The sequence below is a fragment of the Cryobacterium melibiosiphilum genome (assembly GCF_003602235.1).
GTDB classification, from domain to species: Bacteria; Actinomycetota; Actinomycetes; order Actinomycetales; family Microbacteriaceae; genus Cryobacterium; species Cryobacterium melibiosiphilum.
Window position 1 is genome coordinate 1 of the sequence record NZ_QZVS01000058.1, and the last position, 42264, is coordinate 42264.

General features: G+C 69.7%; 40 protein-coding genes. 19 read left to right on the forward strand and 21 right to left on the reverse strand.

Going from position 1 to position 42264, the window contains the following annotated elements:
* A partial coding sequence (locus D6T64_RS22490; protein ID WP_158594789.1) for a hypothetical protein occupies positions 1-304 on the forward strand: 304 nt, incomplete at its 5' end.
* 20 nt (positions 305-324) lie between these two features.
* On the opposite strand, the gene heR (D6T64_RS03480) is transcribed toward D6T64_RS22490, so the two are convergent.
* The 5 genes from heR (D6T64_RS03480) to D6T64_RS03500 all read right to left on the reverse strand — a co-directional run bounded on the left by heR (D6T64_RS03480) (position 325) and on the right by D6T64_RS03500 (position 2684).
* Positions 325-1128, reverse strand: coding sequence for a heliorhodopsin HeR (gene heR / locus D6T64_RS03480; RefSeq protein ID WP_119971660.1), 804 nt, complete (start codon positions 1126-1128; stop codon positions 325-327).
* 70 nt (positions 1129-1198) lie between these two features.
* Entirely contained in the window at positions 1199-1474 is a 276-nt protein-coding gene (locus D6T64_RS03485; RefSeq protein ID WP_119971663.1) for a glutaredoxin family protein, read from the reverse strand.
* Between the two features lie 9 nt (positions 1475-1483).
* Entirely contained in the window at positions 1484-1699 is a 216-nt protein-coding gene (locus D6T64_RS03490) for a hypothetical protein (protein WP_119971666.1), read from the reverse strand.
* A 40-nt stretch (positions 1700-1739) separates the two neighbouring features.
* Positions 1740-1991 carry a hypothetical protein gene (locus D6T64_RS03495; protein WP_119971670.1) on the reverse strand — a complete coding sequence of 84 codons (252 nt, stop codon included), beginning with the start codon at positions 1989-1991 and terminating at the stop codon, positions 1740-1742.
* Positions 1992-2126: 135 nt separating this feature from the next.
* Positions 2127-2684, reverse strand: a complete 558-nt coding sequence (locus D6T64_RS03500) for a hypothetical protein (protein WP_119971673.1) — start codon at positions 2682-2684, stop codon at positions 2127-2129.
* 179 nt (positions 2685-2863) lie between these two features.
* Here D6T64_RS03500 and D6T64_RS03505 point away from each other — a divergent pair, with 179 nt between their 5' ends.
* The 3 genes from D6T64_RS03505 to D6T64_RS03515 all read left to right on the forward strand — a co-directional run bounded on the left by D6T64_RS03505 (position 2864) and on the right by D6T64_RS03515 (position 5827).
* Positions 2864-3538 (forward strand): response regulator transcription factor, encoded by a 675-nt coding sequence (locus D6T64_RS03505; protein WP_119971676.1) that lies wholly within the window; start codon positions 2864-2866, stop codon positions 3536-3538.
* The gene (locus D6T64_RS03510) at positions 3535-5088 is read left to right on the forward strand and encodes a sensor histidine kinase (protein WP_119971679.1); all 1554 of its coding nucleotides are present in this window, start codon (positions 3535-3537) and stop codon (positions 5086-5088) included. The genes D6T64_RS03505 and D6T64_RS03510 overlap by 4 nt, the downstream gene beginning before the upstream one ends.
* Positions 5089-5260: 172 nt before the next feature.
* The gene (locus tag D6T64_RS03515; protein ID WP_119971682.1) at positions 5261-5827 is read left to right on the forward strand and encodes a hypothetical protein; all 567 of its coding nucleotides are present in this window, start codon (positions 5261-5263) and stop codon (positions 5825-5827) included.
* Between the two features lie 13 nt (positions 5828-5840).
* Here D6T64_RS03515 and D6T64_RS03520 read toward each other — a convergent pair whose 3' ends face one another.
* Positions 5841-6503, reverse strand: a complete 663-nt coding sequence (locus D6T64_RS03520) for a DUF7002 family protein (protein ID WP_119971685.1) — start codon at positions 6501-6503, stop codon at positions 5841-5843.
* A gap of 35 nt (positions 6504-6538) precedes the next feature.
* On the reverse strand, positions 6539-7330 hold the full coding sequence (gene heR, locus D6T64_RS03525; RefSeq protein WP_147364448.1) for a heliorhodopsin HeR: 792 nt from the start codon (positions 7328-7330) through the stop codon (positions 6539-6541).
* A gap of 215 nt (positions 7331-7545) precedes the next feature.
* On the opposite strand from heR (D6T64_RS03525), the gene D6T64_RS03530 reads away from it, so the two are divergent.
* Positions 7546-8379, forward strand: a complete 834-nt coding sequence (locus tag D6T64_RS03530; RefSeq protein ID WP_119971691.1) for a bacteriorhodopsin — start codon at positions 7546-7548, stop codon at positions 8377-8379.
* 83 nt (positions 8380-8462) lie between these two features.
* Here D6T64_RS03530 and D6T64_RS03535 read toward each other — a convergent pair whose 3' ends face one another.
* Complete coding sequence (locus D6T64_RS03535; protein ID WP_158594790.1) at positions 8463-9248, reverse strand: metal-dependent hydrolase; 786 nt, start codon at positions 9246-9248, stop codon at positions 8463-8465.
* Between the two features lie 114 nt (positions 9249-9362).
* Positions 9363-10697: a helix-turn-helix domain-containing protein gene (locus D6T64_RS03540; protein WP_119971696.1), complete on the reverse strand. Its 1335-nt coding sequence runs from the start codon at positions 10695-10697 to the stop codon at positions 9363-9365.
* Positions 10698-10855: 158 nt separating this feature from the next.
* Here D6T64_RS03540 and D6T64_RS03545 point away from each other — a divergent pair, with 158 nt between their 5' ends.
* The 3 genes from D6T64_RS03545 (at position 10856) to D6T64_RS03555 (ending at position 15657) form a co-directional block, all read left to right on the forward strand.
* Positions 10856-12718: an NAD(P)/FAD-dependent oxidoreductase gene (locus D6T64_RS03545; RefSeq protein ID WP_119971699.1), complete on the forward strand. Its 1863-nt coding sequence runs from the start codon at positions 10856-10858 to the stop codon at positions 12716-12718.
* 389 nt (positions 12719-13107) lie between these two features.
* Complete coding sequence (locus tag D6T64_RS03550) at positions 13108-14571, forward strand: MFS transporter (RefSeq protein WP_119971703.1); 1464 nt, start codon at positions 13108-13110, stop codon at positions 14569-14571.
* Positions 14572-14760: 189 nt separating this feature from the next.
* Entirely contained in the window at positions 14761-15657 is an 897-nt protein-coding gene (locus D6T64_RS03555; protein WP_119971706.1) for an aggregation-promoting factor C-terminal-like domain-containing protein, read from the forward strand.
* A 7-nt stretch (positions 15658-15664) separates the two neighbouring features.
* Here D6T64_RS03555 and D6T64_RS03560 read toward each other — a convergent pair whose 3' ends face one another.
* The 4 genes from D6T64_RS03560 to D6T64_RS03570 all read right to left on the reverse strand — a co-directional run bounded on the left by D6T64_RS03560 (position 15665) and on the right by D6T64_RS03570 (position 18725).
* Positions 15665-16375, reverse strand: a complete 711-nt coding sequence (locus tag D6T64_RS03560) for a DUF1294 domain-containing protein (RefSeq protein WP_119971710.1) — start codon at positions 16373-16375, stop codon at positions 15665-15667.
* Positions 16376-16398: 23 nt separating this feature from the next.
* Positions 16399-17133 (reverse strand): hypothetical protein, encoded by a 735-nt coding sequence (locus D6T64_RS23110; protein ID WP_233550810.1) that lies wholly within the window; start codon positions 17131-17133, stop codon positions 16399-16401.
* 99 nt (positions 17134-17232) lie between these two features.
* The gene (locus D6T64_RS23115) at positions 17233-17994 is read right to left on the reverse strand and encodes an alpha-amylase family glycosyl hydrolase (RefSeq protein WP_233550811.1); all 762 of its coding nucleotides are present in this window, start codon (positions 17992-17994) and stop codon (positions 17233-17235) included.
* Positions 17995-18125: 131 nt separating this feature from the next.
* The gene (locus tag D6T64_RS03570; RefSeq protein ID WP_119971713.1) at positions 18126-18725 is read right to left on the reverse strand and encodes a histidine phosphatase family protein; all 600 of its coding nucleotides are present in this window, start codon (positions 18723-18725) and stop codon (positions 18126-18128) included.
* A 208-nt stretch (positions 18726-18933) separates the two neighbouring features.
* Here D6T64_RS03570 and D6T64_RS03575 point away from each other — a divergent pair, with 208 nt between their 5' ends.
* The 4 genes from D6T64_RS03575 (at position 18934) to D6T64_RS03590 (ending at position 22338) form a co-directional block, all read left to right on the forward strand.
* Positions 18934-19698, forward strand: a complete 765-nt coding sequence (locus tag D6T64_RS03575; protein ID WP_119971716.1) for a TY-Chap2 family putative peptide chaperone — start codon at positions 18934-18936, stop codon at positions 19696-19698.
* Between the two features lie 51 nt (positions 19699-19749).
* Positions 19750-20466 carry an endonuclease/exonuclease/phosphatase family protein gene (locus D6T64_RS03580; protein WP_119971720.1) on the forward strand — a complete coding sequence of 239 codons (717 nt, stop codon included), beginning with the start codon at positions 19750-19752 and terminating at the stop codon, positions 20464-20466.
* Positions 20467-20574: 108 nt separating this feature from the next.
* Entirely contained in the window at positions 20575-21273 is a 699-nt protein-coding gene (locus D6T64_RS03585) for an HAD-IA family hydrolase (protein ID WP_119971723.1), read from the forward strand.
* Between the two features lie 210 nt (positions 21274-21483).
* Positions 21484-22338 carry a DarT ssDNA thymidine ADP-ribosyltransferase family protein gene (locus D6T64_RS03590; RefSeq protein WP_119971726.1) on the forward strand — a complete coding sequence of 285 codons (855 nt, stop codon included), beginning with the start codon at positions 21484-21486 and terminating at the stop codon, positions 22336-22338.
* 46 nt (positions 22339-22384) lie between these two features.
* Here the strand turns inward: D6T64_RS03590 and D6T64_RS03595 are convergent, their stop codons facing one another.
* Positions 22385-22966 (reverse strand): MOSC domain-containing protein, encoded by a 582-nt coding sequence (locus tag D6T64_RS03595; RefSeq protein ID WP_119971730.1) that lies wholly within the window; start codon positions 22964-22966, stop codon positions 22385-22387.
* A gap of 158 nt (positions 22967-23124) precedes the next feature.
* On the opposite strand from D6T64_RS03595, the gene D6T64_RS03600 reads away from it, so the two are divergent.
* The 4 genes from D6T64_RS03600 to D6T64_RS03620 all read left to right on the forward strand — a co-directional run bounded on the left by D6T64_RS03600 (position 23125) and on the right by D6T64_RS03620 (position 27329).
* Complete coding sequence (locus D6T64_RS03600) at positions 23125-23634, forward strand: Dps family protein (protein WP_119971733.1); 510 nt, start codon at positions 23125-23127, stop codon at positions 23632-23634.
* 70 nt (positions 23635-23704) lie between these two features.
* Complete coding sequence (locus tag D6T64_RS03605; protein WP_119971736.1) at positions 23705-24967, forward strand: acyl-CoA dehydrogenase family protein; 1263 nt, start codon at positions 23705-23707, stop codon at positions 24965-24967.
* A complete protein-coding gene (locus D6T64_RS03615) occupies positions 24961-26511 on the forward strand; it encodes a PIG-L family deacetylase (RefSeq protein ID WP_233550812.1) in 1551 nt (516 codons plus the stop codon). The genes D6T64_RS03605 and D6T64_RS03615 overlap by 7 nt, the downstream gene beginning before the upstream one ends.
* Positions 26508-27329 carry a glycosyltransferase gene (locus D6T64_RS03620; RefSeq protein ID WP_119971739.1) on the forward strand — a complete coding sequence of 274 codons (822 nt, stop codon included), beginning with the start codon at positions 26508-26510 and terminating at the stop codon, positions 27327-27329. The genes D6T64_RS03615 and D6T64_RS03620 overlap by 4 nt, the downstream gene beginning before the upstream one ends.
* Positions 27330-27397: 68 nt before the next feature.
* Here the strand turns inward: D6T64_RS03620 and D6T64_RS03625 are convergent, their stop codons facing one another.
* A complete protein-coding gene (locus D6T64_RS03625) occupies positions 27398-28324 on the reverse strand; it encodes a M20/M25/M40 family metallo-hydrolase (protein ID WP_119971743.1) in 927 nt (308 codons plus the stop codon).
* 152 nt (positions 28325-28476) lie between these two features.
* Between D6T64_RS03625 and D6T64_RS03630 the strand changes: the two genes are divergently transcribed.
* A complete protein-coding gene (locus tag D6T64_RS03630) occupies positions 28477-29490 on the forward strand; it encodes an Lrp/AsnC family transcriptional regulator (RefSeq protein ID WP_119971746.1) in 1014 nt (337 codons plus the stop codon).
* Between the two features lie 46 nt (positions 29491-29536).
* Complete coding sequence (gene mgrA, locus D6T64_RS03635) at positions 29537-30562, forward strand: L-glyceraldehyde 3-phosphate reductase (RefSeq protein ID WP_119971749.1); 1026 nt, start codon at positions 29537-29539, stop codon at positions 30560-30562.
* 20 nt (positions 30563-30582) lie between these two features.
* Here mgrA and D6T64_RS03640 read toward each other — a convergent pair whose 3' ends face one another.
* The 5 genes from D6T64_RS03640 to D6T64_RS03660 all read right to left on the reverse strand — a co-directional run bounded on the left by D6T64_RS03640 (position 30583) and on the right by D6T64_RS03660 (position 39190).
* Positions 30583-31038 carry a GyrI-like domain-containing protein gene (locus tag D6T64_RS03640; protein ID WP_119971751.1) on the reverse strand — a complete coding sequence of 152 codons (456 nt, stop codon included), beginning with the start codon at positions 31036-31038 and terminating at the stop codon, positions 30583-30585.
* Positions 31039-31131: 93 nt separating this feature from the next.
* Positions 31132-33504: a putative bifunctional diguanylate cyclase/phosphodiesterase gene (locus D6T64_RS03645; RefSeq protein WP_119971754.1), complete on the reverse strand. Its 2373-nt coding sequence runs from the start codon at positions 33502-33504 to the stop codon at positions 31132-31134.
* A gap of 137 nt (positions 33505-33641) precedes the next feature.
* Positions 33642-36839 carry a DEAD/DEAH box helicase gene (locus D6T64_RS03650; protein ID WP_147364449.1) on the reverse strand — a complete coding sequence of 1066 codons (3198 nt, stop codon included), beginning with the start codon at positions 36837-36839 and terminating at the stop codon, positions 33642-33644.
* A 113-nt stretch (positions 36840-36952) separates the two neighbouring features.
* Positions 36953-38632, reverse strand: coding sequence for an ABC-F family ATP-binding cassette domain-containing protein (locus D6T64_RS03655; RefSeq protein WP_119971761.1), 1680 nt, complete (start codon positions 38630-38632; stop codon positions 36953-36955).
* A gap of 285 nt (positions 38633-38917) precedes the next feature.
* Positions 38918-39190, reverse strand: coding sequence for a DUF2277 domain-containing protein (locus D6T64_RS03660; protein WP_119971764.1), 273 nt, complete (start codon positions 39188-39190; stop codon positions 38918-38920).
* A 71-nt stretch (positions 39191-39261) separates the two neighbouring features.
* Between D6T64_RS03660 and D6T64_RS03665 the strand changes: the two genes are divergently transcribed.
* Positions 39262-39921 (forward strand): hypothetical protein, encoded by a 660-nt coding sequence (locus D6T64_RS03665; protein ID WP_119971767.1) that lies wholly within the window; start codon positions 39262-39264, stop codon positions 39919-39921.
* Positions 39922-39941: 20 nt separating this feature from the next.
* Here D6T64_RS03665 and D6T64_RS03670 read toward each other — a convergent pair whose 3' ends face one another.
* Positions 39942-42083: a S9 family peptidase gene (locus D6T64_RS03670; RefSeq protein ID WP_119971771.1), complete on the reverse strand. Its 2142-nt coding sequence runs from the start codon at positions 42081-42083 to the stop codon at positions 39942-39944.
* Positions 42084-42264 lie beyond the last annotated feature (181 nt).

A 42264-nucleotide genomic window follows, 5' to 3' on the forward strand; every position in this document is an offset into this window, starting at 1 on the left:
CGAACTCGCCGCCGCCCGGGTCACCGAGCTGCTGCGCGCGCGCATCGCGCTGCGTGCCGCGGTGCGGCCGGTCGTGGCGCTCATCGGCGCCCGCCTGCTCAGCCGGGGCAAGGCCGCAGCCCCGCCGGCCGGGGTCGTTCCGGTGCTCGCCGAGACGTCGCTCGCCGGCTGGCTCGAATCCCTGCCCCGGGTTCTGCGCGCCGGCGAACGGATGGACCTCGCCGGCCTCATCGACCACCCCGGCACCTGGGGCACCCAGCGCAGTTTCGGCCCCGGCCTGCCCTCGCTGCGCCGCGTCCCCTAGTCAAGCCCGAGGGAGCCGGCCTAGCCGGCGACGGCGGGGATGATCGCGCCGGAGAACACCTGCCAGGCCAGAGCCGTCTTGGCTACGAGGCTCAGCGTGATGTAGGCGCGCTCGCCGCGCAGGTAGTCCTTCCAGCCGCCGATCTGCTTGTACTGCAGCCACTGGTTGAGGGCGAAGGTGTTGAAGAACAGGAACAGCGAGATGATGATGCCGTAGACGAACCCCGGAGGGCTCACGCTCGAGCTTGAACCGGGAGCGAGCACGTAGATCGCGATCACGATCCACGGCACCGAACCGGCCATGCTCCCGAACACGAACGGAGTGAACCGCTTGTTGCCGGGGGTCTCGTACTTTTCCTGCAGCGCGCCGAACAAAATCATGGTGGCGTTGAGGCCGAAGATCGAGAACAGCGCCGCAATGTCGGTGATGCCGGTGATCTGGGCGATCAGAAAGATCATGATCGACGAGCTGAGGGCGTACTCCACCCAGCGAAAGTAGTTGTGTTGCTGTTTCAGCCCGCTCGCGTAGCGGCCGAAGAAGGCCGGGCTGGCGATCAGAAAGTGAAACACCGCGGACAGCGCGAGAAAGGCCACCACGCCGGCGCCGACGTTGATGTCGAAGAGCACTACCCGTTCGGGCGCGATCGGTACCCCGGGCGCCCCGCCGAGGTAGTCGGCGGTGACGGGAAAGGTGACCTGCGCGCTGAGCGTGGCGAGAAAGACGGTGAAACCGATGGCCTGCACGAGGTGCAGGCCGCCGGCCACGATGTTGTAGGTGCGCAACCGAGCGATGCTCTGGTCAACGGAGAAGGTCTGTCGTGCCATGATGCCCCTGTTTCAGCCGAATTAAGCTGAGACTAACACCGGCACCGGCCCCTCGCGGGCGCCATGCCGGTCAGGCCGGAATGCGGCCCAGGGCGCTGAGCTTGGCGTGCAGGTCGCGGTCGGTCGGCTCGACCAGGTGGGTGTCGTCGGGAAACACGATCACGGGAATCTGGGTGCGGCCGCTGATCGCGTGCGCGCGGTCGGCGCCGTCTTGGACGACCTCGAGGTCGACGTAGTCGTAGGCCACGCCGAGGGTAGCGAGCAGCTTCTTGGAGCGTCGGCAGTCGCCGCACCATTCCGCTCCGTACATGGTGATGGGGGCAGCGGATGCGGTGGCTTCAGTCATGGCCTCACCCTACGCTCCCGAGTCTGGCGCCCGCTCAGGATCGGTGCCGGGGTCGATCGGCGGCGGGGTCGTGGTGTCATAGCTCGCGATGCGCAGCTGCAACAGCCGGATCTGCAGTCGGAGCGCCCGGATGACGAGCACCACGACGATGACCGCGAGAACAACGGCGGCGAGAACGAAGACCGCGTAGAGGATGAAACCAAGTGAAGCGACGTTTGAGACCATCCCCGTTACGGTACGCCGGGGATTGTCGCATGACGAATCGTTAGTGCTCGCGGATGCGCTCCAGCAGCAGGCCGATCAGCAGGGCCCTGCGGTGTTCCTCGCTGGTCAGGTCGACCGCTTCCTGCACGGCCTGCCGGTCGGCATCCGAGGAGAACACGACATCGAACTCGGCGAGTTCGGTGATCACCTCGATCAGGCGTTGTGCGCTCGACGCGGCCGCGGCGGCATCAGAAGTGGTCGGCGGGGTCGCGGCGCCGGGAGTCGCGTCAGGGTTCGAGTCGGGTGATTCCATGCCCTCCACGATACGCGCGCGGGCCTGTCGCGGCAGCGTCTGACGGTTCGTGGGTCATGCGGTCCAGTCTGGTCCGGGCAGACGGATGCCGCCACACCCGGCAGGGCGGGGTGCGGCGGCCCGGGGTTTCGTCGGTTAGGAGGTGGTCTCGGCGTCGTCGGTCGAGCTCGGGGTCGGAGCGTCGGTCGGAAGCTCGCCGTCGGCCGGAGGCGTCGGGCGCTCGCCGTCGCCGAGCGGGCCGCCGTCGCCGGGGCCTTCACCGTCGCCGGGGGTCGGCGCGGTGCCGACCTCGGTGGCGTCCAGGCTCGTGCCGTCGCCGTTCACGGTTCCGGTGGCGCGAATCTCGGTGCCCGCGGCCAGGTCGGCCGTGAGGTCATCGGTGTACGCCGTGTCGCCGCTCGTGTTGATCACGCGGGTGAAGCCGTCGTGGTCGGTGATGGTGATGGTGCTGCCCGAGACGGAGACGACCGTGCCGTGCATGTGCGGTTCGTGGGCGGGACGCTCGTCGGTGGCGGCGCCATCCGTCGAGCTGGAGCTGCTGTCACTCGCCGTGTCGGTTGCGGCGTAAGCGACGCTCGCGCCGCCGAAGGCGAGGGCGGCCGCGGCGACGGCGCCGATGACGAGCGGGGCGCGGCGACGGCGCTTGGCCGGACCCGCGGTCTCGATGGCGCTGAAGTGCTGAAGGTCGGTCATGAGTTCTCCTGACGGTGTCGGGGCGTGTCGAGTTCGACGGCCCGAGTCGATCGATGCTGCTGTTCGGCTCTTCTTCAGATTCATCGGCGAATCTGAAGACGCCCTGAAGTTCGCTCCCGCCGGTCACTCGTTCAGCGTTCCCTTACCCAACGCACAGGTTTGCCGCGCACTGTAGCAATATGTCCACCGCTCCTGCCCGCGTGCTCGTCGTCGAAGACGAGCCCGCGCTGCGCAGCGCGATCGGCCAGGCGCTCGCGGGAGCCGGCTTCACGGTGGAGACCGCCGCAGACGGCGCCGACTTCGCTCGGCGCCTCGCCCGGTTCCGGCCGGATGCCGCGGTGCTCGACATCAACCTCCCCGGCGAAAACGGCCTGCGCCTCGCCCAGCGGCTGAAGGCCGCGGGCGACACCCCGGTGCTCTTCGTCACCGCTCGCGACGGGGTCGACGACCGCCTCGCCGGATTCTCTGCGGGCGCCGACGACTACATCCTCAAGCCTTTCGTGCTCGCCGAGCTCGTCGCCCGCGTCACCGCCGTGCTGCGCCGCACCGGGCGGCTGGTCTCGCCCACCATCGAGGTCGGCGACCTCGTGCTCGACGAAGACGCCGCAACCGTCTCCCGCGGTGGCACGGTCATCGACCTCACCGCGACCGAACGCCGAGTGCTCACCTACCTCGTGCACAACCGCGGACGCACCATGTCCAAGACGCAGATCCTCACTCAGGTCTGGGGCTACGACAACGCCGACCCCAACCTGGTCGAGGCCTACGTCAGCATCCTGCGCCGCAAACTCGACGTGCACGGCCCGCGCCTGATCCAGACGGTGCGCGGCATCGGCTACCGGCTCCAGGCGTGACCGGGCTGACCGGGCTGACCGGCAGTCTGGCGCGGATGCCGATGCGCACCACCTCCCTGCGGCTGCGCGTCATTGCCGCCGTGCTCACCGCGCTGACCCTCGTGTTGGTGAGCGTCGGCATCCTGATCAACGTCGTGCTCGGTGAACAGCTGCGCGCCGACCTCGAACAGCGCCTGCTCGACCGCGCCGGCTACGCGCAGATCCTTGCCGAGGAGGGCCTCGCCGCGCAGGCCCTCGCCAACCAGCTCACCGGCGAAGACGTGAGGGTCAGTTACGAGGTCGACGGCGATACCGTCTATGGCCGGCAGGAACCCGGCCAGGGCGGCGGACCGGCCGGCGCGCCGGGAGACGGCGACGCACCCGGGCAGCCGGGGCAGGCCCCCGATCCGGCCCCCGGAACGGTCGTCACGCAGAGCGGCGACCGGGTCAGCGTCACCCAGACCATCGATGGCGGCACCCTCACGCTCAGCTCGAGTGAGGCCGGAATCGACCAGACCCTCGCCCAGCTGCGCACCATCGAACTCATCGCCGGCGCCATCACCCTCGTGGTCACCGGGGCGCTGCTGACCGGGATCGTCGGCGTCGCGCTGCGCCCGCTGACCCGCATGACCGAGGTCTTTGTCGCCATCACCAGCGGAAACCGCGGCGGACGCCTGCGCCCGAGCAACCCCCGCACCGAAATCGGACGCACCGCCGTCGCCATCGACGACATGCTGAACGCCCTCGAAACCGCGGAGAACACCGCGCGCACGGCCGAGGCCGCCGCCCGGGCGTCCGAGCTCACGGCCCGCACGGCCGAAGCCACCGCGGTCGCCGCCGAGGACCGCATGCGGCAGCTGCTCGCGGACGTCTCCCACGAGCTGCGCACCCCGGTCGCCGGCCTGCAGGCGAGCGCCGAAACCGTGCTGCGCGACAACCCCGCCCGGCTCGCGCGCGAACAGCTCCTGGTCGGCATGATCCACGAGACGCACCGCGCCGGCCGGCTCGTCGCCGACCTGCTGCTGATGACCCGCCTCGACCAGGCCCAGGCCGGCGCCGCAGGCGACGGTGCCCACCTCGGTGCCCACCCCGATTCCGGGCAACGGATGTTCCACCCCGTCAACCTCACGCAGCTCAGCACCCGCATCGTGGCCGAGCAGCTGCTGTTGGCGCAGGGCCGCACCCTCGACCTCGTCGCGGCGGGGGACGACGTCTGGGTGCACGGGGATGCCGAGCGTCTCACCCAGGTCGTCACGAACCTGCTCGACAACGCGCGGCACGCGACGGAGCCGGGCGGCAGCATCCGTCTCGAACTGGGCCGCACCGCGGACGAGGTGCGTTTGAGCGTCACCGACAGCGGTGCGGGGGTGCCGCCCGCCGACCGGGAGCGTATCTTCGAGCGGTTTGTGCGGCTCGACGAGTCGCGGGCGAGCAATCGGGGCGGCTCGGGCCTCGGCCTGCCGATCGCCCGCGCGCTCGCCCGCGCCCACGGCGGCACGCTCGCCTGCGTGGGCACTGCGGGCGGCGCGCGCTTCGAGCTGACGCTGCCCAGGGTGCCTGCCCTGCCCTGAGCCGACCATCGGGTCGAGGTGCGGACTTCGTGCCCTCCCGCTGCCCACGAAGGCACGAAGTCCGCATGTCACCGAGCGCGGCCGACACGCCACCCCCGTGACCACACCCATACTGGGGGTCTCACTGCGGGGCCCGCGCTGGCAGGATACGAAACCCGGCGAGGAGTAGATCATGACTCACACCCTTCCGTCCCGGCGTCGCGCTGAAGCGCAGCCGGTCAGCATCCGTTCCACCGAGCCGCACGCGCAGCTCCCCACCCAGCCCGGTACCCTGCCGGCGATGCCCGCGCACTGGGCCGTGTTTCATCCGCTGCCCGCAGCCGCCCCGCTCGTGGTCGGGCCGGGCGGAATCTTCACGGTCAGCGTGCACGACCTGGCCGGTGACTGGGCCTGGGCCGACCGGCGCGGGCTGCTCGTCTCGGGTCGCCGCGTCGACTATCTCGCCGAGGCCGAGCAGCAGGCCGAGCGCGTCTTCACCCGGTTGCGCGCGCGCATGGCCGTTCCCGCCCCGGTGCGGCCGGTGCTCGCGCTCGACGGCGCGCGCTACCTCGGCCTGCGTGATCGGCCGTTGCCGGTGAAGGTGCTCGCGGCGCGGGACCTCGAGGGCTGGCTGGCCGGCCTGCCGACCGTGCTGCGCGCGATCGAGCGGATGGAGCTCGCCGCCGTGATCGACAGCCCGGTGACCTGGGGAATTCGCCCCCGGTTCGGCCCAGGCCTGCCACCGCGCCCGCGACCCTGACCCTGAGCGCCGGTCAGGCGAGGCGTTCGAGCACGGTGCCGTCCCTCATCCGCTCGACGCGCACGACGTGCTCGCGAATGTCGCGCACGCCGCGGCGCACCGCGAGTTCGGCCACGTCCTGAGTCTTGGTGACGGCATGCGCCCGCGACGGATGCTGAAACTCCTCGATCGACTGGAAGGTATCGCGGCCGCGGGGTTCTTTGCTGTGCCGTTGCGCGTAGCCCGAGTTGAGGGCGCTGAGCTCGATCTCGTCTTCGTAGGCGGCGATCAGGCTTTTCGTGTTGACCGTGATGACGGTGTGGGCGTCGTCGCGATACCGTCGGGCGCCCAGCACCTCGTTCAGGCGGTTGCGCTGCAGAAAAAAGAAGACCCGGTCGTTGAGCAGGTCGTACCATTCGCCCACGGTCATGTCGTCGAGGCTGTCCTCGAGCGACGGTTCGTGTAGGGCCTTCTGGTGGCGCAGCACCGCGGTGCCGTAGTCGGGGTGCTCGAGAACGCGGGATTCGCTGCGGCGACGGCCGAGGATCGCGGCCTGCGGGGCGCCCTGCTTCACACCCCAGCGGGTGACGAGCGCGGTCGGGCTGAGCAGTCCGTGGCGTTCGATCTGGGGCCAGCTGTCATCGGCCGCGACATGGAACAGTTCGGGATAGAGGCGGATCAGGTCGCGGGAGTGCACGGTTCGAGGGTACTCGCCCCGCGGACTGCCGCCGATCAGGCGATCAGGCGCGGCAGCACCGCGGCAACGACGATCTGTGCCACCAGGGCCGCTTTCGTGATGAGGGTCAGTGCGATGTAGACGCCCTCACCGAACACGAAGTCCCGCCACGGTCCGGCGCGAAAGTGCGGCAGCAGCTGGTTGAGCGTGAACGCCCCGGCCGAGACGAAAACGGTCAGCACGAGGGCGAAGACGAAGACGGCCGGCCGGGTCTCGCCTGTCGACCCGGGCCCCATCACGTAAAGCAACAGGGCCAGCCAGGGCAGGGCCGCGACGAGGGCCCCGATCAGCAGGCCGGGGTACAGGGCGCGGCCCGGGGTATCCGTTTTCTCAAGGCGGGCGCCGACCGCGAGCAGGGCCACGTTCGCGACGACCAGCACGATGAACGCGCTCGTGTGGGCGATGGCGGTGATCTCGGCCAGCACCCAGAGCAAAATCGTCGAGCTGAGCGCGAAGTCCACCCAGCGGTAGGTGTTATGCCCGGTTTTGATGCCGATCGTGTAGTGAAACGCGGTCGGCGCGGAGACCAGAAAATGCATCACGGTCGACACCAACAAGAACAGCACCAGGGCCATTCCCACGTAGAGCGTGGACTGGCCGGCGCTGATGGCGACGTCGCGCCCGCCGAAGAACAGGTCCAGCGCGCCCGTCGCCGAGACCGGCTCGCCGAGCAGCACGAGTGCAGAGGCCAGGCCGGCGGCCAGCAGCAGGTGCGCGGTCGCGGCGAGGCGGTTGAACGTGCGCAGCCGACGGATGCGCTGGTTCACCGAGCGCGCTACCCTCGCCACGCGTCCATCCGATGCACTGCCACAGTCGCTGACGGTAGCAGCAATCGGCTCGGGGTTGCTGATCACGCATGTATGCAACATTTTTTGACGCTGTCAGGCGTTGCCGCACGGTAGGTTATGACAGAGCACCTCACTAGTTTTCTTAGTTATCTATTAAATGCGCGGTTACTGTCCAGTCCTGTACCTTCACCGAACTCTCGCAAGCAGAGGACATCGTGATACCTGACTCACTCTCCCAGTTCCAGTTCGACACCATCTACAACGTGTTTTCCCTCGTGATCGCCTCGCAGCTGTTCACGTCGATCTTCCTGATCATCTGCCTGCCGCGCGTGCTTCCGCGGTACCGCCAGGCGCTGACGGTCGCGGCCGTGGTCTGCGGCATCGCGGCTTACCATTACTTCCGCATTTTCACCTCGTTCACGGAGGCCTTCGTAACCGAGGCCGTCGGCGGCCGCGGCGACTATGTCCAGGTGGCCGGAGCCTCCTTCAACGAGGGCTACCGCTATGTGGACTGGCTGCTGACCGTTCCGCTGCTGCTGCTGGAACTCGTAGCCGTGCTGGCCCTGGCGCGCAAGGTGCAGGCGAGCCTGCTGTCGCGTCTCGTGCCGGCCGCCGCGCTGATGATCGCCCTGGGCTATGTCGGCGAGGTCGCGTCGGACAACCTCACGCGCGGCATCTTCGGGCTGCTGTCGTCTCTTCCCTTCGCCTACATTCTGTACGTGCTGTTCGTGGAGCTCACCCGGTCGCTCAAGCGGCAGCCGGAATCGGTGCGCAAGACGATCAGCCTGCTGCGACTCCTGCTGCTGGCTACCTGGGGGGTCTACCCGATCGCCTACCTGCTGCCCGGCCTCGGCATCGACGGCTCCGACGCCTGGGTGGGGCTGCAACTCGGCTACTCGATCGCCGACATCCTGGCCAAGTGTCTCTATGGCCTCATCATCTATCGGATCGCCCGCATGAAGTCCTTTGCCGACGACGACGGCTTCGCCGCGACCGAGCTTTCGGTGGAAGACGCGACCAACCTGAAACGCTCGACCGTCGAAATCTAGAGCTGATCCCGCTCTGGCCCCGGCACGTCAGCGATCGCTGACGTGCCGGGGCCAGCGCGATGCCCCATGCCGTCGACGCGCGGTCAGCCGCCCCAGAACAGGTCCGCGCCGGCCTGATCGAGCACCGCGTAGAGCACGCCATAGCCGACGTAGGCCGTGACCGGAATCAGCAGAAGCCACTCGCGAATCGAGCCGGCGTTGCCGAGCACCGGAACGGCCACGTTGCCGCCGGTCGACCACAGTGCGTCCAGCAGCGGTACCCGGCTCCAGGCCCGCGGCGGACGAGGGGCGAACGGCCAGAACAGCGGAAGACCTCGCTCGGTGAGCAGGTCCCCGACCAGATGGATGCCGTAGCCGAGCGTGAAGCAGACCACGAACCAGTCCTGTTGGCCGGGCGCGTAGAGGGTGATGATCGCGGCGAGGGCACCGCCCAGCAGCCAGGCGAAAAACCACGATCCGCGCGCGAGGCCCAGCGCCTTCACGGCGAAAGTGATCGCGGCGGCGCTCATCACAGCGACACCCCAGCCGAGCGGCTCGGGCCAGCCCGCCGGTTGCCAGACGAGTCGGCTGAGCCCGGTGGCGAGCAGCCAGGCGCAGAACACCGCGAGGATCGAGTGCAGGCCGTGGCGGTGGCCACCCGAAGCACGGCTGAGACCCGAGGTGACAAGCCGCCCGAGCACCGGGATTGACCGGGAGATCGTCGCCGAGGTATGATCCGCGTCGGCGAGCAGCGCCGCGCCCGCGCACAGCAGCGCTCCGGTCAGGGTGCCCATCGGGGTCACCGGACAGAGGCCGAGGCCGTGGCCGGCGGTCGCGGTCACCGCGATCCAGGCGGCGGCGCCGGTCATCGCATGGTGGGGGCCCATCATTTGTGCACTGCTTCTGTGATGCTGATCGATTCTCTCGCGCACGGTCTGAGGTTTCCGGGCGTGCCCCACCCTACGGTCGACCTCCGACATCGGTGTCGCTCGGGGGACCGCGATTCAGCGGGCCAGGTCGCGGTCGATACGAGCGAGGCGTGCCCGGGCGGACAGGTAGCCCGCATCCGTCGGCCCGGCGAGGCGCCCGAGGTGCCGCACGGCGTCGCGGTCGTCGGCGCCCATCTCAGTCGCACACCAGCGCCGCAGCAACGCGACGTTGTCGGCCGCACGCACGGATGCCCCCACCGCGCTGTTCAGCTCGGCGCGCAGCGGTTCGATGGCCGGTGTGAGGGAGCGGCCGAGCAGCGGTGCGCTATAGGCTGCGAGGGCCGCCGCCACCTGGCCGCTGCGCACGAAGTGCAGCACGCGCGCCACATCGGAGGAGCCCCGCACCGCGGGCGCCAGGCGATACGGCGTCGACTGCAGCGCATCGCCGAGCACCTGGCGGATACGGTGCATCTCGATGCGGATCGTGGCCGCCGCTCCGGTCTCCCCGTGCACCGCATAGGCGAGCTCGTCGGCGCTCCAGCCGCGATCCCGGGAGTCCAGCAGTGCGAGGATCTCCGCGCGCCGCGGTGACAGTGGAACCCGGCGGCCGTCGGCGGTGAGCACGGCCGGGCTGTCGCCGAGCAGCGCGAGCACGAGCGCTGGGGCCGGGGCGGGCACGGGCAGTGCCGGCCCGACCGGCCCGACCGGCCCGACCGGCCTGGCCACCATCGCGTTCGCCGACCCGGCTCCAGCCTCGCGCCGCGCGGCGCGCAGCAGCTCCTCGGCCAGCCGCACACCGCACTTGACCATGCGCATGCTGTCAGCCGTGACGGTGCTGAGCGGCCCGGACACGTTCAGCACGCCGAGCACCGCACCGGTCTGCGGGTCGCGGATCGGCGACGCCGTGCACGCCCAATCGTGGTGCGTGCGCACGAGGTGCTCGGCCGAGAACAGCTGTGCGGCGAGCCCGCTCACGACGACCTCGCTGATCGCGTTGGTGCCCACCCCGGTCTCCGACCAGTCGGCGCCCTCCACGAACTCGAGCCCGTCGGCGAGCCGCAGCACCGCGCGGCTGCCGACCCGCCAGAGCACCTCGCCGGTGGCGTCGGTGAGCACGAGCAGGTGCTGCCCCTCCGATCCCTCGTCGGCGAGCAGTTCGGTCAGGGCCGGCATCACCGCCTGAAGCGGATGCTCTCGCCGCAGCGCGACCGCGTCGGCCACGTCGTGCAGGTGCCGGGGAAGGTGCCGGTCAGGATTGATTCCCGCGGCGAGGGAACGCTGCCACGACTCCCACACCCCGGGCGCGATATCGGGCTGGGGTGCGCCCGCGAGGGTGAGCTCATGGGCCGCGCGCAACATCCGTGCATATTCGTGCGGGGAGGAAAATCGCAGGGCGGCCGCATCGGGCATGCGCTGCCTCCTCCATTGGAATAGCGGGTCGTGCCGTGTCGCCGCCGGTGTAACGCCTCTGTAACCCCCGCGGATATTGACTTGACAGGTACAGCTTGAACATACAGGTTGCGTCCGACAAAAGGGACAGACCTTTCGCTAGTTCACAAAGGAGTGACATGCCCGAATCACCGACCGCAGCACCCGAAACCGCAGCACCCGAAACCGCATCACCCAAAACAGCAGCACCCGAAACCGCATCACCGACAACCGTGGTCGAAGACTGGCTCGCCCGGTTCGACACGGCCCTGCAGAGCCGAGACATCGACGGCGCCCTGGCGCTCTTCGCCGATGACTGTTACTGGCGCGACTTCGTCTCCTTCACCTGGAACCTCAAGACCCTCGAGGGCAAGGCCGATATCAGGCGGATGCTCGACGTGACCCTCGACGACGTGGCCCCGCACTCGTGGACCCTCTCCGAACCGGCGACCGGGGATGCGGCATCCGCCGAAGCCTGGGTGACCTTCGAAACCGGACAGGCCCGCGGCTACGCGCACCTGCGCCTGAACGACGGGCTGTGCTGGACCCTGCTCACCACCATGCAGGAGCTCAAGGGTTTCGAGGAGAAGAAGGGCCGCAACCGCGATCAGGGCGTCTCCCACGAGATCACCAAGGGCCGCACCTCGTGGCTCGAGAAGAAGACCGCCCGGGAGGCGAGCCTCGGCTACGAGGAACAGCCGTACTGCGTGATCGTCGGCGGCGGACAGGGCGGCATCGGACTGGCGGCACGGATGCGGCGGCTCGGCGTTCCTACGATCGTGATCGAGAAGAACGCGAAGGCCGGCGACTCGTGGCGCAACCGGTACAAGTCGCTGCACCTGCACGACCCGGTCTGGTACGACCACCTGCCGTACCTGAAGTTTCCCGAAGACTGGCCGGTGTTCGCCTCGAAGGACAAGATCGGCGACTGGCTCGAGCACTACACGAGCATCATGGAGCTCAACTACTGGTCGAGCACCGAGTGCACCAAGGCGACGTTCGACGAGGCCGCGGGCGAGTGGGTCGTGGAGGTCGTGCGCGACGGCACGCCGGTGACCCTGCGGCCCAAGCAGCTCGTGTTCGCGCTCGGGGTGTCGGGATATCCGAACACGCCCGTCTTCGAGGGCGCCGCATCGTTCCTCGGCGAGCAGCACCACTCCTCCAAGCACGCCGGCGGCGGCGACTATGCGGGCAAGAAAGCGGTCGTGATCGGGTCGAACAACTCGGCCCATGACATCTGCGCCGACCTCTGGGAGCACGGCGCCGAGGTCACCATGGTGCAGCGCTCGTCGACGCACATCGCCCGCAGCGACGCGCTCATGGACCTCGCCCTCGGCGGACTGTACTCGGAGCAGGCCCTCGCGAACGGGGTCACCACCGAGAAAGCCGACCTGCTCTTCGCGTCGCTGCCGTACCGCATCCTGCCGGCGGCGCAGATCTCGGTCTACGAGCAGATGGCCGAGCGCGACGCCGATTTCTACTCCAAGCTCACGGCCGTCGGCTTCGACCTGGACTTCGGAACGGATGGCTCGGGCCTGTTCCTGAAATACCTCCGGCGCGGCTCCGGCTACTACATCGACGTGGGTGCTTCGCAGCTGCTCATCGACGGCCGCGTCGCGGTGAAGGCCGGTCAGGTCGAGCGCATCACGCCCGACTCGGTCGTGCTCGCCGACGGCACCGAACTCGAGGCCGACCTCATCGTCTACGCCACCGGGTACGGCTCGATGAACGGCTGGCTCGCCGACCTGGTCTCGCCGGAGGTCGCCGACCAGGTCGGGCGCTGCTGGGGCTACGGCTCGGACACCCCGAAGGACCCCGGCCCCTGGGAGGGGGAGCTACGCAACATGTGGAAGCCGACGAACGTGCCGCAGCTGTGGATCCACGGCGGCAACCTGCACCAGAGCCGGCACTACTCGAACTACCTCGCGCTGCAGATCAAGGCCCGCATGGAGGGACTGAACACCCCGGTGTACGAGCTGCAGGAGTCGCACTACACGCGCTGACCCGGTGCCGCTCGCGGTCGCCCGGGAGCAGGTACCGCGCAACGGCGTTACTGCCGCGCGGCGGGTGCGTGAAGGTGGTGGATTTGAGGTGCGCGGTAGCTGCGCCGCTGCGCTGTAGGCACGCCTATAGCGCAGCGGCGTTACTGCCGCGCGGCATGGGGTCGCCCCGGCGCAGGTACCGCGCAGCGGCGTTACTACCGCGCAGCGGCGCAGTACCCGCGCAGCTCGCCCGCGGCGCAAACGCACCCTGACCAGCACCCGCGCAGCGGCGCAGTACCCGCGCAGCGACAGCAGCGCGGGTGACGGGCGGCGCATCCGCTGGCGAGTAAAATTTGTGGTCTGGGGTCAGATCCTCGGCACACTCGCCTCTACGAAACGCGGTCAGCACCATGTCGCAGCCTGCCGTCACCGCGCACCGAACCCGCACCGAGCGCCTCGACGCCCTGCCCTTCACGAAACAGCACCGCAGGCTGCTCGTCGGCTCCGGCGTGGGCTGGGCCCTCGACGCCATGGATGTCGGCCTGATCAGCTTCGTGCTCGCGCAGCTCGCCGTGCAGTGGCAGGTCTCCGACACCGAACTCGGCTGGATCGCCTCCGCCGGTTTCATCGGCATGGCCCTCGGAGCGGTGCTCGGCGGACTGCTCGCCGATCGCCTCGGCCGCCGCCAGGTGTTTGCGATCACCCTGGTCGTCTACGGACTGGCAACCGGGGCATCCGCCCTGGCGCTCACCGTGGGCGTGCTCATCGCCGCGCGCTTCGTCGTGGGCCTCGGCCTCGGCGCCGAGCTGCCGGTTGCCTCGACCCTGGTCAGCGAGTTCGCGCCGCCGAAGATTCGCGGTCGCATCATCGTGATCCTCGAATCGTTCTGGGCGGTCGGCTGGACCCTCGCAGCCCTGATCGGCTTCCTCGTCATTCCGCTCTCCGATGACGGCTGGCGCTGGGCCCTCGCGGTCGGCGCCGTTCCGGCCATCTACGCGGTCGTCGTGCGGCTGGGCCTGCCCGAGTCGGTGCGTTTTCTCGAGTCCCGCGGCCGCACCATCGAGGCGGAGGCGACGGTGGTGCGCTTCGAGCAGTCGGCCGATGCTGGCACGTCGGCCGCGGCATCCGTCGTCGTGCCGTTGCATCAGACGGATGCCCCGGTGCCCGCGGCCGCAGCATCCTCGGTTGCGGGCACCCCTGCCCCTGCCCCGCAACCGGCGCCCGCCCCGAAACCAGGACCGACCCCCGCCCCGAAACCAGTACCGGCACCGTCGTTCGCCGCGCGCATCGCGGCGCTCTGGTCTCCCGACCTGCGGCGGTCGACCGCGTCGCTCTGGCTGGTCTGGTTCTGCGTCAACTTCGCCTACTACGGCGCGTTCATCTGGCTGCCGACGATTTTGGTGGCCTCGGGATTCTCGCTCGTGCGCTCGTTCGCGTACACCCTGATCATCACCGTGGCGCAGCTGCCGGGTTACGCGCTCTCGGCGTACCTGATCGAAAAGTGGGGCCGCCGACCGACGCTCGCGACGTTCCTGGTGGGGTCCGCGGTCGCGGCGACCCTGTTCGGCCTCGCCGACAGCGCCCCCCAGGTGATCGGCGCCGGCATGCTGCTCTCCTTCTTCACCCTCGGCGCGTGGGGCGCGCTCTACGCGGTCACTCCCGAGCTGTATCCCACGCGGATGCGCGCTACCGGGGCCGGCTGGGCGGCCGGCATCGGGCGGATCGCCGCGATCCTGGCCCCGCTCGCGGTGCCGATCGTGCGCGACGCCGGCGGCACCCTGCTGCTCTTCGTGATCTTCGCGGCGCTCTTCGTCGTGGCCGCGCTCGGCGCGTTCGGGCTGCCGGAGAAGCGCGGCCAGGCCCTCGAGGACTGACTCGCCCGCGCGAAATACATTCTGTCGTCCCGTTTCACAACCCCACTGATGGATTCCGAAGGGGATCGGGAGGATTCGTGCAGAAACGGGAGGCAGGGTGGAACTCTTGCCCGCGCCGAAGGAGAGCGCGGGCCCGATGCTCAGTGAGCCCGGCGCCCACGAGCGCACGGGCTTGCGCTACAGGACGTAATGCATTCAGATTCACTAGACCACACGACAACAGGCACCGCCGCAGCGGACGACACGGCTGATTCCCTCGCCGTAGACGTACCTCGGAAGCATGGCCGGCCCCGCCGCCTGCTCCTCAAATCCAGCGTCGCCCTCGCGGTCGCTGGCCTCGTCATCGGCGGCGGCTTTGCCATCAACACCGAAATCGTCGCCCAGGAACGCGTAGCGGCCGTCGCCGCAGCGGATGCCGCCGCCACCGCCGCCGCCGATCGGGAGCACGAACGCCTGCTCACCAACCTGGCCAAGAACTCCGCAGCCTCGACCCTCGACAACGCCAATACCGTGCTCGCCGCCAGCGCCAGCAAGGTCGACACCAGCGCACTGACCGAGGTGACGAGTTCGCTCGCCTCGTTCGAGATGCTGCCGCTCGACGACCTGGAGTCCCTGACCGCGGAGACCGAGACGGAGACCGCGTCGGTTGAAGCCGCCGCGATCGAAGCCGACCGGATCGCCGCCGAGGTTGCCGCAGCGGAAGCGGCCGCCGCTGCCGAAGCCGCCGCGGCCGCCGCCGAGGAGGAACGCCAGCTGATGATCGCGAACGCGAACACTCCGAACGGGGCCCGCGCTGTCGCCGCCGACCTGGCGTCGTCGAAGTACGGCTGGGGCAGCGGGGAGTTCTCCTGCCTCGACAACCTCTGGCAGAAGGAATCCGGCTGGAACTATGCGGCCGTGAACTCGAGCAGTGGAGCGACCGGCATTCCGCAGGCGCTTCCCGGGAGCAAGATGGCCTCGGCCGGAAACGACTGGGCCACGAGCGCGACCACGCAGATCACCTGGGGACTCGAGTACATCAACTCCTCGCGCTACGGCACCCCGTGCGCCGCCTGGTCGCACTCGCAGGCCAACAACTGGTACTAGCCCGGCGTCAGGGCATCCCCTGGGTGGTCCAGAGCACGAACCAGGACCACAGCGGGGTTGCGAAGGCCGCGTAGACCAGCACGTTCAGAACCACGGTCCCCCAGAAGGCCCGGCGAAAGCTGGCCTTCTGGGTTTTGTGGCGCAAGGTCTGCTGGGCGATGATCGCACCCGGCCAGCCGCCGAGCAGGCCCAGGGTGAGGAGGGTGCTCTCGGACACCCGCCAGCGCCCGGCCACGGCGGCCCGCTTGTCGACCGCATAGGCCACGAAACACACGACACTCATCGCGAGATAGATGCTGCCGACTCCTGCCGCGACCCAGAACGGGACCGGCCAGGCGCTGCCCGCGGTCACTGCAGCAGCGGCGAAGACCACGATCGCCAGGTAGCCGGCCGACCCGGCACGGGAGCGGCCCGCGCCGGAACGGGCGGCCGGTCGGACCCCGGGACGCGGCCCCGATCGCACGGGCACCGACCGTCGCGGCGTGCCGCTCCCGCGCCCCTCTGGCTGCAGGTCGATCGCCTGCTGTTTGCCGTCCCCGTTCACCGTGATCGCGAAGCTGTAGACCTCGCCGAGACGGGGCCGGCCGGCGCCGTGCGGGAACGCCGAGATGTGCACGAAGGTGTGGTCGTGGCCGCGCAGCGGAGTGAGAAAGCCGAATCCGCGCGTGTCATTCCACTGCGTGAGATGACCGTCAACCCGCTTCACTGTCGCACTCATGCCCACATGCTAGTTGGTCGAGCTCAGTCGGCGGGGTGCCAGGCGGCGACGGATGCGACGGTGCCGAGCACAACGCGGCCCGCGGCATCCGTCAGCACGATCTGAAAGCCGGGGGCATCGACCGTGGTGGTGATGCGCAACACCGCGCTCGCGGTTGCGGCATCCCAGCGCAGTTCGATGCTCGACCGGTTGGGGGAGGACCAGGAGAAGTCGCCCTCGAAGGCCGGATGGGTCGACCGCAGCCGCACGAGTGCGAGTTGAGCGCGGGTGATCTCGCTGGTGAGGGCCTGCGCGACCTCGGCGGGGGAGTACGTGTGCCGGTTGACGTCGCGGCCGTTGCCGGTCTGGGCGAAGAGGGCGGTGTCGTCGAGTCCCGCGAAAAGTCCCACGTAGTAGATCTGCGGGCGGCCGGGCAGAAAAAACTGCACCGCGCGGGCCAGCAAATAGGCGACCGGGTCGGCGCCGAGCACGCTGAAGAAGGTCGCGTTGATCTGGTGCGGCAGGCTCGCCCAGGCCGGAACGACCGACGCGACGGCCGAGTGTCCGCCGGTCAACCGCTCGGCGCGCGCAAAGATCGCCGCCATTTCGTCGTGGCTGAGCAGGTCAGGCAGGTCGGGAGGAACGGGCGTGGGTGCCGTTCCCATGAGTCGATTCATCTGTGCCAGGGCAGCCTCGAACGCCGGTCCGGGGGCCTCGGGCCTCGGCGTCACGGACGGGCCGGCGTCGATGATGCCGATCCCGTCATGGGTGTCGAGCACGGTGATCGCGTTCGTCGGCCTGACCTCGAACCACTGGGCGAGCCGGTCGACCGTTCCGGTGCCGAGCGAGTGCAGCAGCAGCGGTGCCAGGGCGAAATCCTAGACCAGGTCGGCGATCTGGGAGATCGCAATCTGTTGGGTGTGGTGGGCGTGCACCTCCACGAGCACCTCGAGACCTTCCGCGTGGGCGAGGTTGGTGATCACCCGGGCGAAGTCCAGCGTCTGCGATGACATGAAGCTGTCGTTGTCGGCCGATTTCACGGCGTACCCGACCGCGTCGAGCCGCACCGTGGTCACGCCATTCGCTGCCAGGGTGCGCAGCACCCGTCGCAGGTAGGCCCGGGCCGCCGGGTGCCGAACATCGAGGTCCACCTGGGTCGGCAGGAACGTCGTCCAGACCAGGTAGCGGCTGCCGTCGGCTCCCTGGAACGGAGTGAAGGGCAGCCCCGGACGAGGCCGGTAGAACGCCGTGATCTGCTCTTCCGTGGCGCCGTCGGGAAAGACGGTGTCAAAGCGCAGAAACATGCCGGCGTGCTCGGAGGCCTCGCCGTTTTCCAGCCAGTCGAGGAATTCGGCCGACGACGACGAGACGTGGTTCACCACGAGGTCCGCGGTCAGGCCGCGGGTGGCGCTGAGCGCACGCACGTCGTTCCAGGTGCCGAGACGAGGATCGACGCGGGTGTGGTCGATCGGGTCGAAGCCGGCATCCGCTCCGTCGAAAGGAACGTAGAACGGCAGCACGTGCACCCCGCCGAAGTCCCGCAGCGGCCCGTCGAGCAACACCCGCAGCGCCGAGAGGGTGCCGCCCAGGCGGTCGGCGTACACAAGCAGTTCAACAACGCCCAGTTCGACAGCGCCCACGGTGTCTCCTTCGTCGGCGCCAGACTACCGCCACGATCCCCCCGCGAGTGAGCAGTTTTTGCACTTCCCGAGCCCGGGAAGTGCACAAAGTGCTCACTCGCGAGAAACCGCTCGCGAGTGAGGGGGCGAGGTTAGAGGGCGGGGTCCATCGAGTTGAGGTGGCAGGCATCGTTCCACATCTGGATCACGTGGTTGTCGCGTTCCCAACCCAGGGTCGACACGGTCGCGGTGCCGAGGCTGAGGTTCTTGCCGCCCTCGGCGGGCAGTCCCACCCAGCGGGCGGCGAGGATGCGCAGAAAGTGACCGTGGGCGAACACGGCGACCGGGCCATCCGCTTCTTCGCTCGCGGCGATGACCCGGTCGGCGCGGTGGCCGACCTCTTCGACCGTTTCGCCGTTCCAGATCGGATGCGTCCACACCGACCAGCCCGGAATCTTCAGCCGGATATCGTCGGTGCGGAGGCCCTCATAGACGCCGTAGTCCCACTCGAGCACGTCTTCGCTCGGCACGGCCTGGGCGCCGTAGCCGGCGCGTTCCATGGTCTCCCAGGCCCGCACGAGCGGGCTCGACCAGACGGCCGCGAACTTCTCGCCGTCGAGCATCTCGCCGAGGGCATCCGCCTGCTGGCGGCCGAGGTCGGTCAGCGGGATGTCGGTGCGCCCGGTGTGCTTGCCGCTGATGCTCCAGTCGGTCTGTCCGTGTCGCACCAAAACGATGTTGTTCTCGGCCATGGGCCTGCTTCCTGTCACACAAGTTTACGTCGCGGCCCGCGAGCGGGGGCCGGCAGGATTCAGCGCGGCGGCGAGCGGTGCCGTGACTATGCCCGGGCGGGCGAGGTTGCGGCCGCCCCGGCCGGTTCTGTGAATTCGGGCCAATGCACCCGATTTGCTCGCGCCGGGGCCCGGCAGAGCGCACACTGGCAGGAAACGGGGGAGAGGAATGATCGCGAGGAGATGGCGCTACGGACCGGACCTGCCCCTGGCAGAGCGGTTTCTCACCGCCCAGATGTGGTGGATCGGGAGCGAACTGGTGCGCCGCCATCCGCACCTGGTCATGACCATGGTCGACGTCGACGCCCTGATCGAGCCGCAGGATCTGGACGTGTGCGAACGCCGCTGGCTGTTGCTCGTGCACGACGACCACGTCCTGCAGGTGCAGTTCGACCTCGCCGATGGCATCGAATACCGGCGGAGCGGCGGCCCGCAATCCCTCAGCTGGGCGCAGGTTTTCGCCGCGACCGGCCCCCTCGACATCGTCGCGCAGCTCGAGCAGGCGCTTCACCTCGACAGCCCCCGGCTGACTCCGGCCGCGACCCCACAGACCCTCGTCTACCGGGTCATTTCCAGCGCACTGGCGACCGGCCTCGATGATCCCCACGAGTGGTGTGCGGTGCCGGCACCGATCTCCATCGACGACGTGCCGGGCAGCCCCGGCGGTCCGCTGTTCGAAGGATTCTCCTCGACGGCGGTGCCGCGCGGGCACTATGCCCGCAGCTATCTGCTGGCCGAGCACCGTGCGCAACGCACGCTTTTTCCCCAACCCTTCTGGGCGCTTCTGCGCGACGATGAGCCGATCGCGATCTTCGATACCGCCGGCGTCGTGCACACCGTGCTCGGGTCGACCGACCTGCTGCCTTTCTATGAGGTGTGTGGCCGTGAATTGGCTCTGATCACCGCGCGCATCCTCGGCCCGTACCTGCCGTGACCGCGCGAGTCGTAGGCTGGTATCCCACCCACTGAGTCTGAGACAGGTGTCATGAGGGTAATCAGCTACAACCTCCGCAAGAATCGTGCCAGCGGAGAACTCCTTGCATTGTCGGAGCGGTACGACCCCGACCTGCTGTGCCTGCAGGAATGCGACACGCTCGACCTGCCCGCCGAAGTCGGGCTGATGCACCTGGCCGATTCCACCCAGCGCAACCGGCTGGGACTGGCGATCTATTACCGCAAGGACCGCTTCGAAGCGATCAAGACGCAGTCTTTCGCGCTCAAGAAATCACTGCACGACCTCGTGCTGACGCCCGCCCACGAGCGCCTCATCGGCACCCGGCTGATCGACACCGCCGCGCAACGGGAGATCGTCGTGGCCTCGTTTCACGCCGCCCCGCTCACGGCGCTCAACTCGCTGCGGCGCAACCAGATTCGCTCGGCGCACGAAGAGCTCCACCTGCTCGGGCCGGGATTGCCGACCCTCATGGTGGGCGACTACAACTACCCGTACTTCCGGGCGAAGCTCGGCGACAAGGTGAACAAGAGCGGCTACGACCTCACCTTCAGCGACACCAAGACGTACACCCGTTATAAGTTCTTCAGCGGGCACTTCGACCTGGCGACCTCCGTGGGCCTGACGATCGACAACGTCGAGACGTTGCCGATCGGCCTCAGTGACCACAAGCCGATCCTGGTCACGTCATCGTATCCGGATCAGCTCGCCGCCCACCCGAGCGTCGCGGACGCCGAGTTCACGATCTAGCTTCCACCCCGGATAGTGACGCGGTGTCGGGGTCGCCGTATCCCCGAATTTCGTTCGCCCGCCCGCCCGCCCGCCCGCATCCGCTCGCCCCTGACCGAAGGATTCCGTATGACGCAGCCCGCCCCGACCGAGTCGACCGATTCAGCCGGTGAGCCGGTCCTCGACGGGCAGGTCTTCGACGCCGTGCTGTTCGACATGGACGGCACCCTCATCGACTCCACGCCGGCGGTCGTGCGGTCGTGGCTGCGCTGGGCGAGCGAGTTCGGCGTCGATCCGTCCTTCCGCGACCAGGGCCACGGGCTGCCGGCCCGCGCACTGCTCGCGTCGCTGGTCGCGGCCGAAGACGTCGAAACCTCGATCGCCCGCGTGCTCGAACTGGAACTGGCCGACACTGACGACATCGTGGTGCTGCCCGGCGCCGTGGCTCTGATGGGGTCGATTCCCGAGGCGCGGCGTGCGATCGTGACGTCCTGTGCTCGTCCGTTAGCGGATGTCCGCCTCGCCGCCACGCAGTTTCCCGCGCCGGCCGTCGTGGTCACCGTCGATGACACCCCGCGCGGCAAACCGCACCCCGAGCCCTACCTCGAGGGTGCCCGCCGCCTCGGCTTCGACCCCGCCCGCTGCCTCGTCATCGAAGATGCCCCGGCCGGCCTGGCCGCGGGCCGTGCGGCTGGCTGCGCCACGATCGGCGTCGCCGGCACCCATGCGGTCGCCGACCTCGACGCCGACTTTGTCGTGCGCAGCCTCGCCGACCTGCGCGTGACCGTGACCCCCGACGGCCTGCTGCTGCACCACCTGGTCGACTAACCCCCGCGTTCGGGGTTCCAAACCGCGGATGCGTCGGCACGCGCCGCCGAATCAACGTAACGTTGAGAGGTGTGGTGGAGCCGGCGTTTCTCGGCGAGCCGCCACGCGCACGGGAAAGGTTTTGACTTGGACGACGAGTGTATCCACGGGCTCGAGGGCGAATTGTGCGCCTCCTGTTTTCCGAAAGCCGCTCCGGAGCCCGCTCTCGTCGTGAAGACACCGCGCGCCAGCCGCGCCAAGCTGTCCTCGCTGCGTGATCCCCGGCCGACCGCGCTGAGTGCGACCACCGCCGCCAAGACCGCGGCCAAGGCCACGCTGCGCGCCGCGCCGAAGACCGCCGTCGTGCGGGAGCCGCGCACGACCGCGGCCGCCCGCTCGTCGAGCGCCCGTATCGCCGCCGACAACGTCGGCGAACAGCGCATCTACCACGTGACGCACGTGCGCAACCTCGCCGCGATCCTCGAGTCCGGCGCGCTGCTCGCCGACGCCAACGAGGACTGGGACACCCGCCCGACCATCGATATCTCCACCGTCGACACCCGGGCGGCCCGCCGCGCGGCGGTCGTCGCCGGCGACGGCAGCGCGAGCGTCGCCAGCTACGTGCCGTTCTTCCTCTCGCCGAACGCCAACATCTGGCAGGGTGTGCGCTCCAGCACCGCCGACCCGCGACTCGTGCTCGACGCGCTCGGCTCCGACGCCGGCGATTTCGTGATCCTGGTCAGCACCGTCAAGACCGTGCTCGCGGGCCGCGCTGCGGCGATCGAAGCGGATGAAGCATCCGTCACCATCACCGACGGCGATGCCGGCGGCGTCCTCACCCGCTTCGCCGCCACCGTGGCGGCGGCCGACCGGATGCTGCGCCTGCTGCGGGCCAATCCCGAATCCGACGCACTGCAGAACGCCGAGCTGCTCGTGGCCGGCGAGTTCCCGTTCGAGCTCGTCACCCTCGTCGGCGTCACCAACGACAAGGTGCGCGACATCGTCAAGCCGCTGTTCGCCGGTTCCGCCTTTCGCCCCAAGGTCGTCGTCTACCCGCCGTGGTTCCTCGCCGCTGAGGAAGCCTAACCGGCAGTCGTTAGACGACACCGAGCAGCTAAACGACACCGAGCAGCTAAACGACGCCGAGCGGTCGCGGCCCGCCGGCCGGCAGTTCGACGCGCACGGTGTCGCCGGGCAGCACCGTGCCGCTCGCGACCACGATGCCCATGATGCCGGCCTTGCGCACCACCTGGCCGGCGGCATCCGTGCCGATCAGGGTCTTCATGAGGCCCTTCTGGTAGCCGTTGATGAGGCTGCAGGGGCTGCGCAACCCGGTCACCTCGACGATCGCGCCGGCACCGAGGTGCAGCCGGGTGCCGAGCGGCAGCGTGCGCAGGCTGAGCCCGCGGGTCGTCACGTTCTCGCCGAGTTCCCCGGCGGCGACCGTGAACCCGGCTGACCGCAGGTCGTCGAAGAGCTCGGCGGGGATCAGGTGCACCTGGGTCAGGTTCGGCCGGGTCGGATCCTTTTTCAGCAGGTAGCGGTGCTGGGTGGTGGCACCGGCATGCACGTCGCCCTCGACTCCGAAACCCGCCCGTAGACGGATGCTGCCTGCCGCCGGCTTGCTGAAGCGGTGCCGGTCATCGCGGCTGACGGACACGACCGAGCCGTGCCCGACGACCGTGGCGTGCGGGGACTCGGCTGCCGGTGTCATGGGACGAGTCTGCCACCTCTGGCGCGGGCAAGGCTCGACCGTGTCGGTGGGCGGTGCTAGGGTCGCCTCGCACTCGGCCGGCGGGGCCGAATCGTGCACCCGTACAGCCCCTACTGTTTGGGCCCCACCGCACGGGGCCGTTCTGATGAGAGGACACCATGCACGCCTCCGAGACCCTCAGCGCCAACCTCCAGTCCGTCCTGGTCGACCTGATCGACCTGCACGTGCAGGGAAAACAGGCCCACTGGAACATCCTCGGCACCAATTTTCGTGACCTGCACCACCAGCTCGACACAATCGTCGACGACGTGCGCGAGTTCTCCGACCAGGTCGCCGAACGTATGCGTGCCCTCGAGGCCATGCCCGATGGTCGCGCCGAGACGGTCACCGCCACCACCCACCTGCCGCATTTTCCGGCCGGGGAGGTCAGCACGACCGACGCGGTGGGCCTGATCACCGAGCGCCTCGACACGACCGTCGCCAACATCCGCGCGGTGCACGATGAGGTCGACGAGGAAGACCCGACCAGCGCCGACATCCTGCACCTGGTCATCGAAAAGCTCGAGCAGCATGCCTGGATGGTCAGCGCCGAGACCCGCAAGCCTCGCACGCTCGCCGCGGTCCCGTCGGCGAAGGCCGCGGGCAGCGGTTCCCGGGACACCGAGTGAGCCTGCGCCGCCCGCTTTGACCTGCCGGGCGTCATCCGCTGCCCGCCCCGCTACGTTCCAGAGGAGACCCATGACCACGCAGACGCAGACGCACCGGCCGGTGGACGCCCGGGTCTCAGCGGCCAGCGCGCACGGCCCGCAGCCGGTACGCCTGCCCCGGGCGGCTGCCGACCCGACCAGCCAGCCCCTCGGGCCGGTCATGCCCCTCGCGTCCGGCGTGACCCTCGGCCAGCTGTCCTCGGCGGCCCTGGTACGGGGCAATGCGGGTCGTGCGCTCACGCTGGCGCGGCAGCTGGGCGCATCCGTTCCCGTGATCGGCGCGGGCGAGACCGCGGTGCTGTTCGAGACGCTGGCGAGCCTTGCCGCGGTCGACCTCACCGCCGCGCGGGTGGCCGAAGCCCACCTCGACGCGCTCGCCATCCTGCGCCAGGCGGGGATCGATCCCGCGGCGCTCTTCCCGGCGGGCCAGGCCGGGGCGGATGCGGCGGGGCCGGTCTGGGGCGTTTTCGCCGCCGAAGCGAGCGGGCTGCGTCTTGATGCCCTGCCGGTGCAGTCCGGTGGCGTGCACCCCCACGCCACCGGCGGCCCCGGTGCTGACGCCCCCTCCTGGCGTCTCGACGGCACCAAACCGTGGTGTTCGCTGGCCGGGTCGCTCTCCCACGCCCTCGTGACGGCCCGAACCTCCGACAGCCAGCGGCGGCTCTTCGCGGTCGACCTGCGGCAGCCGGGGGTCGGCGTGCGCGCGGGAGGGTGGGTGGCGCTCGGCCTGCCAAGCGTGCCGAGCGGCCCCGTCGACTTCGCGGCCGTCGCGGCCCGCCCGATCGGAGCCGACGGCTGGTACCTGCAACGCCCCGGGTTTGCGTGGGGCGGCATCGGGGTCGCGGCCTGCTGGTTCGGCGGTGCGGTCGGCGTCGCCCGGCAGCTGTACGCGGCCGTGCACACGCCGGCGCACCACGCCCCCGACCAGATCGCCCTCGCGCACCTCGGCGCGATCGACGTTCTCCTGACTGCCTGCGGCAGCGCGCTCGGCCAGGCCGCCGCGGCGATCGACTCCGGCGCGGCGACCGGAACGGACGGAGCTCGACTGGCCGCCCGGGTGCGGGGGCTCGTCGCCCGCAGCGCCGACGAAATCATCACCCGGGTGGGCCATGCGCTCGGCCCGGCGCCCCTCGCCTTCGATGCCCGGCACGCGCAGCGCATCGCCGACCTGCAGCTGTATGTGCGCCAGCACCACGCCGAACGGGACGATGCCGCCCTCGGCCGCATGCTGCTCGCGCCGGGCGCGACCCACGCCGCCGACGGCGCACCGGCGCAGGGCGGCTCCCCGTGGTGAACTTCACCCACCTCGATGAGGGCACCCCCGAAGACGACTGGGCCGCCGCCGACCTGCCGGCCACGCTGCCCGCCCTGCTGCTCGACGGCGTCGAACGCCTCGTGGTGGTGGCGGCGCACCCCGACGACGAGACCCTCGGCGCCGGAGGCCTGCTGGCCCGGGCCGCGCACCTCGGGCTGCCGATCGTGGTGGTGGTGCTCAGTAGCGGCGAGGCCTCGCATCCCGATTCGACCACGCACACCGTGGGCCAGCTCGCCGCGCTGCGCGAATCCGAGCTGACGGATGCCCTCGCCGCCCTCGCCCCGACGGCCGACGTGCGCCTGCTGCGGCTTCCCGACGGCGCCCTCTCGGATCACCTCGATGAGGCGACGCAGGCGATCACCCACGCGATCGACGGCGGCGGCCCCGGCACCTGGGTGATCGCACCGTGGCGTTCCGACGGCCACCCCGACCACACGGCCGCGGGGGATGCCGCCGCGACTGCGGCTGCCGACGCGAATGCGCGGCTGCTCGAATACCCGATCTGGGCCTGGCACTGGTCCACTCCGGGCAGCGACGTCTGGGCCGGCGTCTGGCCCGGCGTCTGGCCGCAGGGTGCGACGCTCAGCGTGCTTCAGCTCAGCGCGGCCGAGCAGCGGACGAAGCACGTGGCCCTGGCCGGCTTTCCGAGCCAGACCCGCGAGCTGTCGCCACTGCCCGGCGACGAAGCGCTGCTGACAGCGTCGTTCCTGGCCTACTTTCGGCGCGGCTACGAAACCTTCATCGAGACGTCGGTGGCTCCGGCCGGCACCGAGCTGGCCGGCGGGGTATCGAACGCGGTTCCGTCAGGGCACGGAACCGCCGGAGGTCCCGCATCCGGTGATCTCGCCGGGGTCCTGCAGTCCCCGCCGGGGCCGACCGGCAGCGTCACGGACCTGCACGGCGCGCTGGCCGCCACCCGCAGCCTCACCGAGCCCTATTTCAACGACCTCTACGCCGGCACCCGCGACCCGTGGGGCTTTGAGTCCCGCTGGTACGAACGTCGCAAACGCGCGCTGACCGTGGCCGCCCTGCCGCGGCCCCGATTCGCCTCGGTGCTCGAACTCGGCTGCTCCATCGGGGTGTTCACCGAGCAGCTCGCGGGCCGGAGCGAGTCCGTGCTGGCCGTGGACATCAGCGAGGAACCGCTGCGCATCGCCCGCGAACGGCTGGCCGGGCATCCCGGCGTCGACTTCGAGCGGCTGACCGTGCCGCGGGAATGGCCGGCGGGCGCGTTCGACCTGATCGTGCTGAGCGAGGTGGGCTACTACTGCTCCACGGCCGACCTGCGCCGCCTGCTCGAGCGCTGCCGGTCGAGTCTCACCGCCGACGGGGTGCTGCTGGCTTGCCATTGGCGGCATCCGGTGGAGGTGTATCCGCTCACCGGCGACGCGGTGCACGCCCAACTGGCCCGTGTCGTCGGCCTGCAGCGCACGGTGCACCACGTGGAATACGACTTCATCCTCGAGATTTTCGAACCCCGCCCGGCCCGCTCCGTCGCCCAGCGCGAAGGCCTCGTGTCGTGACGTCGCCGGAACCCCGCGATCGGGCCGGGCGCCTCGATCAGGCCGGGCGCCTCGATCAGGCCGGGCGCCTCGATCAGGTCGGGATCGTTATTCCGGTGCGCAACGAAGAGCTGCTGCTGCCGCGCTGCCTCACCGCGCTCGCCGTGGCCATCGCGGCCGTGCGGGCGTCACCCGCGCCGGCCCGGCCGCGGGTCAGTGTGGTGATCGTGCTGGACCGCTGCAGCGACGGCTCCGCGAGCGTCGCCGCCGACTGGCCGCAGTACGGCGCGGTCGTCAGTGCGGCCGGGTCGGTCGGCGCCGCCCGGCGCGCGGGCGCTGACCGGCTCCTCGCGGGTCTCGGCAGCAAGCCACCGCGCCGACTCTGGCTGGCGACGACGGATGCCGATTCGGCCGTTCCGCCGAACTGGCTCACGGCCCAGCTGGCCTTCGCCCGCAACGGCGCCGAACTCGTGCTCGGCACCGTCGTGCCCGACACTGAACTGGCGACCGCGCAGCAGGAGCGGTGGCTGCAGCGGCACACCCTGGGGGAGGGGCATCCGCACGTGCACGGCGCCAACCTCGGGGTGCGCGCCGACCGCTATCTCGAGGCCGGCGGATTCGCATCCGTCGAAACCGGCGAAGACCTCCGGCTAGTGGCCGCGCTGCGCGCCCTGCCCGTCACGGAGGCCCGCACCGCACTGATCCCGGTGCTAACCTCGGGCCGCCTGACCGGGCGCGCCCCCGCCGGCTTCGCCGACTACCTGCGCGCCCAGGTCGCCGCGACCCCGGCGACGGATGCCGCGGCCGGCCACCTCGGAACGGCCGACGGCCGCCCCTGACCAGATCGGCCGTGCCCCGCTCTGCCCGGCCCGGCCCGGCCCGGCCCTGCCCGACTCGAACAGCCGGGTCAGGTGCGCAGGTACTCGAGTGCCGCCGCAACGAGGAGCTTGCGCCCGACGTCGATCGCGGGCGCGTCGACGAGTTCGAAGCGGGCGCTGTGGGGGCCGGTACCCTCATCAGGTCCGACCTCGTCGTCGCTGAACCGGGCCGGGTCCATGCCGCCCCAGAGCCAGAAGGCCGACGGGATCTCGGGGCCCGGGGACCGGTCGCCGGCGATCCCGAATTCGGCGGAGTCGTCGCAGCCCATCCGGCACGGGCGCCGGCGCACGCCGCCGGGCACCAGGGCTTCGTGGGCGGACTGAACCCGGTCGGTCACGGTCGACGTCCACGGTGCGGTCGGGTGCTCGACCCGGCCGACGGCAAACGGTCCGACGTGCTGGCCGAGCACAACATCGGGCCGGGGAAACCGGGTGAACAGGCCGTCGTCGAGCATGGCGCGGGCGCCGGCACCCTCGTCTTCGGCGGGCTGCCCGACGATCATCAGGGTTCCGCGCCAGCGATCCGATGCCTGCTCGAGCACATCCGCCGCCGCGGCCAAGGCGGTGACCTGCATGTCGTGCCCGCAGGCGTGCATGACCGGGGTGGCGACGCCGCCCACGGTCTGGGTGGCGCGGCTGCGCCAGGCCAGGTCGGTCTGCTCGAGCATCGGCCGGCCGTCCATGTGGCCGCGCAGCATCACGACCGGGCCGGTGCCGTTGCGCAGCAGGCCGACGACGCCGGTGCCGCCGACGCGGGTGGTCACGGTGAAACCCGCCGCGGTGAGCGAGGCCGCGAGCAGTCCCGCGGTGCGGGTCTCGCGAAACGCGAGCTCGGGGTGGGCATGCAGGTCGCGAAAGAACGCGACCCAGCGGGGGAGCGCGGCGGCGGTATCGGCGAGGATCTCGTGGGCCACGGTCTTCGCGAGGGCAGACGGTGTGGTCGTCAGGGCAGGCATCGGAGTCCTTAGGGTGGGGCAGACGGGGATCCTGGCCCGCGGCGCCGGGGGTCGTGCTGCCCAGCGTGGCGGTCCGTGATGGGATTGACGTCATCGATCGTGCAATGTGCACGAATTTGCCGCTGCGCGGCGTTTGCTGCAGGATCGGGTGAGTGATCGACGAACTGGATTTCCAACTCATTAACGCCCTGCAGTTGCATCCCCGGGCGTCCTGGGCGCAGCTCGAGTCGGTTCTCGACTCCGACGCGACGACGCTGTCCAGGCGCTGGGCACGGCTGACCGGTGACGGCCTGGTCTGGTCCACGGCTTACCCGACCACGCGTAAGGAATGGGGAACGGGCCCGAACGTGGTCTGTGCCTTCGTCGAGGTGAACTGCGCCGCGAGCCGCCGCGAAGACGTGCTGCGGGAGCTCGGCGGCCTGGCCGGGGTGCTCAGCGTGGACTGCACCTCCGGAGCCCGAGACCTGATGCTCACCCTCGTGATGACCAGCGTCGCCGAGATCGATCGGTATGTGGCGGATGCCGTGGCCACGGTCGGCGGCGTGCAGGCGACCCGCACCAACTTCATCTCTCGCTTCTTCGCCGACGGTTCCGACTGGCGGCTGCACGTGCTGCGGGATCGACAGGTGCAGGCGATCCTCGCGCTCAAGGGCACGATCCATGATGCCCCTGAGGTGCCGACCGCCCACCTGATGGAGGTGCTGACGGCGCTCGGCAGCGACATCCGTCTCGCCGCGTCGGCCATTGCTCTGGACACCGGGCGCAGCGTGTCGTCGGTCAACCGGTCGATTCGAGGCCTGATGCATGCCGGCTGGGTGCAGTCCCGCATCGAGATCGCCCACACGGCCATCGGTTTCGATGCCACGACCATGCTCTGGTACAGCGTTCCGCGCGCGCAGGTCGAGGCGGTCGGATCGGCGATTTCGCTGCAGCCGGAGACCCGCATGTGCGCGGGGGTGGTGGGATCGGCGAACCTCGCGGTGACGCTGTGGCTGAAAGACCTCGAGCAGCTGGATGAGGTGGAGAGCCGGGTGGCCCGGCTGTTTCCCAGCGCCCTGGTCGTGGACCGCTGGCTGCTGCCCCGCCAGGTGAAACGGATCGGCCACCTGATCGGAACGGATGGCCGCCACGGCGGTTATGTCGAACCGGTGCGCACCGTGCGGTGACGGTCAGTGACGCCTGGCGTGCCCGTGCCCGTGGCAGGATGAAGGCATGACTTATGTGCCCTCTGAAGCCCGTTACGAGTCCATGCCCTACCGTCGAGTCGGCCGCAGCGGCCTGAAACTGCCGGCCATTTCGCTCGGCCTGTGGCAGAACTTCGGAGGGGACACCGCCTTCGACACCCAGCGGGCGATCCTGCGCCGCGCGTTCGACCTCGGCATCACCCACTTCGACCTCGCCAACAATTACGGACCGCCCTACGGCAGCGCCGAAACGAACTTCGGCCGGCATCTCGCGAACGACTTCTCCTCGCACCGCGACGAGCTCGTCATCTCGACCAAGGCCGGGTACGACATGTGGCCCGGTCCCTACGGCAACAACGGCTCGCGCAAGTACCTGCTGTCGAGCCTCGACCAGTCCCTGGGCCGGATGGGACTCGACTACGTCGACGTGTTCTACTCCCACCGGGCCGATCCCGATACCCCGCTCGAAGAGACGATGGGAGCGCTGCACACCGCCGTCACGAGCGGCCGCGCGCTGTACGCGGGAATCTCCTCCTACTCGCCCGAACGCACCCGTCAGGCCGCGGCGATCCTCGCCGACCTCGGTACCCCACTGCTGATCCACCAGCCGTCCTACTCGCTGTTCAACCGCTGGGTCGAGGACGACCTGCTTGTCACCCTCGAAGACCTCGGCACCGGCTGCATCGCGTTCTCGCCGCTCGCGCAGGGGCTGCTGACCGACCGCTACCTGAGTGGCATTCCGGCCGACTCCCGGATCGCGCGTGACGGCTCCGCGAAGAAGACGATGCTCACCGAGAAGGCGCTCACGAGCATTCGCGGACTGACCGAGATCGCGGCCGGCCGCGGCCAGTCGCTCGCCCAGATGGCCCTGGCCTGGGTGCTGCGCTCGCCGGAGGTCACCTCGGCGCTGGTGGGTGCGTCATCCGTCGCCCAGCTGGAAACGAACGTCGCGGCCTTGAACAACCTCGCGTTCAGCGCCGACGAACTCGACGCGATCGACGAGCACGCCAGCGACAAGGGCATCAACCTCTGGGCGACCTCGAGCGCGGTGTAGCCGGGCGGCCAGCGGGGAGCTCAGGCCAGCGGGTAGACGAGCCGGGTCTGCCACGCGGCCGGGTCGGGGTTCTCGGCCGGGCCGACGAGGTATTCCTCCCAGGTGACGGCGGCCAGGGCCAGGTGCTGCTTCTCCACCCAGACGGAGAGCAGCTGGTGGGTCTTGCGGATCGTGTCGTAGCCGCCGGTGTGCACGGCGACGACGGCCGGCCCGCCGGGGAGGGCTTCAATGACGGATGCCGCCCGCGGCGTGGCGAGGGCGGCCACCGGAAACCCGGCGGTCACCTCCACGGTGTCGTGCGCCATCGCGTGGTACACCGCGGTCGGCGGGCCCATGATCTCGACGCCGTGGTCCTCCATCTCGCGGGCGACCGCGTCGAAGGTGGGGCGGAAGAACTCGCTCAGCTCCGCCAGCGGCACCAGGGCGCGGTAGCCGAAAATGTGTTTCGGTGCCAGGGTGACGCGTTCACAGTTCATCGGAATCTCCCGCCGATCGATGCGATCACCGTAAATGCGATCACCGTAGATGCGATCACTGTAGCGCGGTGCCCGTCGAGTGTGAGGCGCCGGTCAGCTCGTGCCGGCCAGCTCGCGGCGTTCGTCAATCCAGCGTTCGAAGTCCGCGGCCGGCAGCGGCCGGGAGAAGAAATAGCCCTGGCCCACATCGCAGCCCAGCCGGATGAGTTCAGCCAGCGCCTCGGCATCTTCGATGCCCTCCGCCACCATCGGCAGGTCGAGGCTGTGCACGAGACCGACCGCCGCCGCGACGAGGGCGGCGGTGCGCGGGCAGTCCATCATCGGCAGCACGAAGGACTGGTCGAGCTTGATCTCGTCGATCGGCAGGTCGCGCAGATAGGACAGTGAACTGTAGCCGGTGCCGAAATCGTCGATGGAAATACGGATGCCGCGCCGCCGCAGGCTCGTGAGAATGGCCTGCGCGCGCGGCCGGTCGGCGATCAGGAACTCTTCGGTGATCTCGAGCATGAGCAGTTCGCTCGGCAGGCCGCGGGCGTCGAGCAGGTCCCCGACCCAGTCGGCGAGACGGTCGTCGGCGAGAGACCCCGGCGCGAGGTTGACCGAGACGGTGAGCAGATGCCCGTTCCGGTGCCACCGTGCGGCCTGGTCGAGGGCCTGGCACAGCACAATTAGGGTGAGCTCGTCCATCAGGCCGGACTCCTCGGCCAGGCCGAGGAACTCGCCGGGGCCGAGCACGCCCCGGGTCGGGTGGTTCCAGCGCACGAGCGCCTCGGCTCCGGTGACGGTGTTGGTGGTCAGGTCGACTTTGGGCTGGAAGTAGGTCTGCAGCTGATCGTGGGCGAGGGCCAGCCGGAGCTCCTGCAGGGTGCGCAGCCGTTCAGCGCCGTGCTGGTTGTCGGCGGCGGCATAGACGTGCGGACCGGTGTTTCCGGCTTTGGAGCGGTACATTGCCATGTCGGCCTTGCGCATGAGCTGGTTCAGGTCGCTGCCCTGCTCCGGGTAGAGGGCGATGCCGATGCTGACGTTGGTCTGCAGCGTGATGCCCTCGAGCAGCATCGGTTCGGCGACGACGTGGCGCAGCCGCTCGGCGGTCGCGATCGCGCGCTCCCGCGACGCGCCGGCCAGCAGAATACCGAACTCGTCGCCTCCAAGCCGGCCGACGAGGTCTCCGGAGCGTAACTGGGTCGAGATCTGGGTTCCGACCGCGGTCAGCAGGTGGTCGCCGGCTTCGTGGCCGAGGCTGTCGTTCAGCTCCTTGAACCGGTCGAGGTCGAGCACGAGCAGGGCGTGCGGCCGGTCTGCGACGAGCCGACCCGCGGCATCCGCCCGAAAAGCGCGACGGTTGAGCAGCCCGGTGAGGTCGTCGGTGCGCGCCAGACGGCGGGCGATCTGCTGGCGGTAGGCCAGCGGAACCGTCGCCACGACCAGGCTCAGGGTCGCGAGGATGATCGGCAGCGGGGTCAGGGGCAGCTGGGTGCCGAGCAGCAGCACGGCCAGCCCGCCCGCGGTGGCCGTGGCCGGCGTCACCACGGTCCACCAGGTGTTGCCGGGTCGGGGGTGGGGCGTTTCCGGCTCGGTGGAGCGGTGCACCCAGACGGCGATCACGGCGACTCCGACCGCCCAGCCGGCATCCAGCACGCTGCCGACGACGTACTGGGCGGTGGGGAGGCCGAGCGCGTAGGTGACGTCCGCGGCGGTGAAGAGCAGGAGGCCGGCGGCGAGAATCATCCAGCGGCGGCCGGCTCGGCGGGATTCGGCCGTGGCGATCGCCGCGATCAGTGCGACGAGCACGAGGTCGCCGACCGGGAAGAGCAGGCCGAGCACGTTCTCGCCGGTCAGCGCGGTGCCGGCCACGAAAACCAGCACCGGGTCCAGCACGGCGGCCAGGATAGCCGCGGCCCCGAACGATCCCGAGAGGGTGTCGAGCAGCACCGGCATCCCGAGCGGGCGCAGGCGTCGAAACACCAGCACGATGAGGGCCGCGACCATGAAGACGTAGAAGAGCACGTACCCGACGTCGGCCGGCAGCGGCGACACGATGACCGGCGAGCCCTGCAGCTGCAGGTAATAGACGGTGTCAGCGAAGACCGTGCTCGTGACGGCGGTGGCGGCCAAAATGATGTCGGGGCGGCGAGCCCGGCTGCGGGCGGCGGCAATCCAGCAGACGAGCACGCACGCGAGGCCCGAGAGCGTCGCCAGCCAGCCGATGGTGTCGAGGGTGATCGTGTTCTGGGTGGTGCTGCCCTGCACCAGGAGGCCGACCAGGTAGGCGCCGATGCAGAGCCCGAGCAGCCAGAGCAGCGCGGCGCCGCTGCGCTTCGAGAACTGCCGAGGGTGGTCGTTCTGCGCGGGCGCCGATGGCGGCCGTGCGGCGGATGCGGCCTGCTGGCGTCTCGGCCCGAGAGGGAGCCGGGTATCTGCCGGATTGTGGCGTCTGTCGCGGCCCACGCGTTTGTTGCGGTCCACGAGGGCCTTTCTTGATCTGCCTCAGCCTACCGTTCGCCGAGCCGCCCCGTGTTCCGTCCCCCGTCCGCGAGTGAGCAGTTTGTGCACTTCCGGGCCTCGGGAAGTGCAAAAACTGCTCACTCGCGAAAGCGGGGCGGCTACTCGTCGAAGAGGGCGCGGATATCGTCGGCCGTGAGGTCGGTGCTGAAGGCGGCGTCATCGTCGATGACCGCGGTGAAAAGCTGCGCCTTGCGCTCCTTGAGCGCCATCACCTTCTCCTCGATCGTGCCCGACGCGACCATACGGTAGACCATCACCGTGCGGGTCTGCCCGATGCGGTGGGTGCGGTCCACGGCCTGCGCCTCGGCCTGCGGGTTCCACCACGGGTCGAGTAGAAAGACGTAGTCCGCCTCGGTGAGGTTGAGGCCGAAACCGCCGGCTTTGAGGCTGATCAAGAACACCGGTGCGGTGCCGGTCTTGAAGGCGTTGATCACGGCCGCGCGATCGCGGGTCGAGCCGTCGAGATAGCAGTAGGCGATGCCCTGCGCCTCGAGCCGGGCCGCCGCCTTCTTCAGGAACGAGGTGAACTGGCTGAAGATCAGCGCTCGGTGGCCCTCGGCCACGTTCGTCTCGAGCTGGTCGAACAGGGCGTCGAGCTTGCTCGAGGGCACGCCGGCGTACTTCTCATCGACCAGGGACGGGTCGAGGCTCAGCAGCCGCAACAGGGTGAGCGAGCGAAAGATGATGAACCGGTTCTTGTCGAGGTCGTCGAGCAGCCCGAGCAGCTTCTGCCGTTCACGCTGCAGAAACGTGTCGTAGAGCTTCTGGTGTCGCGGGTTCAGGTCGACGCTAAACCGCTGCTCCTGCTTGGGCGGCAGCTCGGTTGCGACGAGTTCTTTCGTGCGCCGCAAAATCAGCGGGCGGATGCGCCGCCGCAGCCGGGCGAGCACGTGCGGGCTCTCGCCGCGCTCGATGGGGCGCAGGTACTTCTCGGTGAACCGCCGCGCGGAGGGGAACAGCCCCGGGGCCACGATGCTGAAGAGCGCCCACAGGTCCATCAGGTTGTTTTCCATCGGCGTGCCGGTCAGCGCGAGCTTGAACGGCGTGTCGAGGTCCCGCGCGCAGACGTGCACCTTGGCGGTGCTGTTCTTCACAAACTGGGCCTCGTCGAGGATCAGCCCGGCCCAGGACAGCTCCTGGTAGGCGGCAAAGTCGAGGCGGAAGAGCGCGTAGGAGGTGACGATCACGTCGGACGTGGCGGCGGCATCCGTCAGCGCAACACCCCGCCCCGCGGTCGCCCTGACCGCGTGCACGCGCAGGTCGGGCGTGAATCGGCCGGCTTCGGTCAGCCAATTCGAGACGACGGATGTCGGCGCCACCACCAGGAACGGCCGCCGGTTCGGCGCCGGGGTCGTCGAGCCGAGTGGCGTCCGGGTGGCGTGCTCGATCAGGGCGAGAGTCTGCAGGGTCTTGCCGAGGCCCATGTCGTCGGCGAGGATGCCGCCGAGCTGATGCTTCCAGAGAAAAGCCAGCCAGGCGAATCCATCGTGCTGGTACGGGCGCAGGGTCGCGTGCACGCCCGGGGGAAGCGCAGGCCGGGTGAGAGCGGATGCCGCGGGGCCGTCTGCCGACGCGGCCGTCGTGCCCGCCGGCAGCAGCTCGAGCAATCCGCTGACCGCGGCCCGCCACGCCTGCGCGGGCAGGGCTTCGTCGGCGAGGTCTTCGAACTCGCTCCAGAGGCTGGCCTGGTAGCGGCTGATGCGCAGGCCGGTTTCCCACTCCTGCAGCGCGCGGGCTTCGTCGATGAGCTCGTGCAGCTGCGCGAAGACCGGTTGCTGTAACGAGAGGTAGCTGTTGTCGATGAGCAGCAGCCGCTTGCGGCCCTTGGCGAGGGCGGCGAACAGCAGGCTGAAGGGCACGGTCTTGCCGTTCACGGTGACGATCACGCCGAGGTCGAACCAGTCGCGCTGGTCGGTTTCGACCGTGGTCACGGTGAGGCGCGGCACGTCGGTGAGTTCGCGGTAGTCGGGTTCGGCGCCGACCGTGTCGACCCGCACGCCGCGCAGGGCACGCAGTCGCGGCAGCACGGTGGCGGCGAATTCGGCGGCGTCGATGCCGCGCAGGATGCCGTGTGGCAGCGGCTGCGGGATAGTCGGAGCGGCTGGGTCGGTGTCCGTGTCGTCGATGTCCGGCGTCTCAGACCCGGCCAAAATGTCGGCGACCCGCGCGGTCACGGCACGTTCATGGTCCCGGTCGCGGGTCGCACCGTCATCGACGGTTCCCCTGATGACTCCGGACCCGCTGGCCGGCCGCGCGTCATCGAGAGGCACCTGCAGCACGGTCGACCCGAGACTGTACTCCCAGTGCCAGTCGAGGTGGAGGCTCTGCCGCGCGGCGAAGCGCACGGTGAGCACGAGGCGCGGCGGCACGACCTCGGGCAGGTGCACCGAGGCATCCGTGCTGGTGATCGTCATGGCGGTGCGCAACCGGGGGTAAAACTCGCCCAGGAACTCGTCGACGTCGCCCGCCGGAACCGCGACGGATTCCGGCTGCCCGAGCAGGCGCCGCTGCTCGGCGGACAGCGGCACGAGCGTGGGGGCCAGGGTGAAGACCGGTGCGGCCCGCAGCGCGAAGGTGTACAGCCCGTGGGTGCCGATGGCGCCGGCGAATTCGGCGGGGTGCGGGTCATCGTCGATCGTCAGCCGGGTGCTCAGGCGCAGTCCGGAATCCGCGCCCGGCGCCCGCACGTCGAGGCTCACGGCGGCGCGGGAGCCGACCGTCACGATCCCGGCTTTTGCGCTCGTGCGCAGCTCGACGCCGAGGGCGGCGCCCTCGCCCAGCAGGTGCCAGAGCAGTGGACTCGTAAAGTCGTCGAGGTAGAGCCAGTCGGTTTCCTGGCTGTAGTAGACGCCGCGCAGGGCCCGGTAGACGGCGACGAACTCCGAGAACCAGCGGTGGTGCTCGCGGTTCAGGTTCAAGGCCACCGCCTGCGTCGACAGTCGACTCCAGGCCAGCGCGCCGCGCACCCAGCTGCCGCGGGCGTTCTGCAACATCGGACGCACACCGAGCCGAAAGTCGCCGTGGCCGGGCTGCACACGGGTCACCGTGCGGGCCGTCGGACCCCGCCAGCGCTCGTTCGTGTGCGGGGTCTGTTCGCGCAGCTCGAACTGCAGGGCCATCGAGGCGGGACGACCGGTCTTCGGGGCCGCCATCATCCGCCCAAAACTCGTCGGAGCGGATGCCGCCCCCGGCCCTGCGGCCACCCCGAGCACGTGCCGCCATGCGGTGGCGCCCGCGGTGGTGCTGTCTATGGTGCTGTCGGCGCCCCTCTCGGGCGGGGTCACGGATTCGGGCACGCTCCATCGTCTCATCCGGGTGCGACACCCGGCCGCCCTTCCCGGGGTTGGTTCTTCGGTGAGGTGCGGACTTCGTGCCTTGGCCCGGCCCGCGAGGGCACGAAGTCCGTACCTCAGTGCCGTCCGTACCCGACGGGCTCCAGAGTCGGGGGATTCACGTCGGTCAGCCGGCCATCGGCATCCAGTGCCAGCCAGGTCGCGATGCCGAGCCGGGCGAGAAAGGCGTCGTCGTGGCTGACCACGAGCAGCCCGCCACGGTACTGGCTGAGCGCGCCAACCAGCTGGTCCACGCTCTGCAGATCGAGGTTGTTGGTGGGCTCGTCGAGCACCAGCAGCTGCGACGGCGGATCGGCCAGCAGCAGACAGGCGAGCGCGACCCGAAACCGTTCGCCGCCGGAGAGGCTCCGCACCGGCCGATCCACCGCATCCCCGCGAATCAGAAAGCGCGCCAGCCGGTTGCGGATGTCCCCGGCCGACACCGAGGGAGCGGCCGCGCGCACGTTGTCGAGCACGCTGGCATCCTCCTCGAGCCGGTCAAGCCTCTGGGCGAGGTACCCGATGCGTTCGGTATGTGCCACCGCGGTCGCCCGCCCGGCCGGCGCGGCGATCCCGCCGCGGGAGGGGACATCCGGCAGCAGTGACTCGAGCAGCCGGGTCTTGCCGACCCCGTTCGGCCCGGTCAACGCGACGCGCTCCGGACCCTGGATGATCACGGTGCGGTTGGTGCCGCGCAGTTCCGCGAGCCGGCGGGTCGCGGCGACCTCGAGGCCCGGCAGGTCGACGTGAATCTGCTCGTCGGAGCGCACCCGGGACTCGGCGTCATCGAGGGCCGAGCGGGCGTCGGTGACCTTGCTGTCGGCATCCGCCCGCAGCTTGCCGGCGGACACCTGGGCATTCGTTTTCAGCTGGTTCATCACGATCTTCGAGCCGCGCTTGTTCTCGAAGTCGGTGCGCGCGGTCTTGCCCCGGTGGGCGAGTTTGGTCTCGGCCTCGATGCGCTGGCGTTTCTCGGTCTTCACGATGTGCTCGGCCGAGCGCTGGGCCTGCTGCGCGGCCGCCTGTTCCTGGGCGACCTGGGCGCGGTAGGCGCTATATGCACCGCCGAAGATGCTGAGGGTGCCGCCGCGCAGTTCGGCGGTGTCGTCCATGAGCTCGAGCAGAGTCGTGTCGTGGCTGACGACGATGAGGGCGCCCGTCCACGTGCGCACGAGGTCGCCGAGTCTGCGCCGGGCGTCACCGTCGAGGTTGTTGGTGGGTTCGTCGAGCAGCGTGATCGGGGCGCCGCGCAGCCGCAGGCCGGCGATCGCGACGAGCACCGCTTCGCCGCCCGAGAGCTCACCGACCGAGCGGTCGAGGCCCTCGGCGCTGAGGTCGCCCGCGAGTGTGGTGCCCGCGAAGCCGGCGGCCCGCAACACCTCGCCGGCCCGGGTTTCGATGTCCCAGTCGTCACCGACCGCGTCGAAGTTCGCGATCGACACGTCGCCCGCGTCGATGGCGCGCAGCGCGTCGACGGCGCCGCGGATTCCGAGCAGAGACGCGACCGTGGCCTGCACGTCGAGCGTCAGGGTCTGCGGCAGGTAGCCGACGTCGCCGTTCGTCGTGATCGTGCCACTCGTCGGGGTGAGCTGCCCGGTCAGCAGGCGCAGCAGGGTGGACTTGCCCGAGCCGTTGAGGCCGACGAGGCCGGTGCGGCCGCGTCCAAAGGTGGCGCTGATGCCGCTGAGGGCGACCGAACCGTCAGGCCAGGTGAGGCCCACGTTGTTCAGGGTGAGGGATGAGGCATGAGTAGACAAGAGGCTCCGACGGTCGTGGTGGTGCGCTGACCTCGGCCGCCGTGGCGAAGTGAGGAGTCAGCGCGTGAACGCGTAAACGTCGAAGTTCTTCACTGGTTTGGCCTCACTGTGTCTGACACGGGGGTGCATCCGAGAAGAAATGCCCCTCCAGTCTTCCAACGCCCGGCCCCCGCGGCAAATTCCCCCGGCGCGCAGAGGGTTCTCGGCGCGCTCAAGCCCGGCGCCGCTCCGCGGGTATTCTGTTCCGCGGGTATTCCGCTCCGCGGGCGCGGCGAGCCGCGGTGGCTACGCGGCGGCGAAACGCTTGGCCGAGCGGGCCTTGGCCTTCTCGGCCTCGACCTCGCGGCTTTTCGGCGGGGCGCTGCTCACGAGGTCTTCGAGCAGATGCCGCGAGACGTGCGCGATCTCGGCCACGGCCCGGTCGAAGGCCTCGGCATTGGCCTTCGACGGCTTCGTGGAACCGCTGATCTTGCGCACGTACTGCAGCGCGGCGGCATGCACCTCGTCGTCGGTGGCGGCGGGTTCGAAGTTGTGGAGGGTGTGAATATTCCGGCACATGCGTCCAGAATAACCGCAGGTCGCGCATCCGTCACCGCGAAGTTGCAGGCGTACCTGCCATGCTTACGCTTATGGAATCTGGCACCTCGCTCCCGTCACCGTGGACCGCCGTGTGGGTGAGCCTGATTCCCGTGGCGCTGCTGCTCGGGCTCACCGTCATCAGCTATTCGTTCGCCCCCGAGGGCACGAATCACAATGTGCTGTTCCTGGCCCTGATCCCGGGCTTCGCGGTCGTGACCTATGTGCTCATGCTGCGCTCGCTGCGGGCGTTCGACCTGCGGCTGCGCACCGTGTTGCCGGGCGCGCTCGTGTTCTTCGTGGCCCGCTCCGAGGCGCTGCAGCACGGCCTGGCCGACCTCACCGGCGAGCCCGTCGCGCTCGGCCAGTTCGTGGGCGTCTCCGCCGACGCGGAAGGCCTGCTGTTCTGGTCGGGCAAGAACAAGGGCCTGCCGATCACCGTCGTCGACTGGACCGAACTGCGCGCGGTGTCGATCGGCGGCACCCCGATCGACATGAGCGAACACATGGCGCTGGTCAGCATCGTGCGGCAGCTCGGCTGGAACAAGCTCGGCTACTTCGGGGTGCCCGCGATCACGCTCGACCTGCACCGCGGCGGGGAGAACGTGTCACTGCCGCTCGCGCTCTACAGCGCACGCACCGGGTATCCCGCCTCGCGCACCGACTTCGCGCTGACCGTCACGTCGTTCCTGCACCTGCGCGCCGAAGCCTGACCCCCGCCGCCGTCCGCGGCTCAGTCGGCGATCACCGGCTCAGGCTCCCCAGACGGATGCGCCCCGGCCGCGTCGATCACCCAGGCGTAGTTGAACGCGCGCTCACGCCAGGCACTGTAGCGACCGGAGACCCCGCCGTGGCCGGCCGACATCTCGGTCTTGAGCAGGGCATCCGCCCCGACCTCGCGCAGCTTCGCGACCCACTTGGCGGGCTCGACGTAGAGCACCCGGGTGTCGTTCAGGCTGGTCACGGCCAGAATGCGCGGGTAGTGCGTGGCGTGCACGTTCTCCACCGGGGAGTACGACTTCATGTAGGCGTAGACCTCGGGGTCGTGCAGCGGGTCTCCCCACTCGTCCCACTCGATGACCGTCAGGGGCAGCGACGGGTCGAGGATCGAGGTCAGCGGGTCCACGAACGGCACGACCGCGAGGATGCCCGCGAACAGCTCCGGGGCGAGGTTCGCGACGGCGCCGACGAGCAGGCCGCCGGCGCTGCCGCCCTCGGCGACGAGGTGCTCCGGGGTGGTGTAGCCGGCATCGATGAGGTGCTGAGCGCAGTCGATGAAGTCGGTGAAGGTGTTGCGCTTGTGCGTGGTCTTGCCGTTCTCGTACCAGAGCCGGCCGAGCTCGCCGCCGCCGCGTACGTGAGCGATGGCGAAGATCATGCCGCGGTCGAGAAGGCTCAGCCGCGGAATGCCGAAGCCCGGGTCGATGCTCTGCTCGTACGAGCCGTAGCCGTAGAGCAGGGTCGGCGCGGGCACTCCGGGCGTCACGAGGTCGCGGCGAAAGACCAGCGAGATCGGGATGCGGGTGCCGTCGCGTCCGATTGCCCACTCCCGGCGCTGCTCGAAGACGAGCGGGTCGTAGCCGCCGAGCACCGCTTGCTGCTTGAGCTGGCGCATCTCGCCGGTCGCCACGACGTAGTCATACACCGTGGAGGGCGTCACGAAGCTCGTATATCCGAGCCGGATCGTGGGTTGCTCCCACTCCGGGTTGCCGTGCGTTCCCACGGCGAACAGCGGTTCGTCGAACTGCAGTTCGGTGAGCCCGGCACCGTCGCCGCGGCGGTCGATGGCGATGCGGGTCAGGCCCTCACGGCGGTATTCGACGACCACGAAGTCGCGGAACGCGTCGACGCCTTCCAGCCGAATCTCCGGATTGTGGGCGAGCAGCACGCGCCTCTCGCCGAGCGGGTCGCCCGCCGCGACGCTCACCAGCTCGAAGTTGATCGCGTGGTCGTTGTGCACGATCAGCAGTCGGTCGTCGCCGTCCAGCACCGCGTGCTCCACGTCGTACTCGACGCCGTCGACCCGCGGCCAGACGATGCTGAACTCGCCGGTCGGGTCGCTCGCATCGAGCAGGCGGGTCTCGCTCGTCACGCTCGATCCGGCCTCGATCACCAGGTACTTGCGGCTGCGGGTGAGGCCCACACCCACCCAGAAGCGCTCGTCGGGCTCCGAGAAGACCGTCACATCGGCGGATGCCGCGCTGCCGATCTCGTGCCGCCACACCGTGTCGGGGCGCCAGGCCTCGTCGACGGTCGTATAGAAGAGGTAGCGGCCGCTGGGGTCGAACAGCGCGCCCTCGGAGGTGTTCGGAATCTCATCGGCGAGGTTCTCACCCGTCTCGATGGTGCGCACCCGGATCGTGTAGCGCTCGTCGCCCTCCACGTCGACGGCGTAGAGCAGCAGGGTGCCGTCATCGCTCACATCGAAGCTGCCGAGCGAGAAGAACTCGTGGCCGGCCGCTTCGGCGTTGTCGTCGAGCAGGACCTGCTCGCCGGGCAGGCCGGGAGCATCCGTTGCGGTGTTGGCCGTGGGCAGCGCCGGCGGGGTCCAGTCGGCGGGGTCGCTGATCGGGGCGCGGCAGTGGATGCCGTATTCCTGGCCTTCGACCGTGCGGGTGTAGTGCCACCAGAGTCCCTGCCGTACCGGAACGCTGAGGTCGGTCTCCTGGGTGCGGCCCTTGATCTCTTCAAAGATCTGTTCCTGCAGCAGCTCCAGGTGGCCGGTGCGCCGGTCGGTGTAGGCGTTTTCGGCTTCGAGGTGGCTGATCACGGCGGGATTGTCTTTGTCCCGCAGCCACTCGTAATTGTCGATGACCACGTCGTTGTGGTGCTGGCGGTGCAGGGGAGTCTTCACGGCAATCGGCGCGGTGTTCATACCTTCAGCGTACCCAGCACGCGGCCAGCCGCGCACCGAACCGCGCCCCGAACCGCGCGGCCGGCGCCGTGGATCAGCGCACTCAGCCGGCGAGCATCCGCGTGATCTCGGCGGCCGGCCGGGCCCGCACGAGCCGGTGCCCGGTGCCAGCCCAGAGCGCCATGCCGTGCGGGTCCCCGGC

Bases quoted from the DNA above. Each gene is read 5' to 3' on its own strand.
- D6T64_RS03540 (WP_119971696.1), bottom strand. From the start codon at position 10,697: ATGCCCGATGCGGCCGCCCTGCGATTTTCCTCCCCGCACGAATATGCA.
- D6T64_RS03545 (WP_119971699.1), top strand. From the start codon at position 10,856: ATGCCCGAATCACCGACCGCAGCACCCGAAACCGCAGCACCCGAAACC.
- D6T64_RS03555 (WP_119971706.1), top strand. From the start codon at position 14,761: ATGCATTCAGATTCACTAGACCACACGACAACAGGCACCGCCGCAGCG.
- heR (WP_119971660.1), bottom strand. From the start codon at position 1,128: ATGGCACGACAGACCTTCTCCGTTGACCAGAGCATCGCTCGGTTGCGC.
- D6T64_RS03640 (WP_119971751.1), bottom strand. From the start codon at position 31,038: ATGAACTGTGAACGCGTCACCCTGGCACCGAAACACATTTTCGGCTAC.
- D6T64_RS03515 (WP_119971682.1), top strand. From the start codon at position 5,261: ATGACTCACACCCTTCCGTCCCGGCGTCGCGCTGAAGCGCAGCCGGTC.
- D6T64_RS03670 (WP_119971771.1), bottom strand. From the start codon at position 42,083: ATGAACACCGCGCCGATTGCCGTGAAGACTCCCCTGCACCGCCAGCAC.
- D6T64_RS03505 (WP_119971676.1), top strand. From the start codon at position 2,864: ATGTCCACCGCTCCTGCCCGCGTGCTCGTCGTCGAAGACGAGCCCGCG.
- D6T64_RS03560 (WP_119971710.1), bottom strand. From the start codon at position 16,375: ATGAGTGCGACAGTGAAGCGGGTTGACGGTCATCTCACGCAGTGGAAT.
- D6T64_RS03595 (WP_119971730.1), bottom strand. From the start codon at position 22,966: ATGACACCGGCAGCCGAGTCCCCGCACGCCACGGTCGTCGGGCACGGC.
- D6T64_RS03585 (WP_119971723.1), top strand. From the start codon at position 20,575: ATGACGCAGCCCGCCCCGACCGAGTCGACCGATTCAGCCGGTGAGCCG.
- D6T64_RS03575 (WP_119971716.1), top strand. From the start codon at position 18,934: ATGATCGCGAGGAGATGGCGCTACGGACCGGACCTGCCCCTGGCAGAG.
- D6T64_RS03660 (WP_119971764.1), bottom strand. From the start codon at position 39,190: ATGTGCCGGAATATTCACACCCTCCACAACTTCGAACCCGCCGCCACC.
- D6T64_RS03625 (WP_119971743.1), bottom strand. From the start codon at position 28,324: ATGCCTGCCCTGACGACCACACCGTCTGCCCTCGCGAAGACCGTGGCC.
- D6T64_RS03550 (WP_119971703.1), top strand. From the start codon at position 13,108: ATGTCGCAGCCTGCCGTCACCGCGCACCGAACCCGCACCGAGCGCCTC.
- D6T64_RS03490 (WP_119971666.1), bottom strand. From the start codon at position 1,699: ATGGTCTCAAACGTCGCTTCACTTGGTTTCATCCTCTACGCGGTCTTC.
- D6T64_RS03600 (WP_119971733.1), top strand. From the start codon at position 23,125: ATGCACGCCTCCGAGACCCTCAGCGCCAACCTCCAGTCCGTCCTGGTC.
- D6T64_RS03665 (WP_119971767.1), top strand. From the start codon at position 39,262: ATGGAATCTGGCACCTCGCTCCCGTCACCGTGGACCGCCGTGTGGGTG.
- D6T64_RS03535 (WP_158594790.1), bottom strand. From the start codon at position 9,248: ATGATGGGCCCCCACCATGCGATGACCGGCGCCGCCGCCTGGATCGCG.
- D6T64_RS03485 (WP_119971663.1), bottom strand. From the start codon at position 1,474: ATGACTGAAGCCACCGCATCCGCTGCCCCCATCACCATGTACGGAGCG.
- D6T64_RS03605 (WP_119971736.1), top strand. From the start codon at position 23,705: ATGACCACGCAGACGCAGACGCACCGGCCGGTGGACGCCCGGGTCTCA.
- D6T64_RS03570 (WP_119971713.1), bottom strand. From the start codon at position 18,725: ATGGCCGAGAACAACATCGTTTTGGTGCGACACGGACAGACCGACTGG.
- D6T64_RS03500 (WP_119971673.1), bottom strand. From the start codon at position 2,684: ATGACCGACCTTCAGCACTTCAGCGCCATCGAGACCGCGGGTCCGGCC.
- D6T64_RS03580 (WP_119971720.1), top strand. From the start codon at position 19,750: ATGAGGGTAATCAGCTACAACCTCCGCAAGAATCGTGCCAGCGGAGAA.
- D6T64_RS03495 (WP_119971670.1), bottom strand. From the start codon at position 1,991: ATGGAATCACCCGACTCGAACCCTGACGCGACTCCCGGCGCCGCGACC.
- mgrA (WP_119971749.1), top strand. From the start codon at position 29,537: ATGACTTATGTGCCCTCTGAAGCCCGTTACGAGTCCATGCCCTACCGT.